This window comes from Pseudomonas sp. Leaf59, from assembly GCF_920984685.1.
In the GTDB taxonomy this organism is placed as follows: Bacteria; Pseudomonadota; Gammaproteobacteria; order Pseudomonadales; family Pseudomonadaceae; genus Aquipseudomonas.
Map to the genome: position 1 here is coordinate 56,416 of NZ_CAKLBR010000008.1, position 55,197 is coordinate 111,612.

Here is a 55,197-nt window from a genome sequence, read left to right on the forward strand (position 1 = left end):
GTTGCAGGACGCCCAACAGGCGCAAAGTGGCTTTTTGCGTTCGCCCCAGGGTGCAGGTTTCGAATTGGGCAAGGTCATAGAAAGCGAGCTGATGCCTTCCATGAGCGCCATTGGCATCGCCAAGGGCAATCAGGCGCTGAAGACCCTGCTGGATCAGGGCCTGGCAGCGCTGCATGCCGATGGCACCTATGCTCGCCTGCAAGAACAATATTTCCCAGGCGTCGATATGTTCAGCGGCAACTGACCGCCCGCCATCACATTTGGAGGGCGTCGTCATGCTGGAGAACGTTGCGCGCTTTGTCGCGACCCTGGAGGGTTTTGCGCCCTTACTGTTGCAAGGCGTATGGGTGACCCTGAAGCTGGCGTTGTTATCGCTGTTGCTGGGGCTGATCTTCGGCCTGCTCGGGGCGGGTGCCAAGCTGTCACGCGTCAGGGCTTGGCGTGTTTCAGCACAGGTCTACACCACCTTGATCCGTGGGGTGCCGGACCTTGTGTTGATGCTGCTGATCTTTTACGGCGTGCAAACCGCTGTGAGCCGGCTGACGGCTGTGATGGGCTGGGCCTACCTTGAAATCGACCCTTTGACTGCGGGCGTACTGACGCTGGGGTTTATCTACGGTGCTTATTTTACCGAGACCTTTCGTGGCGCCTTGTTGGCGGTGCCACGTGGGCAGGCACTGGCGGCCAAAGCGCTGGGTATGAAGCCCAGCCAAAGCTTCATCTACATAACCTTTGCTCAGATGATGCGCTTCGCCTTGCCGGGGCTTGGCAATAACTGGATGGTCTTGCTCAAGGCGACCGCGTTGGTGTCGATTATCGGTTTGGCAGACTTGGTCAAGGTGGCTCAGGTGGCTGGCAAAAGCAGCCAGCAGCTATTGAGCTTTCTGTTGCTGGCGGGCTTTATTTATCTGCTCCTCAGCAGCGTATCCAATGCAGTGCTGCGCTGGCTTGAGCGTCGTTACGGCGGTGCAAAGCAGGAGGCGCAGCGATGATTGAACTGATGCAGGAATATTGGCGGCCGTTTCTCTATTCCGACGGTCAGCAAATCACCGGCCTGGCCATGACGCTGTGGCTCACCAGTGCTTCGTTATGCCTTGGGCTGCTAGTGGCGTTGCCGTTGTCGATTGCCCGGGTTTCAACCCGCGCGTGGGTACGTTGGCCGGTGCAGGGCTTCACTTATCTGTTTCGGGGAACGCCGCTCTATGTACAGTTGCTGGTCTTTTACACCGGCATATACAGCCTGGCGGCTGTGCGCGAACAGCCGCTTCTGAACGCTTTTTTCCGTGATGCGCTGAACTGCACACTGCTGGCCTTTGCCCTTAACACGGGCGCCTACACCACAGAAATCCTCGCCGGTGCCATCCGCTCCATGCCGCGCGGTGAAGTAGAGGCCGCCAGGGCGTTAGGGTTCGACGGCTGGAAGCTCTACACCTATCTGATCATGCCGTCGGCCCTGCGCCGTTCGTTGCCGTACTACAGCAATGAGGTGATTTTCATGCTGCACTCCACCACGTTGGCGTTCACCGCCACGGTCCCCGATGTGCTGAAAGTGGCCAGGGATGCCAATGCCGCGACCTTTCTGACGTTCGAGTCCTTCGGCATCGCCGCGGCTATTTATCTATGCATCACCTTCGCTCTGGTCGGCCTTTTTCACCTGGCCGAAAAGCGTTGGCTGAGATTTCTAGACCCAAGCCGATAGGAGGTCGTCATGTATGAACGCGTGCATCAATTGCCAGCAACCGTGCCGGGTACGACGCGGCAGATCCATAGTTTTCACTACGGCCCGGCCAATGGCGTGGGCAAGGTCTATATCCAGTCTTCCCTGCATGCCGATGAGCTGCCGGGGATGTTGGTGGTATGGCATCTCAAGCTAGAATTGTTGCGGTTGGAGGCTGCGGGTCTATTGCGCGGTCAGGTGGTGCTGGTGCCGGTGGCCAACCCCATGGGGCTGGAGCAAGTGTTGATGGATGTGCCTCAAGGCCGTTTCGATTACGACAGCCGGGAGAACTTCAATCGGCACTTCCTTGATGTCAGCCGGCAGGTAGGTGATGCCGTCGAGGCGCGGCTGACCGATGACCCCGAGGAAAACTTGCGGTTGATTCGTTCGGTGCTGGTGCGGGTGCTCGCCAGCCAGGTGCCCGCCAACCAGGTACAGGCCATGCGCCTGACGCTTCAGCGCCTGGCCTGCGATGCCGATATCGTGCTCGACTTGCATTGTGATTTCGAGGCCGTGCAGCATCTGTATGTGTCGCCGGTTTGCTGGCCGCAAGTGGAACCTCTGGCCCGTTACCTGGGGGCACAAGCGTGCTTTATGGCGACAGACGCCGGTGGGCAGTCCTTCGATGAGTGCTTCAACTTGTTTTGGCAGCATATGGAGGCGCGTTTCCCGCAACGTGTGGCGCCGCCCGGTTTTGCTGTAACGCTGGAGCTGCGCGGTGTGGCCGACGTGAGTGATGAGCTGGCCGATCAGGATTGTCAGGGCTTGATTGACTACCTCACGCACGCGGGCATTATCGAGGGCCAGGCGCCTGAACTGCCGCCATTATTGAACCCGCCCACGCCGCTGGCCGGCGTTGAGCCCGTCGTCAGCCCGGTGGGCGGTTTGATCGTGTTTTGTGCGCAGGTCGGGGATTATTTGAGCGCGGGGCAAGTCGTGGCACACATCATTGACCCGATCAGCGACAGCGTGACGGCCATTGCCTGTACTCGAGCAGGTTTACTGTATGTGCGGTCACTAAGGCGCATGGCCACTAGCGGCATGACGATTGCGCATGTTGCCGGTGCAGACGCCTACCGACAGGGCTACCTGTTGTCGCCCTGAGGCGCGATTGGGTCGGGCAGGGGCGAGAAGGGCGAACGCCCATCGGCACTCTGCAATTCCTGCAAATAATTGCGGAAAATCTGCCCCAGCACCTGGGTCGCCACCTCCAGCTCATCGCGCTGCATGTGTTCGGCCACTTCGTCGGCGGTATCCAGCGCATCTTCGGCGCCGTTGACCGCAGCCATCTTCAGCACGATATACGCCTGAATGTTATTGGCCGGCACGCCCTCACCCTTGAAGAACATGTTGCCGAGCTGAAACTGCGCCTGGGCATGGCCTTGCAACGAGGCTTTCTCGAAGTAGCTCAAGGCTTTGTTGAGGTCCACGGCGGGGTTTTTGCTGTCGTGGTAGAACTCGCCCAACTCGTATTGCGCTTGCGCGTCCCCGTCATCCGCCTGCTTTTGGCACGCGCTCAGGGCTTCGGCCTGGCCGTCCGGCTGGGTATTGAGGGTGCAACGACCCATCGCTGGAATTAACAACGAGTTGCCGCCTGCCTGGGCATGTGCCAGCAGCGGCTGAATGAGCAACAGGCAGCCCAGAACCAGGGTGCGGCCGGTGCGTTTCATGGGAATCGACTTACCTCTGACGGGGCGCGCGGACCCTCGTGGGATCCAATAAGCGCGCATTATGAAATAAGCAGGCCTCTGCTTACAAAGTCTTTACTCGTTTTTCTGCTGCTTGGGCAAGTTATCTGCCGGATTGCAGGTTAAATCTCGAAAAAAGTAAGAAATCTCTGTAGGCAAAGTAGCAATCTGACGCCGCTGTAGGCAACGTCAGACGGCTGTGCGGGTTTATTTCAGGGCGGCGAAAGCGCGCTCGGCAGCCTCCAGGGTGAGTTTCAATTCCGCGTCACCGTGGGCAATCGAAGTGAAGCCCGCTTCGAAGGCACTCGGCGCCAGGTACACGCCACCGTCCAGCATCAGGTGGAAGAAGCGCTTGAACAGATCGGCGTCGCTGCCCATGACGTCATCAAAGGTGACGATATCGTCGGCGCCGCTGAAATACAGGCCGAACATGCCGCCGGCCTGGGTGGTGACGAACGGAATGCCAGCGGCATCGGCGCGCACCTGCAGGCCGTCGAGCAGGCGGGTGGTGTAGTCGGTCAGCTCCGCGTGAAAGCCCGGGCGGCTGATCAGGCGCAACGTGGTCAGGCCGGCGGCCATGGCCAACGGGTTGCCCGACAGCGTGCCAGCCTGGTACACCGGGCCCAGCGGCGCAATGTGCTGCATGATGGCGCGCTTGCCGCCAAAGCAGCCCACCGGCATGCCGCCGCCGATGATCTTGCCAAACGTGCTCAGGTCCGGCGTAACGCCGTAATGGGCCTGGGCGCCGCCGAGGGCCACACGGAAACCGGTCATCACTTCGTCGAAAATCAGTACCACGCCGTGCTTGTCGCACTGTTCGCGCAGGCCTTCGAGAAAGCCCGGCGCCGGCGGCACGCAGTTCATGTTGCCGGCGACCGGCTCGACGATGATGCATGCCACTTCCTGGCCGACTTCGCTGAGCATCTGCTCGACCGCGCCGATGTCGTTGAATGGCAGGGTCAGGGTGTGTTTGGCGAACGCCGCCGGTACACCCGCCGAACTCGGCACGCCCTGAGTCAGTGCGCCCGAGCCGGCCTTGACCAGCAGGCTGTCGGAGTGGCCGTGGTAGCAGCCTTCGAACTTGATGATGCTGTCGCGGCCAGTGAAACCACGGGCCAGGCGGATCGCGCTCATGGTGGCTTCGGTGCCGGAGCTGACCATGCGCACCATCTCCATCGACGGCACGATGGAGCAGACCAGGTCCGCCATCTCGGTTTCCATGGCGGTCGGCGCGCCGTAGGACAAACCGTGTTGCAACTGCTGGCGCACGGCGTCGAGCACGTCGGGGTGGCTGTGGCCGAGGATCATCGGGCCCCACGAACCCACATAATCGACGTAGCGCTTGTCATCTTCGTCGGTGACGTAGGCACCTTCGGCGTGCTTGAAGAACAGCGGGGTGCCGCCCACGCTCTTGAACGCACGCACGGGGGAGTTCACGCCGCCGGGGATGTGTTTCTGGGCATTGGCAAACAGGGTTTCGGAACGGGACATGATGAGTCTCTCTGCAATCAAATCTTGAGAAGGGCGTTGAAGGCACGGGCGCGGCGCGTGACTTCCTGGGTGCTGTCGGCACCAAACAGACCATGGACCACGGCCAGCAGGTCGGCCCCGTGGGCCACCAGCGGTTCGGCGTTGTCGAGGGTCACACCGCCGATCACGCAGATCGGCAACTGCAGACGCTTGCGCGCCTGGGCGAGCATGTCGACGGTGGCGGCCGGGGCGCCGGGCTTGGTGCTGGAATTGAAGAAGCGGCCAAAGGCGACGTAGCTGGCGCCTTCCTTGGCGGCCTGCTCGGCCAGTTCGATCTGGCTGTGGCAGGTGGCGCCGATGATCGCTTTGGAGCCGAGCAGGGCGCGCACCGGGGCCAAAGGACCGTCGGTCTGGCCCAGGTGCACACCGACGCCCAAGCGTGCGGCCAGTTCGGCGTCGTCATTGATGATCAGGCGGGTCTTGTAGCGCGAGCAGAGTTCGTGGAGTTTCTCCGCTTCGCGCAGGCGCCGGGCCTCGTCGCTGCTTTTGTCGCGGTACTGCAACAGGGTCACACCGCCCTCCAGCGCCGCTTCGACGTAGGCGAGGAATTTACCGGCCAGCAATTGGCTGTCGGTAATGGCGTAAAGGCCACGTAGTTTCATCGAGCAGGCCTCTCGGTGTTGCGAATTGATGTTGCGAGATTGATATTACGAACAGAAATCCAGCGGCAATCGGCGCGGTACGAACTGGCCCTGGCCGAGTTGTTCGGCGTCACGCAGGGTGCGCCAAGTGTAGTTGAGCGCTGATTGCACGGCGCTGACCAGGCCTTCGCCGTGGGCCAGCCGGCCACTGAGCGCACTGGCCAGCGTGCAGCCCGAACCGTGATAGCTGCCGGGCAGGCGCTGGCAGGTAAAGGTCTGGCGCGTGCCGTCACGGCTGTACAGGCGGTTATGCACTTCATGCTCGTCGCCATGGCCGCCGGTGATCAGCAGATGCCGGACAAACGGCAACAGCTTCTCGGCGCAGTCGTCGGCGCTGCCGTCCGGCAGTTCGGCGAGGATGCGCGCTTCGGGCAGGTTGGGCGTGGCGATCAGCGACAGCGGCAACAGGCGCTCGCGCATCGCGTAACCGACTTCGTCCTTGCCCAGGCTGCCGCCGCCGCCGGCCCGCAGCACCGGGTCGCAAACCACCGGCAGGTGCGGGTGCGCCTGCAGCAGCTCGACCACGGTGTCGACCATCGCGGTGGAACCGAGCATGCCCAGCTTGACCGCCGCCACTTCGGAGTCGCTGAGCACGGCGTTGGCCTGGGCCAATACCCACTCGCGGTCGAGTACGCGGAAATCGCTGACATTGACCGTGTTCTGCACGGTCAGGGCCGTGACGGCCGGCGCCGCATGGCAACCCTGGGCGAGCAGGGCTTCGATATCTGCCTGCAGGCCGGCGCCACCACTGGGATCATGGCCGGAGAGACAGAGAACAACAGGGCGAGAGCTGTAGATATTCATGGTGCGCGAGCTTACCACCAAACGCTTTTTGCGTGGCCGTCGGGCGATGGCTGAATTTTGCGCAAGGGCGTCGTTTTTTTGGCGCTTGAAGGCGTCCAAAAAATGGCTGAGAAGCCTGTCCCAGAGCCTTTCAGAATAACGTGCCAATAGTGTCCAATGGCCTTTAGCGGCTATGCTAGAGTGGATTCAAACAACTTAATGTATCGCCGGTATGCGTCTACTCAAAAGGATGGGGGGCTTATTGACCTGACCGGACAGGCCACGCTGGGGCTCTATGCGCTATTTGCTGATTGTATTGTTATGCGGGCTGCCGATGCTCGCCAGCGCCATCGAGTTCACTCAGGACACGCGCAGCCTGCCGCTGGGCAGGGCGCTGCAAGTGCTCGAAGACCCCACCGACGTACTGACCATCGCCGATGTCATCGCGCCCTCCGCGGCCGCGCGGTTCAAGCCCCATGACAAAGACACCCTCAACGCCGGCTATTCGCGTTCGGTGTTCTGGCTCAAGGTCGACTTGCAGTATGTGCCATGGCTCGTCGATGCCCAGCGCACCTGGCTGCTGGAGCTGGCCTACCCGCCCCTGGACCACCTCGACCTCTACCTGCCTGACCACACCGGTCACTATCGCCTGGCCGGCCGCACCGGTGACGCGTTGCCTTTTTCGAACCGCGAGATTCGCCAGAACAACTACCTGTTCAAACTCGACTTCGCCCCCGGCGAACGGAAGACCGTCTACCTGCGCCTGCAAAGCGAAGGCTCGATCCAGGCGCCGCTGACGCTGTGGTCCAGCACCGCGTACCTTGAACAACAGCCACTGCGCCTGTACGTGTTGGGCCTGATCTACGGCGTGCTGCTGGGCATGCTGGTGTACAACCTGTTCATCTACCTGAGCGTGCGCGACACCAGCTACCTCTATTACATTCTCTATATCGCCGCGTTCGGCATGTACCAACTGTCGGTGAACGGCGCGGCGGTCGAATATTTCTGGCCGAACAGCCCGTGGTGGGCCAATGCGGCGACGCCGTTTCTGATCGGCTGCGCGGCATTGTTCGGCAGCCTGTTCACGCGCAGTTTCCTCAGCACCGCCGAGCACAGCCGCTGGATCAATCGCCTGCTGCTGACGCTGGTGGGCTGCGGCGCGGTGGTTATGCTGCTGTCGCTGATGACCAGCTACGCCCTCGCGTTGCGCCTGGCCACCGGCCTCGCGCTGGTGTTCACCGTGACCATCTTTGTCGCGGCCATCAAGGCGTGGTACTGCGGCCAGCGCGTGGCGCGCTATTTCATCATCGCCTGGTCGGCCTTCCTGCTGGGCGGGGTGGTCAATACGCTGATGGTGCTGGGCTACCTGCCCAATGTGTTCCTCACCATGTACGCCAGCCAGATCGGTTCGGCCATTGAAGTGTCATTGCTGTCGCTGGCCCTGGCCGACCGCATCAACGCCATGCGCGAGCAGCAGGCGCAGATTCTGCTCGACGCCAGCCAGACACTCGAAGGGCTCAACCAGCAACTGGCCCGCAGCAACCTTCTCAAGGACGAATTCCTCGCCACCCTGACCCACGAACTGCGCACCCCGATGAACGGCGTGATCGGCTCACTGGAGCTGATGCACACCCAACCGCTGACGGAGGAACTGGCGCATTACCATCAGACTGCCGCCGGATCGGCACGGGACATGATGCGCATGGTCAACGGCATCCTCACCCTCACCGAACTGCAGGCCGGGCGCCTCCGCCCGCAGCCCCGCGCATTCAGCCTGCGTGGCACGCTCGAGACCTTGCGCCAGCAATTCAGCGTCAGTGCGCAGAGCCGGGGCCTGGCGTTTACCGTGGACGTAACCGACGACCTGCCGGACCGGCTGATCGGCGACCCCGACAAACTGGTGCAGTGCCTCGATTGCCTGCTGGACAACGCGTTCAAGTTCACTCATCACGGCTCCGTGCGCCTGCGTGTAGTGGGCGTGCCCCACGGCGACGGCCGCCTGCGCCTGAGCTTTATCGTCACCGACACCGGCATCGGTTTCGCCTTTCTCGAAGAGGCCACCCTGTACCAACGCTTCTTCCAGCTCGACGGCTCGATGACCCGTGAATACGGCGGCCTGGGCATCGGCCTGGCGATCTGCCGGCAACTGATCGAGTTGCAGGGCGGGCGCCTGACCCATCATTCCGAGCCGCGCAAGGGCAGCCGCTTCCAGCTGGACGTGGAACTGGACAGCGTGAGGCCAGACCCCGACGCCGTGCGCTCGGGCAAGGAGCGCTCCGCCAATGAGTGCGCGGTGCTGCTGGTGGACGACAACAGCGTTGGCCAATTGGCCGTGCGCGGCATGTTGCTCAAGCTCGGTTACCGGGTGAAAACCGTGGACAGCGGGCCGATGGCGCTGGCGGCCCTGCAGGCCGAGCGTTTTGACGCGGTATTGCTGGACGTGCCTGAAGGCGGTTTCTCGTTGTGCTGTCAGATCCGCGCACTGCCTGGCTGCGGCGAGCTGCCGGTGATTGCCCTGGGTGGGTCATCCAGCGCACCGGAACGCGAACATTGTCATGGCGTCGGTATCACTGAACGACTGGTCAAACCGGTGCGTTTCGACGTTCTGCAGACGGTACTGGAACGCCGCGTGTTACGCGCACAGGAGGGCGAAGGCGCCGTGCAATCGGCGGGTATGCCACTTTTTTAAGCACAGTGACGATGCTTAACTGAAAAGCATTGGGCCTCATCGAGCTGCCTCTTGAACTGCCGGAGGGCGGCGATCGACATGGGCCTTTTTTCCAGGAGGCCTTGATGAACCTGCATCAGTTTGCCGAAACCCACGACGTCACCAATCAGCCGCCGTCCCTGGACGGCATCAACCTGTACCGCATCGACCTGCCTTTGCAGGACTGGTCACGCCGCTTTGGTGCCGGCTGGGCGCAGCCGCGCATCGATGCCTATGGCGCGCTGGCCGGTGGTCCGTTGATGGAGGCCGGGTTCCTGGCGAACCAGAACAAGCCGGTGTTCAGCAGCCATGATCGTTATGGCCATCGTATCGACCTGGTGGAGTTTCATCCGGCCTATCACCAATTGATGCGCACCGCCGTTGAACACGGCCTGCCGTCGCTGCCGTGGGCTCACCCGCAAGACGGCGCTCACGTGGCCCGCGCCGCGATGACCTACCTGCACACCCAGGCGGAAGCCGGCACCGGTTGCCCGCTGACCATGACCTTCGCCAGCGTTCCGGCCCTGCGCCTGCAGCCGGAGCTGGCGCAGGCCTGGTTGCCGAAAATCCTCAGCACCGACTACGACGGGCGCAACGTCGGCATGGCCCACAAGGCCGGCGTCACCCTCGGCATGGCCATGACCGAAAAACAGGGCGGCACCGACGTGCGCGCCAACACCACCCACGCCTATCCGGTGGGCGCCGGCGGGCCCGGGCAAGCCTATGAGCTGGTGGGCCACAAGTGGTTCTGCTCGGCGCCGATGTGCGATGCCTTTCTCACCCTGGCCCAGACCGACAAGGGCCTCAGCTGTTTCCTGCTGCCACGCCACCGGCCGGACGACACGCGCAATGAGTTCTATATCCAGCGCCTGAAAAACAAACTGGGCAATTGCTCCAACGCCTCCAGCGAAGTGGAGTTTCGCGGCGCGCTGGCGTGGATGGTCGGCGAAGAGGGGCGTGGCGTGCCGACCATTATCGAGATGGTTGCCATGACCCGCTTCGACTGCATGGTCGGCTCCAGCGCCCTGATGCGCCAGGCGCTGACCCAGGCCAGCCATCATTGCGCCCATCGCCGCGTGGGCGGTCGCGTGCTCAGCGAGCAACCCTTGATGCAGAACGTGCTGGCCGACCTGGCCCTGGAAAGCGAGGCGGCCCTGGCGTTGAGCCTGCGCATGGGCCGCGCCCTGGATCACCTGGGCGATGAACACGAAGCGCGGTTCGCCCGGCTGGTAACGGCGGTGGGCAAGTATTGGATCTGCAAGCGCGCGCCGGCGATGATCAACGAAGCGGCTGAGTGCATGGGCGGTGCCGGCTATGTGGAGGACAGCATCCTGCCGCGCCTGTACCGTGAGGCACCGGTGAATTCGACGTGGGAAGGTTCCGGCAACGTGCAATGCCTGGACGTGCTGCGCGCGCTGTCCAAGGAGCCGGGTGTGCTGGAGACGCTGTTTGTCGAACTCGGCGATGGGCATGGCGACAGGCAGTTGGCGCGGCATATCCAACAGTTGAAGACCGCGTTTATGGACACTCAGGACATTCAATACCGCGCGCGGCAATTGACCGAAGACATCGCCGTGGCATTGCAGGCCAAGTTGCTGCTGGAGGCGGGGAATGCGGCGGTGAGTGAGGGGTTTATTGCCAGCCGGTTGGGTGAGTCGTCCGCGCGCGTTTACGGCACATTGCCGCGTGGGGTGGAGGTAGAAGCGATTGTTGCGCGCTCAACCCCCCAATCGGTCTGACTGCAAGCGGTCAAAGTGTGGGAGGGGGCTTGCTCCCGATAGCGGTGCATCAGCTACAGCCAGGCTGATTGACACACTGCAATCGGGAGCAAGCCCCCTCCCACATTTACGGCATTCCAATTCCGGTGTTTCAGTGCAGCCGCGATACAGGCAAGATAAAGGCCTGCAAGTCAGCACACAGGATGCTTACCGTGACCGAAGCTTTTGTTGTCGTTCAAACCGCCGAAGAAGCCGTGGACCGGCTGGCCGCTCTGCACGAGCGTGCGACCGGCGCGCTCAACCAGGCCCTCAAGCAATACCTCAAGGACCGCGTCGAACCCGATGCCGACCAGCGCGCGCTGTTTCGCTACCCGGAACTGCGCCTGACCTACCACTGCCATGGCGAAGTCCCACAGACCACCCGGGCCTACGCCAAGGTGCAGCTGCCCGGCACCTACAGCGTGACCGTCACCCACCCGGCAGCCTTCCGTAAATACCTGCTCGAACAGCTGGTGCCGCTGATGCACGACTTCACCGTGACGGTGGAAGTGGGCGTCAGCCAGCAGAACATTCCGTACCCGTACGTGGTGGAGCAGGGCGATGAACTGGCCGGCTCCGGTGTGACCGCCGCGACCCTGGCGCGCGTGTTCCCCAGCACCGACCTGTCGGCCGCCACCGATGGCATCGCCGACGGCCTCTACGACTGGGAAAACACCGACCCGCTGCCGCTGGCGCTGTTCGATGCGGCCCGCGTGGACTTTTCCCTGCGCCGCCTGGTGCATTACACCGGTAGCGACTGGCGCCATGTGCAGCCGTGGATCCTGCTGACCAACTACCACCGCTACGTCGACCAGTTCATCCTGCATGGCCTGGAACAACTGCGCAGCGACCCGCGTTTTGTGCGCATGGTGCTGCCGGGCAACGTGATCATCGACAAAAACATGGACCACGGCGAAGCCTCGGCGATTGCCGCAGGCGTGGTGTGGCACCGCTACCAGATGCCGGCCTATCACCTGCAGGCCACCGACGGCCACGGCGTGACCCTGGTGAACATCGGCGTCGGCCCGTCCAATGCCAAGAACATCACCGACCACCTGGCGGTACTGCGCCCGCACTGCTGGCTGATGATCGGCCACTGCGGCGGCCTGCGCCAATCCCAGACCATCGGCGACTATGTACTGGCCCACGCCTATATGCGCCGCGACGGGATCCTCGACCGGGTGGTACCGCCGAATATCCCGATTCCGGCGCTGGCCGAAGTGCAGATGGCCTTGCAGCAGGCGGCTGCCAGCGTCACCGGCGAAAAAGGCGAAGAGCTGAAAAAACGCCTGCGCACCGGCACCGTGCTGACCTACGACGACCGTAACTGGGAGCTGCGCTGGGCGCAGGAGCGGCCGCTGATCAACCTGTCCCGCGCCGTGGCCGTGGACATGGAAAGCGGCACCATCGCAGCGCAAGGTTACCGGCTGCGCGTGCCCTACGGCACCTTGCTGTGCGTGTCGGACAAGCCGTTGCACAGTGAAATCAAATTGCCCGGTTCGGCCAACGCATTCTATGAGCGCGCGGTCAGCCAGCACTTGAAGATCGGCATCGAGGCAGTCGACCTGCTGCGCACCGAACTCAACTCGCTGCACTCGCGCAAACTGCGCAGCTTCGACGAGCCGCCGTTCCGCTAAGCGGTTGGGATGGTCATTTGGCGGTCAGGCCACTAGCATTGTCGGTCCTGACCGTTAGATGTTCCTTTGCCATGTCCCGTCCCACCCGTCCCGATTCGCGCCGCCCTGGCGTGAAACCTTCGCAGGCTGCCCCCCGTCGTGTCGCCAAGGCGCCGCCGGCCGAGCCGAAGCTGATCCTGTTCAACAAACCCTTCGATGTGCTGACTCAGTTCAGCGACGAAGGCGGGCGCGCGACCCTCAAGGATTTTATCGACATCCCCGGCATCTACCCGGCGGGCCGCCTGGACCGTGACAGCGAAGGCCTGCTGCTGCTGACCAACGACGGCCAGTTGCAGGCGCGCATCGCCGACCCACGGCACAAGCTGGCGAAAACCTATTGGGTGCAGGTGGAAGGCGAGCCGACTGACGCGCAACTGCAACGCCTGCGCGACGGTGTGGAACTCAACGACGGCATGACTTTGCCCGCCCAAGCTCGGCTGTTGGACGAGCCTGAGCTGTGGCCGCGCAACCCGCCGGTGCGCTTTCGCAAAAGTGTGCCCACACACTGGCTGGAACTGGTGATTCGCGAAGGGCGTAACCGTCAGGTACGGCGCATGACCGCGGCGGTGGGCTTGCCGACCTTGCGCCTGGTGCGCGTGCGTATTGGCGATTGGTCTATCGAAGGGCTGGATCAGGGCCAGTGGAAGGCGGTGCCGACGCGTTTATAAGGCGCCGGACTCGATCAGGCCGATCACCACGCTCTTGATGATGAACGCGGCGATGCCCAGGCCCAGCACCAGGAAAAGGATGAGCGAGCCAAAGTGTCCGGCGTTGGATTTTTTCGCCAGGTCCCACACGATAAAGCCCATGAAGAGGATCAGCAGGGTCACCAGACCGGTCATCATCCATTCTTCGAACCGAGCGGGGTCGAGGGTGTTCATGGGAGCCTTCCTTGCGCAAATTCAAGTGTGGCAGGAGGCTTGCTCCCGATAGCCGTGTGTCCGTCAGCTTATTCATAAACTGACACGCCGCTATCGGGAGCAAGCCCCCTCCCACAGGGTAATGCCGTTCAGTTAAGCGCAGATTCCCTGTGGCGAGCAGGCTCGCACCGCTCGTTGCTTCGAGCATCACGCTGGCTTAACTGAACGGCATTACTCCCACAGGGGAACTTCAGTGTGCTTCAGGTCAGGTACGCAAGTGCGTCAGCGGCAGTTCGGTGCTGTTGAGCACCTGGTTGAGCACGAAGCTGGAGCGCACGCTGGTCACGCCTTCGATGCGGGTCAGATGGCCCAGCAGCAGTTTTTGATAGTGATCCATGTCCGGCACCACCACTTTGAGCTGATAGTCCGCGTCCATCCCGGTCACCAGACTGCATTCCAGCACCTGGGGCAGGGTGCGGATGGCGGCTTCAAAATTCTCGAAGCGCTCGGGGGTGTGCCGGTCCATGCCGATCAGCACATAGGCGGTCAGGCTCAAGCCGAGCATCTTGCGATCGAGCAGGGCGACCTGGCGGGAGATATAGCCGTCGTCTTCCAGTTGCTTGACCCGGCGCGAGCAGGGCGACGGCGACAGGCCGATACGCTCGGCCAGCTCCTGGTTGGAGATCCTCGCGTCGCGCTGCAATTCCGCCAGAATACTCAGGTCGTATCGGTCAAGCTTGCTCATCGGGTTAGCCTTTGTCGTAACTATTGCGATGAATTATCCATGAAGGGTTAAAAATTGCGCAAGCACTGTTTATTGACGCAATCTTCGCAATCATCCGTCGGGCGTGTGCGGGTATCGTTGTCAACAGAATCACCGCCTGGACAACAGTCCACAGCAGCTCGCCCAATCAGGTGCGTTGCGGCCGCCACCCCAGCAGGGTTGAGCCGGCCTCCAGGCTGCACACTGTCGACACGACGGCGTGAGGTGAGCCAACGTCAAAAGCGTTGCGCCAGGACGAAATTCTCAAGGGGTGGCCGACGGGTTGCCCCTTTTCTTTTGCCGCGGTTTTTACCTGCGATGAAACTTCTTGTGACTGATAACCTGTGCCAGAACCGGGCGAGGCTTTCCCAGTCTCATGTTCAAGCCCTAATCCGCAGTGAGGAATAGCATGAAGCGCATCTGGCGTATGGCAGGTGTTGGTTTGCTGGTGGCAAGCGTCGGCGCGCAGGCATTGGCCGATGAGCGCGATGGCGCGCCGGGGCCGGGTCCCGGGCCGAGGCCTCAGGGCGGCGGGCAGCATGAACGCGGGCCGGAAGGCGGTGGGCGGGCGGAAAACAATCAGCCGCGCCCGGAAAATCAGCGCGTTGAACGTGGTGCCCCGAACGCGGGCAGCCAAGGGCAGGGACGTCCACCCGGCAACGAGCCGGGCCGGCCTGCGCCGCCGCTGTCCAATAAGCTGCCGATCCAGGGACGCCCGGATACCGTGCGTCAGACCGAGGAGCCGCGTCAGGGTTACTACCGCGACATCCCCCGGCGCAATGACGACAACCGGCATTGGGAGGCCGGCGGCCCCGGTTCACGTCCCGGCTTCAACGGCCGTCCCGACGACAACCGCTGGCCAGGCCGCCCCGACGGGCATGGCAACGGTTGGGGTCCCGGCCCGCAACATCGTCCGGGTTACGTCATCGACCGCTTCCCCGACCGCAATTACCGTGTGCCGTACCGGGGCCAGGATTATTTCTTCTCTGGCGGCTACTGGTATCGCCCCCAGGGCCCGCATTACGTGGTGGTGACGCCGCCGTACGGCATCCGTGTGCAGTATTTGCCGGACTACGCGCGCGAAGTGCGGGTGGGCGGTTCGCTGTTGTTCCTTGCTGCTGGCGCCTATTACGCCTATGAGGAAAGCACCCGGCAATACGTGGTCGTGCAACCGCCGGCAGAGGCGCCCCCGCCGCCGCCTCCATCGCAGGGCGAGGGCTATGACGTGGTGGCCTACCCCGCCAACGGCCAGTCACCGGCCCAGGTGCAGCAGGACGGTTACGACTGCTATCGCTGGGCGGTGCAGCAGAGCGGCTTTGACCCGCGCACCGTCACCTACGCCCCGGACCCTGCGGTGGTACAAGCCTACCGTCAGGCCCAGGGCAACTGCCTGAGCAGTCGCGGTTATCAGGTGCAGTACTAGGCCTTGGCGCCGGTGACCACTTCCTGCGGGTCGGCGTGCACCAGCACTTCGGCGCGCGGGTAGGCCTGGTGAATGGCATCGGCGGCCTGGTCGCTGATGCCATGGGCCACCGACAAGGTCAGTTCCCCCGGCAACTCCAGGTGCAGTTGCACAAACCAGTGATTACCCGACACCCGCGTGCGCAAGTCATGGGCACCCAGCACACCCGGCACGCTGCGAGCCAGCTCGAGCATGTGCTGGCTGACGTCGGTGGGCAGCTCTTCATCCATCAGCACCGCAAAGCTTTCCCGGGCGATCTGGATGGCGCTCCACAGGATATAAGCCGAGATGCCCAGGCCGAACCACGCATCCACCTGATGAAAGCCGATGCCTGCCAACACCAGCGCCACCAGAATGCTGCCGTTGAGCATCAAGTCGGAGCGGTAATGCAGTGAATCGGCGCGCACCGCGTTGGAGCCGGTTTCGCGGATCACCCGGTGTTGCAGCATCAGCAACGCCACGGTCAGCACCAGGGAAAACACGATCACGCCGATGCTCAGCCAGGGCGCACCGACCGGTTCCGGGTGGTGCAGGCGGTGGTAGGCCTGGAAGGCAATCAACACCGCACTGCCCGCGATAAACAGCGCCTGGGCCATGCCCGACAGCGATTCCGCCTTGCCGTGGCCGTAACGGTGATCGTCATCGGCCGGGCGCAGGGCGTAATGCACCGCGAGCAGATTGAGCAGCGACGTCACGCCGTCAAGCAGTGAGTCGGTCAACCCTGCGAGCATGCTCACCGAACCACTGAACCACCAGGCAATGGCCTTGGTGACGATCAGCGCACTGGCCACCGCCACCGAGGCGCGGGTTGCCAGGCGCAGGAGCCTGGCGTGTTCGGGACTGCTGGTCATGGGTGATCCTTAAGCGGCGGGCTGCAGGCCGAGGGAAGCCAGTTGTTGCACGCTGCCCTTGAACTGGATCAGGCGCGGGTCATCCAGCGGCAGGTTGCGGCCGGTTTCCTTCTCAATGATCGATTGCAGCTTGAGGTTGTCGACCTTGCCATCGGCGCCAACGGCTTCGTGGAGTTTCTGCGGATCGACCTGGGCGGTCTTGCCCGGTTCGAAGTAGATCGCGCCGGTGGCGAAGTCGACACCAAAAGCGATCAGGCCGGGGATCACGTAGAACAACAAGCCGATGGCATCGAGCACGGCGATGGTCGGGTCGATCTTGCCGTCGAGCTGGCCACGGCGATCCGGGTACATGATCGACCCGCAGGCGGTGAGTTGGCTCAGCAGGGTGACGGCCAAAACACCGCCGATGACACGGGAAGCAATACGCATGGAAATCTCCTCAACACAGTTGAAAGTGACTATAAGCCCATTCTGTTGAACGACGCCGACCCAAAGGTGGGAGCAGGCCCGTGGCGTTTCTCAGACCAGCGTCGGCATTGGGCCGTTCGCCGTTATACTCGCCGCTCTGCTTTGGAGCCAGTATGAATTCGTTGCCCATCGATGATGTTTTACCCGCCTTGCGTGACGCCTTGGCGATTCGCCATGAAGCCGTGCTGGAAGCGCCGCCCGGCGCCGGTAAAACCACCCGCGTGCCGCTGGCCCTGTTGAACGAGCCCTGGCTGGCCGGGCAAACCATCCTGATGCTCGAACCCCGGCGCCTCGCTGCCCGTGCGGCGGCCGAACGTCTGGCCAGCGAGTTGGGTGAAAAAGTCGGCGAAACCGTCGGCTACCGCATCCGTCTCGACAGCAAGGTCGGGCCCAACACGCGTATTGAAGTGGTCACCGAAGGCATCCTCACCAGGCGCTTGCAGGACGACCCGGCGCTGGACGGTGTGGGGCTGCTGATCTTCGACGAATTCCACGAACGCAGCCTCGATGCCGACCTGGCTCTGGCCCTGAGCCTCAACGGGCGCGAGCTGTTTCGCGACGAGCAGCCGCTGAAAATCCTGCTGATGTCCGCCACCCTCGAAGGCGAGCGATTGGCCAGCCTGCTGGACGACGCACCGATTTTGCGCAGCCTGGGGCGTATGTTCCCGGTGCAGATGCGCTGGGGGCGGCCGTATCAGTCTGGTGAGTTCATCGAGCCGAGAGTGGTGCAGACCGTGCTCGATGCCCTGCACGACGAGACCGGCAGCGTGTTGGTGTTTTTGCCGGGGCAGGCGGAGATTCGCCGGGTCCATCAGCAACTGGCCGACGCCCTGGGCGATCGCGCCGAGGTGCTGCTGTGCCCGCTGCACGGCGAGCTGGACCTCAACGCCCAGCGCGCCGCCATCGACCCGGCACCTGCCGGCAAGCGCAAAGTGGTGCTCGCCACCAACATCGCCGAGACCAGCCTGACCATCAACGGTGTGCGTGTGGTGATTGATGCCGGGCTGGCGCGGGTGCCGCGTTTCGACCCCGGCAGCGGCATGACCCGCCTCGACACCCAGCGTATCTCCCGCGCCAGTGCCACCCAACGTGCCGGCCGGGCAGGGCGCCTCGAGCCTGGCGTGTGTTACCGACTGTGGTCCGAAGACCAGCATGAAGGCCTCGCGGCCTATGGCAGTGCGGAAATCCTCGCCGCCGACCTCGCCGGCCTGGCCTTGCAACTGGCGCGCTGGGGCGTGACGCCCGCGCAGTTGGTGTGGCTGGACGTGCCGCCGAGCGCCGCGTACGCCCAGGCCCAGGACCTGCTGGTGCGTCTGGGTGCATTGAATGAGGATAAATTGACCGCCCACGGGCAGAAAATGGCCGAGTTGCCGGCCCATCCGCGCATCGCCCATCTGCTGTTGCGCGGGCAAGACCTGGGGCTGGCGGACACCGCCTGCCATGTCGCAGCGCTGTTGGGCGAGCGCGATATCCTGCGGGGTGCCGGTGCGGACCTGCACAGCCGCCTGGCGCTGCTGTCCGGCGAAGAGCGCGCCCGTGGTACCCAGGGCGGTGTGCAACGGGCCCGGCAACTGGCGCGGCAGTATCGTGGCTATTTGAGAGGCAAGGCGACGCAGGCCGTGGCCGACCCCGACCACCCGCGCTGGCTCGGCGCCTTGCTGGCGCTGGCCTACCCGGACCGCGTCGCCCAGCAACGCCGTGCCGGTGGCGCCGAATACCGCCTGGCCAATGGCCGTGCCGCGCTGTTCGCCGAGGCCGACAGCCTGATGAAACAGCCCTGGCTGGTGATCGCCGACCTCGGCAGCCGCCAGGGCCAGCGCGAGGAACGCATCTACCTGGCGGCAGATTTCGATCCGGCGCTGTTCGACACGGTGCTTGCCGAGCAGGTGCGCACGGTCGATCAACTGGACTGGGACGAACGCGAAGGCATGCTGCGCGCCGAACGCCAACGCAAGGTCGGCGAACTGGTGCTCAGTCGCGAGCCGCTCAGCGGCCTGGAAGAAAGCGCGCGCAGCCAGGCGCTGGTCAACCTGGTGCGACGCAAAGGCCTGGAGTTGCTGCCCTTTACCCCGGAGCTGCGCCAGTGGCAGGCCCGCGTCATGCTGCTGCGCGAGCTGGATAGGGGCGCGCCCAGCGAATGGCCGGACATCAGCGACAAGGCCTTGCTCGCCAGCCTGGAACACTGGCTGATGCCCTACCTGGGCAAAGTTTCGCGCCTGAGCCATTTCGCCCACCTGGACATTTCCAGCTACCTGCACAACCTGCTGCCCTGGCCGCTGCCGCAACGCCTGGACGAACTGGCGCCGCAGCATATCAAGGTGCCCTCGGGGTCGTCGGTGCGCCTGGACTACAGCGAACAGCCGCCGATTCTGGCGGTGCGTTTGCAGGAACTGTTCGGGCTGGCGGACACGCCGCGCATTGCCGGAGGGCGCCAGGCGGTCAAGCTGCACCTGCTGTCCCCCGCACGGCGGCCGGTGCAGGTGACCCAGGACCTGGCGAACTTCTGGCGCAGTACGTACGCCGAGGTGAAGAAGGATTTGAAGGGGCGGTATCCCAAGCATTATTGGCCGGATGACCCGTTGGTGGCGGAGCCGACGGCGAGGATCAAGCCTCGCAAGCCTTAGCGCTGACGATCAAAAAATGTGGGAGGGGGGCTTGCTCCCGATGGCGGTGGTTCAGTCAGTGTATGGGTAGCTGACACACTGCCATCGGGAGCAAGCCCCCTCCCACATTGATATTTTTGACAGTTATTGCGCGGCCGGCAGCAGGAAGCGGGCAATCACCGGCAAATGATTGGAAATACGCAACGTATCCTCCTGTCGCACCTTTGCCTCCACCCGCTTGATCCGTGGGCTGTAGAACAGGTAATCGAGTGTGCGATCCGGGCCGTCGATGCCGGGGTCGTTTGGGAAGTGCGTCAGCCATTTTTCACGGTCGATGCCGCTGGACTCGCTGTTGCTCGGGATCATCGGGTATTTGTCCCACAGCAGGTGCAGCTCGCTGTCCGGCGAGTACTGCCCGCGTTTGTCGGCGTCCAGGCGCAGGTATTGGCCCAGCGGCAACAGGTTGAAATCCCCGCCGATCAACCAGGGTGTGCCCCGGCCTTCGAATTTATCCAGCAACTTCACGGTGGCCTTGACCTGCTCCTGCACCGCACTGCGCCCAGGGGTATCGCCGTCCAGGCGGGTGTTGAGCACCGCCAGTTGGCCGCCGTCGCTCAGTGGCAGGTAGGTCAGCAGCAAGGCCGGCCTGGGCTGGAACTGGCGGCTGATGAAGTTGGCGTCCGAGGTAGGCAGTTGCAGGCGTTCGGCGTGTTCGATCTGGTAGCGGCTGAGGGTTGCGAGCTTGCGGCCGACGCTGCCGAAGATGTGCAGGCTGGGGACGAAGTCGGCCTTCCAGTCGAAGGCCTGGGCGCTGCAGGGGTAGAGGTCGACCAGGCGTTCCTGCAGCAGGGCCAGTTGGTCCTGGTAGTGGGAGGGCTTGGCGTTTTCGTCGATTTCCTGCAATAGCAACAGGTCGGGTTGTTCGTCGCGGATCACCCGGGCCACTTCGTCGAGGCTGAAGGCCATGTCTTCGACGGTGGGACGCTCGTCCGGGCCGCCGCCGTCGCTGCGGTCGTACCAGAACACGTAGTTCTTGCCGGCCAGGTATTGCACGTTCCAGGTCATCACCTTGAGCGCCTGCCCAGGCAGCAGGGTCGGCGCACGGGGCGCGACGCAACTGACGGGCAAGGTCTGCCTGGCGGCCGGGCGCCAGGTCAGGTGGTAGATCAGGGCGGTAAGCAGGCCGGCAACGATCAGCAGGCCCAGCAGGGTGATGCGCAATAAACGGGTCATCGGCTCGGCTTATGGCGTTTCAGAAGTGGCCGTGAGCATATCACCGCGCGTCGGCATCGCCACCGATCAACATGAATAAACGGAACAGCACCACACTGGTAAACAGCTGCAGAAAGCTGTGCGCGCTGTCCATCACCAGGCCCAGCAGCGGCGCCGGCTCAGGGTAGGCCGCCACGCTCGCGCCCTTGAGCAGCCACAGCGGCGTCATCACGCACAGCAGGCACACCAGGATTCGCCAGAAATGCCCACGGGTCAGGCGCAGACTTTCCTTCATCGCCTCCAGGGCCGACATGCCGCGCAACACCAGCAGGTATTCGGCGAATGCCAGCACCACCATCAGCCACAGCCCCGGCAGGAAATACAGCGACAGCCCCGCCAATATCAGCAGCGTGCTCATGGCGGTCAGCAGGGCGAAGCGTGGCCACAGGGCCAGGGCCATGGCCCACACATCGCGGGTGCGTGGCGACTCGCCACGGGTGCGGGCGTCGAGAAACAGGATCAGCGCACCGGTGTACAGCGGGTACACCAGTAAACCTACCACCACGCTGTAACCGGCAAACGCGTCCGCGCCCAGCGTGTGGTCCAGTATCTGTTGCAGCAAGGCTTCGAGGATCACCAGCGGCAAACACAATTGCACGATGGCGCCGAGGTTGTGCCGGGTAAAGCGGAAAGAGTCGCGCAGTACGTCTAACGGATTCATCAGGGTTATCGCAGGCCTGTAAATAAAGGAACACTTTAACCGATCAGACTCGCAGCGACGCAAACGTAAACCTTGCGTAAAGACCATTGAAACAACTCGTAACACCCCCATAACTAGCATGCACCTGGCCTGATCACAGGCAGGACCCTGATTTCTACCGGCAATCTAACGAGGTCGCCATGAACAGCGAAGAGCAAACCCTGATCGATGGACTGTTTTCACGGTTGCAACAAGCCGAAACGAACTCAGCCCCCCGCGACGCCCAGGCCGAAGCGCGGATCAAGGAGCACATGACTCGCCAACCGGCCGCCGGGTACTACATGACCCAGTCGATCCTGGTGCAGGAGCAGGCGCTGAAAAGCCTGGATGCGCAGAACAAGCAGCAGGCGCAGCAGATCCAGCAACTGCAGGATGAGTTGCAGCGGGCCAAATCCGCGCAACCGGCGCCGGCGAGCGGCGGTGGTTTTCTGTCGAGCATCTTTGGCGGCAGCTCGCGCGATACCCAGCCTGCTCCGTCCAATGCCGGCGGTGGCTGGCGTGAACCCGCGCGGCCTGCGTTCGGCCAGCCTGCGCCGCAGCAGAACTACCAGCAACCACCCCAGGCGGCGGCTGCAGCACCCATGGGCAGCGGTTTCCTGGGCGGCGCGATGAAAACTGCCGCTGGCGTGGCCGGTGGTGTGTTGCTGGCCGAAGGCATCAGCAGCCTGTTCCACCACAACCAGCAGCCGCAGGTGGTGGAGGAAATCATCGAACAACCGGCGCCGGCCAGCGATCAAGGCAACTGGGGCAACGACGACCAGAAATTTGCCGGCAATGACAGCTGGGGCGGCAACAACACCGACAGCTTCGCCGACAACGATTATGTCGACGACTCATCTTCCTTCGGCGACGACGATACCTTCGTATGACACTCCGGGACCGGGGCGCGCCGTCGTCCCGGTCTGATTTTTCCCGGAAACGTTCCTGTGGCTGGCATACTGGCACCCTTTCCGGGCCCTGGCGCCTGGCTGTCATGAGGAAGTGCGGTGAAGAAAATTGCAGTGTTCGCCGATGTACAAAACCTCTACTACACCGTGCGCCAGGCCTATGGTTGCCACTTCAACTATGCCGCGCTGTGGGCTGACATCAGCGCGCGCGGGCAGATCGTCGAGGCGTATGCGTATGCCATCGACCGTGGCGACAGCAAGCAGCAGCAATTCCAGCAGATCCTGCGCAACCTGGGTTTTACGGTAAAACTCAAGCCGTACATCCAGCGCAGCGACGGCTCGGCCAAGGGCGATTGGGACGTGGGCATCACCCTCGATATCATGGACGCCGCCGACCACGTCGACGAAATCGTGCTGGCCTCCGGTGACGGCGACTTCGACATGCTGCTCGACCGCGTCATCAATAAACATGGCGTTGAGGCTGTGGCCTACGGCGTACCGGGCCTGACCGCCAATTCGCTGATACGCGCCGCCAGCCGCTACGTGCCGATTGAAGGCGCGTTGCTGCTCAAATAATAGTTGGACGGAGTGCAAACAGGTTTGGAACGTATAGCGGTTATCGACTTTGAAACCACCGGCATCACGCCGAGCAGCCACTGCCGCGCGACGGAAATCGGCGTGGTCATTCTTGAGCGTGGGCAAATCGTCGACCGTTATCAGAGCCTGATGAACGCCGGCGTACGTGTACCCGGCTTTATCGAACAGCTCACCGGGATCAGCAACGCGATGTTGCGCAGCGCACCGCCGGCCGAGCGCGTGATGAATGAAGTCAACGAATTCGTCGGTACCACGCCGCTGTTGGCGCATAACGCCGCGTTCGACCAGAAGTTCTGGGACTTTGAACTGGGCCTGATCCGCCGCACCCGCCTGCAAAAATTCGCCTGCTCCCTGCTGCTGGCCCGCCGCCTGATGCCGGCTGCGCCGAACCACAAACTCGGCACCCTCAACAGCTACGCGCAACTGCCCCATACCGGCAAGGCCCACCGGGCGCTGGCGGATGCGGAGATGGCGGCCAACCTCACGGCGCATCTGGCCCAGGAGTTACGGCGCACCCACGGCTTGCGCGAACTGTCCCACGACCTGCTGTGCACCTTGCAGAAAGTGCCGGCGGCGAAGATCAATGAGCACCTGAAGAAACATCGCGGGTTTTGAGCCTGCCACCCTCTCAAGAACACTGAAAATCCAAATGTGGGAGGGGGCTTGCTCCCGATGGCGGTGTGTCAGGCAACTGATGTGCAACTGAACCACCGCCATCGGGAGCAAGCCCCCTCCCACATGGGTTATGCGGTGATCATCCAGGTTGCACACACTCCAACGCCCGATCCACCACCCCTCTCGCCATTTCCACCAAATGCATCACTGCCCGCTGTTGCGCATTCATGGCGTCCCTGGACGAATGCGCTGTCTCCACTGCGCACTGCAGCAAATCCGCCGCATGGGCCAGGGCGTCTTCGAAGCTCAGGTTGTCATTCAGGATGAAGGTGGGCGCATCCGGGGCGGACGCTTTGAGGTAGTGGTCGGTGGCGCGGCGATGGAGCAGGGCGTCTTCGCTGGGGAAGCGGGGTGGATCGGGGGTGACTTTGACCATGGTGAAACTCCTTGCTGGAAGAAGTTGGCACCGTCCGCTTGCACGCGAAGAGGGTGGCAACTGTGCGTAGGTGTGCAAGACCGGGGCAAGAAGTAAAACCCAGCAGACCCGAGGGTCTCCCACGCACAGCTGCCATAACTGGCAAGCACCAAGCAAAAGCTGAGCGCTAAGCTGCGTTGATTTGTAATTCTTATTGCCGCCGGACTTGCACGTCCGGTCACCGAAAACTCAATGACCGAGCGAGACTAGCTACCTGATCCGACGGAAACAAGGCTGTGGGATTCTCTCGGAAACGTCCCGCAAATGATAGGGATCGGTCTTGCTGGCCACTAAACTATCAGCTGTTTGTGGAGCCCTTTCCGCTCTTTCTGAATGGTCAGTAGGCCGATCAGCTAACGCACCGTCAGATCTTTCTGTTTTTTTCTTCGCCCATTTATCGCCCTTTGCCTCGACCTAACATTGCGCCTGTCATTTACGTAAAAGGACTACGTCATGCAGGAAAGCGATCTTCATACGGCGATCATGCGGGGCATGTTTGAACTCAAATCAAAAGGCATTGATTTCGGCTCAGCCTCAAACATGGCGTTTCATTTGGGGAACACGATGACAAGCTGCCCGGCAGTCATGGTGTTGCCTGATTCAACGGGCTGGAACCATGGAGCCAGCTACCAGTTAGTGCGGCCCATTCATTCGGACTCTTCGGCGCCTGGCACTACGTTTGATGAGCTATGGAAATGTACGCAGCAGCACTACGGCTTGACTGCAGCAACGCTTATCACTGGCGCAGCAGGTATACCCATCAGCAAAATTGCCGTGGGCGCCTGGGTCCACGTCGGTTCCAGCAAAACGACGAATCTGGCGAGCTTGATTGGAATGCGTTTTTTTCCTCGTACATTGATCAGGCAACCAACGGTGGCCAGAATGGCAAAAGCAACGTTTGGCACCGTTCGGGTATTCGGGATTATCGGGCGAGGTATTCCCTTCGTTGCAGCGGGGCTGGCGATCTTTGATTTAGTCAGTATTGGCAAGTGTGCCTATGAGGCAAGAAATGGAAGGTGATCTGACCAGAGCCGATATCAGCGAAAAAGTCATTCAGTTATTCGTCGATATCATTGGCTTCATCGACCGAACTCAGGTGACGGAGCAAACCGACTTCGTCCATGACTTCAAGATTATTGATGATGACCTGACTTGCTTCGTCATGCAGATCAAATGGCAGTTCAAACTGCGCGCGACTCAGGATGACTGGGATCACATCACTACGATCGGGCAGGTTATCGATTTAATCGCTCAGCGCTCGTCTATTCAGTAGACCAGCCACCCCCTTCCGAAAAGTGTACGGCCCGTTTAAACAGGTTTTGTAACTTATGTTTAACAGTCCGCCTTCCTAAAATAAGCCCCCCTTCTCCTGCCATAGAGCCGCCCCATGCCTGGCCCCCGTCGCTTTCCCTTACCCTTGATCGCTGCCTTTTTCGCGCTGTACGTCATCTGGGGCTCCACTTACCTAGTGATTCGCATTGGCGTGGAATACTGGCCGCCGTTGTTGCTGGCGGGGATTCGGTTCTGCACGGCGGGCGCGTTGATGTATGGCTTTCTCAGATGGCGTGGCGTGCCGGCGCCGACCTGGCCGCAGTGGAAGGCCGCCGGCATGATCGGTATTTTGCTGCTCACGGTGGGCAATGGCGGCGTCAGTGTGGCCGAGCATATGGGTGTGTCGTCCGGTGTGGCTGCGCTGGCCGTGGCGACGGTGCCACTGTTTACCTTGCTGTGCGGCTATTTCTGGGGCGCGCGCAATACGCGGCTGGAGTGGGCGGGGGTGATTCTGGGGATTATCGGCATTGCCATGCTCAACATGGGCAGCACACTGCAATCGAGCCCGATGGGCGCAGTGCTGCTGTTGATAGCAGCGGCCTCCTGGGCGTTTGGCTCGGTGTGGAGCCGGCAACTGTCGCTGCCCCAGGGCGCCATGGCCAGTGCGGCGGAAATGCTCGTGGCGGGTGTTGCGCTGTTGCTGGTCAGTGCGCTGTCCGGCGAGCACCTCAAAGCCTTGCCGCCGCTGGAGGGCTGGCTGGCCCTGGCCTACCTGACCGTATTCGGCTCGATCATCGCGTTCAACGCTTATATGTACCTGCTCAAAAACGTACGCCCGGCGGCGGCCACCAGCTATGCCTATGTGAACCCGGCCGTCGCCGTCTTGTTGGGGATTGTCTTCGTGGGTGAAACCATCGGTCTGGAGGAGGCCTTCGCGATGCTGGTGATCATCAGCGCCGTGTTGCTGATCAGCCTGCCCCAATGGCGCAAGCCCAAACCGGAAATAAGGTAAACTGCCGCGCATTACGCCTTTGCGCTGAATTTTTCCTACGGTAAACACATGACTTTCGCCACCCTTGGCCTGATCGAACCCTTGCTGCGCGCCCTTGAGACGCTTGGCTACCAGACCCCGACGCCAGTGCAGGCGCAAGCCATTCCGGCGGTGCTGGCCGGTCGCGACCTGATGGCAGCGGCCCAGACCGGCACCGGTAAGACTGCCGGTTTCGCCTTGCCTCTGCTGCAATTGCTGACGATGGAGGGGCCGAAAGTTGCCGCCAACTCGGCGCGCGCGCTGATCCTGTGCCCGACCCGCGAACTGGCCGAGCAGGTTCACGCCAGCGTTGCCGAGTACGCGCAGAACCTGCCGCTCACCACCTACGCGGTGTATGGCGGCGTGAGCATCAACCCGCAGATGATGAAGCTGCGCAAGGGTGTCGACATTCTGGTCGCCACGCCCGGCCGCCTGATCGATCTGTTCCGCCAGAACGCGCTGAAACTCAACCAGTTACAAACCCTGGTGCTGGATGAAGCCGACCGCATGCTCGACCTGGGCTTCTCCGAAGAGCTGGCGAACATCTACCGCATGCTGCCGAAAAAGCGTCAGACCCTGCTGTTCTCCGCGACCTTCTCCGATGAGATTCGCACGCTGGCCGGGCAGATGCTCAACGACCCGCTGAGCATTGAAGTCAGCCCGCGCAACGTCGCTGCCAACACCGTGAAGCAGTGGGTGGTGCCGGTGGACAAGAAGCGCAAGGCCGAGCTGTTTGTGCACCTGATGCGCAAGGGCCGCTGGAAGCAGGTGCTGGTGTTCGCCAAGACCCGCAACGGCGTGGATGCGCTGGTGGATAAGCTGCAAGGGTTGGGCATCAACGCCGACGGCATTCATGGTGATAAACCCCAGGCCACGCGCCAGCGCGCGCTGGACCGTTTCAAGAGCAGCGACGTGCAGATTCTGGTGGCCACCGACGTGGCGGCCCGTGGCCTGGACATCGAAGACCTGCCGCTGGTGGTCAACTTCGATCTGCCGATCGTTGCCGAAGATTACATCCACCGCATCGGCCGTACCGGGCGCGCGGGCAATACCGGGGAAGCGATTTCCCTGGTGTGCGCCGATGAAGTGAACATGCTGTCGGCCATCGAGATGCTCACGCGTCAGACCCTGACCCGCAAGATGGAGCCGGACTTCGAACCCGAGCACCGCGTGCCGGACACCGATGCCAGCGGGCAGGTGGTGAAGAAGCCGAAAAAGCCGAAGAAGCCCAAGGCGTCTGGCGGTGGTGGTGGCAAGCGCAATTTGGGCAAGTGGGTGGAGAGTGGCGACTCGGCGCCGGTTGAACCGTCGATCAAGCCGGTGCGCAAGGTGCCGGTGTTCAATACCGGGCCGCGCAAGAAGAAGTGATTTTGCGGCGCTGCTGATGGCCCTATCGGGAGCAAGCCCCCTCCCACAGTTTTGATCTGTGAATACATTCAAAATGTGGGAGCTGGCTTGCCAGCGATGGCGGGCCCGACTACAGCACAACGATCAGCGCTGAAGCCAGTTCAGCATTCCCAGCCCAGCCGCTCTGCCACTGGCAAAACACCCCGTCAGCAAATACCCCCCGGTCGGCGCCTCCCAATCCAGCATCTCCCCCGCACAGAAAACCCCCGGCAATTGCTTGAGCATCAAGCGCTCATCCAGCGCCTCAAACGGCACACCGCCTGCGGTGCTGATGGCCTCATCGATGGGGCGCGTCTTCACCAGGATCAACGGCAATGCCTTGATATCCACCGCCAACTGCGCGGGATCATTGAAGTGCTCAGCCGGCGTCAACTCGCGCAACAGCGCCGCCTTGACGCCGTCCACTCCCAGTTGACTGTGCAAATGCTTGCTCATCGAACGCGAACCGCGCGGTTTGGCCAGTGCGGCCTGCACGGTGTGCAGCGGCTTGCTGGGCAGCAGATCAATATGCACGGTGGCCGCGCCGTCACGGTTGATGGCCTCACGTATCGGCGCCGACAGCGCATAGATCAGGCTGCCCTCGATGCCGGTGGCGGTGATCACGCACTCGCCCAGCCGGGGCTTGTCGTCGCCCAGCCCGATGGCGACATTCTTCAACGGCGCGCCGGCGAATTTGCTGACCATCAATTCGCTCCAGGCCGACACCTCAAACCCGCAGTTGCTCGGTTGCAGACGAACATAGGGCACGCCTTTGTCTTCCAGCAACTTGAGCCAGGCGCCATCGGAACCCAGGCGTGACCAGCTGCCGCCGCCCAGGGCCAGCAGCACGGCATCACTGCGCACGGCCTTCTCGCCGTCCGGGCTGTGGATAAGTAAATCGCCCTCACTGTTCCAGCCCAGCCAACGATGCCGGGTGTGGATAACCACGCCCTGGTCGCGCAGGCGCTTGAGCCAGGCGCGCAGCAGCGGCGCGGCTTTCATGTCGGTAGGAAATACGCGGCCGGAGGTGCCGATAAAGGTCTGGATGCCCAGGCCATGGATCCATTCGCACAATGCCTCGGCACCAAACTCACGCAGCAACGGCGCCAGGTGCGGCGCGCGTTCGGCATAGCGAGCCACGAACGCCGGGTACGCTTCGGAGTGGGTGATGTTCATGCCGCCCACCCCCGCCAGCAGGAATTTGCGTCCCACCGAGGGCATGCCGTCGTACAGGTCCACGCGCACGCCGGCCTGGCTCAGGACTTCGGCGGCCATCAGCCCTGCTGGGCCGCCGCCGATGAGGGTGACGTGGTGAGGTGGGGTCTGAGGCATGGGCAGGGCTACGGTGCTGTGAATAAGCCGGGCATTCTACCGGACGCGACGCCGGCTGCCTGATCAAAAAACATACACTTTCCTGCAGGCCTTACGGATAAATGCCTACAGGCGCTTACGCTCAAGTTATCCACAGGCCGTTCCACAGCCATTGTGGGTAACGCCCAGCGTTCAGTGACACCCTGATGACACCCACACCCGCTGCGCGCTGTGGTGCAGGATGCCGTGGCGGCGCGCGAGGGCCGGGCGGTCCTTGCTGTAGCCGCCGCCGATCACGCCCATTACCGGAATGTCGCGGCCCAGGCAGTGGCGCATGACGGCTTCATCGCGGGCGGCGACGCCTGAGTCTGTCAGCTTGAGGTAGCCGAGGGCGTCGTCCTTGTGCACATCCACGCCGGCGTCGTACAGCACCAGGTCGGGCTGGTACAGCGGCAGCAGGTAGTTGAGCGCATCGTCGACCACCTTGAGGTAATCGGCGTCGCCCATGCCCATGGGCAGCGGAATGTCCCAGTCGCTTTGGGCCTTGCGCGCGGGGAAGTTCTTTTCGCAGTGCAGCGACACGGTGATGGCGTCCGGCGTGTCGTGGAGAATGCGTGCGGTGCCGTCGCCCTGGTGCACGTCACAGTCGAAGATCAGCACGCGGTTGACCCGGCCGCTGGCCAGCAGGTAATGGCTGATTACCGCCAGGTCGTTGAAGATGCAGAAGCCCGCCGGGTAATCGTAATGGGCGTGGTGGGTGCCGCCGGCCAGGTGGCAGGCCAGGCCGTGATCGAGGGCTTGTTCGGCGGCGAGCAGGGAACCGCCGACCGCACGCACGGTACGCCTGGCCAGGGCTTCGCTCCAGGGCAGGCCGAGGCGGCGCTGGTCTTCGCGGGACAGTTCACCGCTCATGTAGCGTGCGATGTAGCCAGGTTCGTGGGCCAGGGCCAGAATCTGCGGCGAGCACAACTCTGGTCGCAGCAGACGGCTGTCTTCGGTCAGCCCGGTGGACACCAGGTGGTCGCGCAGCAGGCGAAACTTGTCCATGGGAAACCGGTGGTCTGCCGGGAACTCAGGGCTGTAGTCATCGTGGTAGATCAATGGCAAAGGCATGGGATTTTCTGACGGGAACCTGCGAAGGATCTTACCAGCGCTGTACACTCTCGCACATGGCAAGGGAGGGGACCCATGGAGCCGATACTCGAACTGCACAGCGCACGCCTGATCATGCGCCAATGGCGCGACAGCGACCTGCCGGAATTTGCACGCATGTGCGCCGACCCGCAGGTTATGCGCTATTTCCCGGCCACCTTGAGCCACCTGGAAAGCGCCGCGTTGATTGGCCGTATTCGCGGCCATTTCGCTGAATTCGGCTTTGGCCTGTGGGCCTTGCAGCGCAAGGACAGCGGCGAATTCATCGGCCTTACCGGCTTGCAGCATGTCAGCTTTGAGGCAGGTTTTACCCCAGCGCTGGAAATCGGCTGGCGCCTGGCCCGCGAACACTGGGGGCTGGGTTATGCCAGCGAGGCGGCCTGGACCGCGCTGCGCTGTGGGTTCGACCGCTTGCAGCTGGATGAAATCGTCGCCTTCACCACCGAGGCCAATTTGCCATCGCAGAAAGTCATGCAGGCCATCGGTATGCATTACGATCCCCAGGCAGATTTTGAACACCCCAAGGTCGCAGCCGATGACCCGCTGCGCCCACATGTTTTGTATCGCATCACCCGCGCCCAATGGTTGGACACGCTGCACGGATAAGCAGCCCGGAATGCCCCGTAGATTTTAGGAGTTGCTCTATGAGCCAAGTATTGGAAGATCTGGTGGACTTGCTGACCCTGGAACCGATTGAGGAAAACCTCTTTCGCGGCCGCAGCCAGGACCTGGGTTTTCGCCAGTTGTTCGGCGGTCAGGTGCTCGGCCAGTCGTTGTCGGCCGCCAGCCAGACCGTTGAAGAAGCGCGTCATGTGCATTCCCTGCACGGTTATTTCCTGCGCCCAGGTGATGCCGCCTTGCCGGTGGTGTATTCGGTGGACCGCGTGCGTGACGGCGGCAGTTTCAGCACGCGCCGGGTGACGGCGATCCAGAAGGGCAACCCGATTTTCACCTGCAGTGCGTCATTCCAGTATGACGAGGAAGGCTTCGAGCACCAGACCACCATGCCTGTCGTGGTGGGGCCGGAAAACCTGCCGTCGGAGCTGGAGCTGACCCAGCAGCGCGCGCACTTGATCCCCGAGCACATGCGCGACAAGCTGCTGTGCCCCAAGCCCATCGAAGTACGCCCGGTCACCGAGCGCGACCCGTTTAACCCGCAGCCGTCCGACCCGGTCAAATACGTGTGGTTTCGCGCCGATGGCGCCCTGGCGGATGCGCCGGCGCTGCACAAGTACCTGCTGGCCTACGCCTCGGACTTCGGCCTGCTGACCACCTCGCTGCTGCCCCATGGCAAGACCGTGTGGCAAAAGGATATGCAGGTCGCGAGCCTCGACCACGCGCTGTGGTTCCACGCCGACCTGCGCGCCGACGACTGGCTGCTCTACGCCATGGACAGCCCGTGGGCCGGTAATTCCCGTGGGTTCTCGCGGGGCAGCGTGTACAACCGCGCCGGGCAACTGGTGGCGTCGGTGACTCAGGAAGGCCTGATTCGTCATCGCAAGGACTGGGCATGAGCCTGGCAGAGGTTAAACATTGGGTGTTCGACATGGACGGCACCCTCACCGTGGCGGTGCACGACTTTGCGGCCATTCGCGTGGCCCTGGGCATACCGCCCGAAGACGACATCCTCACCCATCTGGCCGGGTTGCCGGCCGATATCGCAGCGGCCAAACATGCCTGGCTGCTGGCGCATGAGCGTGAACTGGCGCTGGCCTCGACGGCAGCCGAGGGTGCGGTGGCGCTGGTGCGCGAACTGGCCCAACGCGGTTATCGCCTGGGCATCCTGACCCGCAACGCGCGGGAGCTGGCCCACGTCACGCTGGCGGCGATTGGCCTGGCGGACTGCTTTGCGGTGGCGGATGTGCTGGGCCGTGAAGACGCACCGCCCAAGCCGCAACCGGGTGGATTGTTGAAGCTGGCAGCCGCCTGGGGCGTGGCACCGGGCGAGATGGTGATGGTGGGGGATTACCGCTTCGACCTGGATTGCGGAAGGGCGGCGGGAACGCGGACGGTGTTGGTGAACCTGCCGGAGAACCCGTGGCCGGAGCTGGCTGATTGGCATGCCGAGGATTGCACGGCGTTGCGCCGGATGATTCAGGCCAGTCAATAGAAATCAAAAGGTGGGAGGGAGCAAGCCCCCTCCCACATGTTTATCCGGCTTCGTCAGTTGAACAGGGCTTTCTGGCCCTCCGGCGAGGTGAACATCCTGTCGCCGTCATGCCCCACACCCGGCACTTCCACCAGCCTGTGGCTCAACTGCGGATGACGCAGCTTGAGGTAGTCAAAATAGTTGTGCCCACGAATCAACCGATACGCGCCCTGGGTTTCAGCTTCGCAGCTTTTATCCAGCGCCGGATGGTTGGGGTCGGTGTCCTGCTGACCCAGCAGGTAGGTGATATCCCGCGACACGTAGGCCTGTTCCAACTGCTGGGGCCCCTGGCCCTTGGCGTAGTCGGGCAGGTTTTGCATGCCGTATTTCCAGTCGTTGAAGCCCGGGCAGCGGGCGGCGTCGAACTTCACCGGGCGTTGCGGGCTGAAGTACGCATAGGATGAGGGGTTGGCCACCACGTAACGCAGGCTGATGCCTTCGGTTTGCAGGGTCGGGTGAGCCTGGCCGGTGAGGGCGAAGCGCTGCACCACCTGGCCGCCGCCGGAGTGGCCGGCGACCACGATCTGTTTCAGCGCCGGGAACAGTTTGCGGTCGCCCAGGTGCTTGATGATCTGGTCCAGCGCAGCAAACGAGCTGATCTGGCCCGGGCCGGTGGACGATGCGCCGCCCATCCAGTCATTGCCATGCCAGCGCAGCAACTGATCGCTCAGGTGATTGCGCTTCACGTCCGCCTGGTTGAGAAACTGCGGCGCGATCACCAGCGTTTCAGCGCCGACGCCGGCCTGGCGGGCGGCATCGACCCCGCTGTGCAGGTAGGTCTGCGCGTTGCGCAGGCGACCATGCACGATGATCAGCGCCCGCGTGACCTGGGGCATCGGCTGGCGCCAGTCCTGGCTCAAGCCCAGGCTCAGGTCGCCGGCCTGCAGGTGAAAGCGGTCAGGGCTGACCTCCTTGACGCCGTGTTCGGCCGCCAGGGTTGAACAGCACACGAGCAGACCCAGCAACACACCCCATCGTTTGTTCATTTAGAGACTCTTGGCCGCAAAGGTGTCGCATTGAGTGATCTGGCCACCTGCGAAGCCGGTCTTGAACCAGCGAACCCGCTGTGCCGAGGTGCCGTGGGTAAACGAGTCAGGCACCACGCGGCCCTGACCCTGTTGCTGCAAGCGGTCATCGCCAATCGCGTTGGCGGCATTCAGCGCTTCTTCGATATCGCCCGGTTCCAGCCAGTTCAGGCGCTTTTGCGCACGGTTGGCCCATACCCCGGCAAAGCAGTCGGCTTGCAGCTCCTGGCGAACCAGCAGGCCACCGTCGCCTTCCATCGGACGGCCCTGCTGGCGGGCGGTCTGAATCTTGGCCGAGATGCCGAGCAGCGTCTGCACGTGATGGCCGACTTCGTGGGCGATCACGTAGGCCTGGGCGAAGTCGCCGGCGGCCTGGAAACGTTGTGACATTTCCCGGAAGAAATCCAGGTCCAGGTACACCTGCTGGTCGGCCGGGCAGTAGAACGGGCCGCTGGCCGAGGTGGCCCCACCGCAGGCGGAATTCACCCGGCCACGGAACAGAATCAGTTTCGGGTTGGTGTAGGTCAGGCCGTTTTCCTTGAACACCTGGCCCCAGGTGTCTTCGGTGTCGCCCAGCACGGCGCGCACAAAATCAGCCTGCTCGTCGTTGGCCGGTGGTGCCTGGCGCGTTTGCGGGCTCACCGAAGGCGCTTGCTCGGCCTGGCCGGTCAGCTCGCTGAGGATCTGCATCGGGTTCTGGCCGGTCAGCCAGCCAATGCCGACGATCAGCACAATCGCCGTGAGGCTCAGGCCCTTGCCGCCGCCGAAGCGCATGCCGCCACCGCCGCCGCCACTGTCATCCCGGGCATCCACCACGTTGTCGCTGCGTCGGCCTTTTTTCCATAGCATGGTGCAATCCTCTTGATGAAAGGTCCTACAAAAATATTGATGAAGTATGGCCTTATTGGCGGCAATAGCCTTCGCCGGTGGCGACGATCAGGCAGTCTTTTTTATCCGCCAGCCATTTAAGACCCGTGGCCTCACCGTCCCCGGCGCGCAGCATCTGCGGGCCGTCCGGGCGGGTGAAGGCGATACCGTCGTCGGCTTCTTCACCCTTGAAGGTGCCGGCGTCCTCGGCATCCAGGCCGTATTGCATGGTCAGGATGTAGTGCCCACGGCCAATGGCGTCGTCCTTGGCGATGGTGAGGTTCAGGCCTTCGACGCCGATCCATTTGCCTACCCATTGGTCGGTGGGCGGGGTGGGCGGCACCAGGGTCGCCTGCACCGAGGGCGGCGCAGGTTTGGCCGGTGCCTTGTCCTCATGGTTACAGGCGGCGAGCAAGGCCAGGGTGGAGAGCAGGAACAAGGTTTTTTTCATGGCAGGCAGGCCTTGGTTAAAAAATGTGCAATACGGCAGTGAACGTGCAGGGTTGGACCCAAACCCGGTGATTTAGTGCGCTGTTCGTCCGGTGTTTGGTTATGCTCTGAGGGCAGACCCACGCCCGGCTGCTAGATTATTCGGTTGAGTGCCATCGCGTTTAACTCGCCACCCAAGAGAATTCAATGACTGTCAGTACCCCGCTTTCCGGCGTCAACCATCCGTTCAAAGGCATCCTGTTGATTGTGGTGGCGACGTTCCTGTTCTCCAGCCACGACGCGCTGTCCAAATACCTCGCCGGGTTCTACCCGATCGTGATGGTGGTGTGGGCGCGCTACATGGTGCACACCTTGCTGATGGCCGGGATTTTCCTGCCGCAGTCGGGCCTGCGCGTACTGCGCAGCAAACGCCCCGGCATGCAGGTGGTGCGAGCATTGTGCCTGCTGGGCACCAGCCTGTTTTTCACCACGGCGCTGCATTACATCCCGCTGGCGGAAGCCACGGCGGTGAACTTCCTCGCGCCCATCCTGGTGACCGCGCTGTCGGTGCCGCTGCTGGGCGAGCACGTTACGCGGGGCCAGTGGCTGGCGGTGATCTGCGGGTTCATCGGCGTGGTGATCATCATCCATCCCGGCGGCGAGCTGTTTACCCCGGCGGTGCTGCTGCCGTTGTGCTCGGCGCTGTTCTTCTGCTTCTACCAGTTGCTCACGCGCATCCTCAGCCAATACGACACGCCCACCACCAGCAACTTTTTCGCCGGGCTGTGCAACACCCTGGTGATGAGTGCGATGGTGCCGTTCTTCTGGCATGTGCCGAGCCTGTGGCATGGGGTGATGATGCTGGCACTGGGCACCTGCGGCATGACTGCCCACTTGATGTTGACCCAGGCGTTCCGCTTCGCGGCGCCGGCCTTGCTGGCGCCGTTCGGCTATTGCCAGATCGTGTTTGCGGGGTTGTTGGGCTGGCTGGTGTTCAGTCATACCCCCGACATGACCACGGTGGTCGGCATCGGGGTGATCTGCATGAGCGGGCTGGCCGCTGCCTGGCAGCAGCGGCGTCGTTGAGTTACACGTCTACCGTCGGGATCTTGCGCGGGGCCATGAAGTACATCCAGGTCAGCGCAATGAAGTACATCGCCGGGATCAGGGTGAACAGCACCGTGTAGTTGTTGTTGGTCACCGTGAGGATGTGGCCGACGATCTGGGTCATGAACATGCCGCCGATGGCCGCGCACATCCCGCCGAACCCGAACACCGTGCTCATCATGTGCTTGGGCGTGTAGTCCATCACCAGGCTCCAGATGTTGGCGGTCCAGGCCTGGTGCGCGCCGATGGCCAGGGAGATGGCAAACACCGCGACCCACAGCTGGCTGGAGCCGGCCGCCATGATCACGCCGACGATGCAGCAGGCGAACAGCAGCATCGACAGCAGCCGTGCCTTGATCGAGTTCATGCCACGGCCGATCAGGAACGACGACAGGATACCGCCGCCCACGCTGCCGAAGTCGGCGGTGAGGTAGATGATGATCAGCGGGATGCCCATCTGCGTCACGTTGATGCCCAGGTTGTATTGCTGGTTCAGGAACGGCGGCAGCCAATACAGGTAGAACCAGAACACCGGGGCGGTCAGGGCGTAGGCGATGGCGAAGGCCCAGGTGCCGCGCATGCGCAGGATGCGGCTGAACGGAACGCCCGGTTGTTCCGGCTCGACTTCCCGCTGCACGTAGTCCAGTTCCGATTGTTTAACGCTCGGATGATCTTCCGGGTTGTAGTACTTCAAACCCCAGAACACCAGCCACAGCGCGCCCAGCGACGCCATGCACAGGAACGCCGCCTGCCAGCCCCACACGTGCAGGATCAACGGCAGCAGCATCGGCGTCATCATGGCGCCGACGTTGGTGCCGGCGTTGAAGATACCGGTGGCCACTGCGCGTTCACCGGCCGGGAACCACAGACGGGTGGTCTTGACGCAGGCCGGGTAGTTGGCGGCTTCGGTCAGGCCCAGGATAAAGCGGCACACCATAAAGCCTACTGCCGAGGTGGCCAGGCCGTGCGCGCCGGTGGCCAGGCTCCACAACAGCACGGCGCAGAAGAACACGCGCTTCACACCCACTCGGTCGATCAAGCGGCCCTGCAGCACGAAGCCGATGGCGTAGCCCACCTGAAACCAGAAGTTGATGTTGGCGTAGTCCATCGCCGTCCAGCTCATTTCCTTGGCGAGGATCGGTTGCATCACGCCCAGGGCGGCGCGGTCGATGTAGTTGAGCGTGGTGGCGAAGAACACCAGGGCCAGCATGCCCCAGCGAGTTTTACCCACGGCCAGGGCGCCGCGGATCTTGTCGCCGATGCCGGCGTGCGGGGTGCCCGGGCGCGTGGCCAGGGTAGGGTTTTGCAAAGGCATGAGGTCGTACCCGTTTTTTTGAAATTTTTATGGTGTGTTCTGGGTCTTTTCTTACGAGATCGATGGTGCGCAGCGGTTAAAAAATCGTCAATTCGCCAAATCGGCTAGTGTTCGATAATCGCACCAAAAACTAACCGGTTCGTACATTATGATTGCTGCGTGTAGGCTGGGGGCGAATAATTTGCCACAAACAACACGTGCCGGGAGAACTCCATGCAACGATCCATCGCTACCGTTTCCTTGAGCGGCACCCTGCCGGAAAAGCTCGAAGCCATTGCCGCCGCCGGTTTTGATGGGGTTGAGATCTTCGAGAACGACCTGTTGTATTACGACGGGAGTCCGCGCGAAGTTAGACAAATGTGCGCCGACCTCGGAATTGCCATCACGTTGTTCCAGCCGTTTCGCGACTTTGAAGGCTGCCGCCGCGACCGCCTGGCGCGCAACCTGGAGCGCGCCGAACGCAAGTTCGACTTGATGCAGGAACTGGGCACCGACCTGGTGCTGGTATGCAGCAACGCCTCGGCCGATTGCGTGGGCGATGAACGCATCCTGCTCGATGACCTCAGCCTTTTGGCCGAACACGCCGGTCGTCGTGGCGTGCGCATTGGCTACGAAGCGCTGGCCTGGGGCAAGCATGTGAATACCTGGCAGCAGGTGTGGAACCTGGTGCGCCAGGTCGATCATCCCGCCCTGGGCGTGTTGCTCGACAGTTTCCATACGCTGTCGCTCAAAGGCGACCCAAGTGGCATTGCCCAGATACCGGGCGACAAGATCTTCTTTGTGCAAATGGCCGACGCGCCGATCCTGGCGATGGATGTGCTGGAGTGGAGCCGGCATTTCCGCTGCTTCCCGGGTCAGGGTGAGTTCGACCTCGCGGGGTTTCTTGCGCCGATCATCCAGAGCGGCTACAGCGGGCCGCTGTCCCTGGAAATCTTCAACGATGGTTTTCGGGCCGCCCCCACGCGCGCGAATGCGGCCGACGGCCTGCGCTCGCTGCTGTACCTGGAAGAGAAAACCCGTCAGCGCCTGGCCGAGCAAGCACCTGCCGCGCCGGTCGATATCCTCTTTGAAACGCCTGCCGCCAGCGAGTACGACGGCATTGAGTTCCTCGAATTCGCCGTGGATGAAAGCCTCGGCGCCAAACTCACCCATTGGCTGGAACGCCTGGGTTTTGCCAGGGCCGGGCAGCACCGCTCGAAAAATGTGAGCCTGCTGCGTCAGGGCGATATCAACCTGATCCTCAATTGCGAACCCTACTCCTTCGCCCACAACTTCTTCGAGGCCCATGGGCCGTCGTTGTGTGCCACGGCGATTCGGGTCAAGGACAGCGCCAAGGCGCTGCAACGTGCCGTGGCCTTCAAGGGCCAGCCCTATCGCGGGCTGGTCGGGCCCAATGAACTGGAACTGGCTGCCGTGCGTGCGCCGGATGGCAGCCTGATCTACCTGGTGGACCCCAGCGAAGGTGGCCTGTACGACACCGATTTCAACCTGCAGTCGGCGCCTTCCGTCAGCGGCGGGCTGCTGCGCATCGACCATATGGCCATGGCGCTGCCGGCCGACAGCCTCGACAGCTGGGTGCTGTTCTACAAGAGCCTGCTCGACTTCGAGGCCGATGACGAAGTGGTGCTGCCTGACCCTTACGGGCTGGTGAAAAGCCGCGCGCTGCGCAGCCGCTGCAGCTCGATTCGCCTGCCGCTGAATATCTCCGAGAACCGCAACACGGCCATTTCCCACGCACTGTCGAGCTATCGCGGCTCGGGTGTGCACCACATTGCCTTCGACTGCGCGGATATTTTCGCCGAGGTGCGCCGAGCCAAGGACGCCGGGGTGCCGCTGCTGGATATCCCGCTCAATTACTATGACGACCTTGCCGCCCGGTTTGATTTCGACGACGAGTTCCTCAGCGAGCTGGCGTATTACAACGTGCTGTACGACCGCGATGCCCAGGGGGGTGAGCTGTTTCACGTGTACACCGAACCGTTCGAGGGGCGGTTTTTCTTCGAGATCCTGCAGCGCAAGAATGGCTACGCCGGCTATGGCGCGGCGAACGTGGCGGTGCGTCTGGCGGCGATGGCCAAGTCGCGCAGCGGCGCGGTTCGTCAGGCGCGTTTGTGATACCGGGCCAGGTGCTTCCTTCGGCAAGCGCCGCGGCCCATAATCGCAGCCTGCATAACACACCGCCATGAGCGCACCATGACCCTGACTCCCGATCTCTCCGCCGTGTCAGACGCACCGCGCAAGAGTCGCAAGAACAATCCGGAAAAGACCCGGGAGAATATTCTCCAGGAAGCCATCGTCGAATTTGTTCAGCAGGGCCTGTCCGGCGCCCGCGTGGACGCCATCGCCGAGCGCATCCACACGTCCAAGCGCATGATCTACTACTATTTCGGCAGCAAGGAGCAGTTGTACGTCGAGGTGCTGGAAAAGCTCTACGGCGACATCCGCAACACCGAAACCCGCATGAACCTCACCGCCCTGGAGCCGCGCGAAGCGATCCGGCGGCTGGTGGAATTCACCTTCGATCACCATGATCAGAATGTGGATTTTGTGCGCATCGTCAGCATCGAAAATATCCACAATGCCGAGTATGTGAAACGCACGGACACGATCAAGGCGATGAACAGCAAGATCCTCGAGGGGCTGGGGGAAACCCTGCGCCGTGGTGCCGAGCTGGGATTGTTTCGCGAGGGGCTGGAGCCTTTGGACGTGCACTTGCTGATCAACTCGTTCAGCTTTTACCGGGTGTCCAACCGTCATACCTTCAGTGAGATCTTTCAGATCGAACTGTCGGATGAGGCGATTAAACAGCGGCACCGCGAGATGATCTGTGAGTCGGTGTTGCGTTACCTGCAGGCTTGATTACGCGTTTTGAAATGCAATCCATGTGGGAGGAGGCAGGCTCCCCGCTTATCAAACACAAAATAACGTGTCGATTTTAGCCTGGAGTTTCAGGCAGCCACACGCCTGTGGCGAGCGGGCTTGCCCCGCGTTGGGCTGCGCAGCAGCCCCAAAACCAGACGCTGAGCCGTATCAGGTACACCGCGTTTTGCTCGATGGGGGGCGCTTCGCACCCCAACGCGGGGCAAGCCCGCTCGCCACAATAAGCCCGCTCGCGGTCTGCCACATTTTCAGGTGTTCATGGTCTGGAAGTGCGCAAGCATTCTTTGCGCATCCGCCACCTCGCCACTGAACAATTCAAACGCTTTCACCGCCTGAAACACCGCCATATTGCCACCATCCAACGTGCGGCAACCCAGGGCACGGGCATCGCGCAGCAGCTGGGTTTCCAGCGGGAAGTACACGATTTCCGCGACCCACAGTTGCGCGCGTAACAGCGCTGCGTGCACCGGCGTGCCGGGCATTTTGGCCATGCCCATCGGCGTGGTGTTCACCAGGCCATCGGCCTCGGCCATGGCGTTGTCCAATTGGCTGCCGACCTCGGCGCGACCCGTGCCGAAGCGCAAGGTCAAGTTATCCACAAGCTCGCGCGAGCGGGCGGCGTCCACGTCGAAAATGCTCAACTGCTGCACACCCTCGGCCAGCAACGCATGGGCAACCGCCGCCCCGGCACCGCCGGCGCCCATCTGCACCACGCGCTGACGCGGCACATCATTGAGGTTGCGTCGAAAGCCTTCGGCAAAGCCCAGGCAGTCGGTGTTGTGGCCGATGCGTTTGCCGTCCTTGAACACCACGGTGTTTACCGCGCCGATGCCGCGCGCTTCGTCCGATAAGTCATCCAGCAACGGCAGGATCGCCTGTTTGCACGGGTAGGTAATGTTCAAACCGGTGAACTGCATCGACTCTGCGGCGCGCAGCAGGTCGGGCAGGGCGCTGACGGTCAGTTGTAACGGTTCCAGGTCGATCAGGCGATACAGGTAGCGCAAGCCCTGGGCGTCACCTTCCTGCTCATGCAGGGCCGGGGTGCGGGAGGCCTGGATACCGGCGCCGATCAGGCCGGCGAGCACGCGTGGTTTCATCAGGCGCATCCTTTGAGCGTGTGACTGAAATGTTCCAGGGCCAGGTGATAGCCATGGCTGCCAAACCCCGCCAGCACCGCCTTGGCGACCGGGGACACGAACGAGTGATGACGAAAGGCTTCGCGCGCATGCACGTTGGATAGATGCACTTCGATCACCGGCACTTCACTGGCCACCAGCGCATCACGGATGGCGACCGAGGTGTGGGTCCAGGCGGCGGGGTTGATCACGATTCCGGCGCAACGGGCGCGGGCACCGTGTATCCAGTCGAGCAGTTCGCCTTCGTGGTTGGTCTGGCGAAACTCGACTTTCAGCCCGAGCTGCTGCGCACTGCGTCCGCACAGGGCGGCGACATCGGCCAGGGTTTCATGGCCATAAGTGGCGGGCTCGCGAGTGCCGAGCAGGTTGAGATTGGGGCCGTTGAGCACTAGCACGATGGGTGGCATTGAGGGATCTCCACAGTTCTTATTGGTTGTGGGGATAAAATGTACTGGTTGGTTAGTTTGGTCAATGGATGGCGCGGGGTGTGTTCGATTATCGAACGATTAATCGTGGCTTCAGACGTTGGAATGTGCGGTAACAACGCCGCATTCGACGAATGGTGCGCTGTTACTAATCTGTGAAAAAGCTTCGGAGTGGTGGAGCCGGTTGTCGGGTTGCGGACTGAGAAGCGTAACCTGGCGGAAAATAACCTAACGGATGGGTTACGATGAGAGTAGGCGCTTACAAAGGATATGTGATTTCGGTATTTATCAGGGATGAGCATTGCCCGCCGCATGTGCATGTCAGGGGCAAGGACTGGGATGCGCGCTTTCGCTTCAGCTTTCTGAACGGGGGCGTGGATCTGTGGGACGTGGATCCCGAACGCAGACGACCTTCCAAAGCGCTTTTGAATGAAATAGGCGAGGCAATAACGCAGCGGCACTATCTGGCTCGGGCGCGCAGGATTTGGTGGGAAAAACTGCAAACGGTTTGCCTGGAGAACCATTCCTGGGATTTGGACGCGAGTGAACTGGTTCCGGGGTTGGTCATTCGACGCGGTGTCCATGTCATCGCAAGCGCCTGGCACGATGTTGTAAAGCAACGAACAATTTTGAATCTGGTAAGAGCGCCCAATTGTGTGGGGATTGATTTATGAAAATCGTGAAGGCCAAAGTCACACCTTATGTACCTCTCACTGATGCAGATATCGACAAGGCAATAGCACGAGGGCGCAAGCTCAAGCGTCTGTACGCCAATGCGATCGACGTGCGCTATGAAGACGGCTGTATCTCCATCGGCTTCAGCGACGGCAGCCGTGTCGTATTGCCTGTAGCCGGTCTTGCGGAGTTCGAAGGGTTTTCCCAGGAGGATTTCCAGCAGTTGGAAGTCGGCTTTGGCGGCAAGGCACTGTGCTGCGAGCCTCAGGACCTTGATGTGTCGATCACCGGCTTGATCGCCACAAGCCAGCCTCTGATGGATCTGGCGACGAGCCTGGTGGCGTCACGCAACGGTCGCAAGAGCAGCGCGGCCAAATCCGCCGCCGCTCGCGCCAATGGCAAGAAGGGTGGCCGGCCCCCCAAAAAAGCGCCGGACACCGGAGACTCCACTGACGCATGACGCTGTAGACGTCTGGATCAACGACGACTCAGCAACACCCCGGACTCCATGTGATGCGTCCACGGAAACTGGTCAAACAGGGCGCACCGGGTAATGCGGTGCGTGTCATGCAGTTGCGCAATGTTCGCCGCCAGCGTCTCGGGGTTGCAGGAGATGTAGAGGATGTTGTCGAAGCGTCGGGTCAGTTCGCAGGTGTCCGGGTCCATGCCGGCGCGTGGCGGGTCGACGAATACGCTGCCGAATTCGTAGCTTTTCAAGTCGACGCCGTGCAGGCGACGGAACGGGCGAACTTCGTTCAGCGCCTGGGTGAGTTCCTCGGCAGAGAGACGCACCAGCGTGACGTTATTCACCGCGTTTTCATCGAGGTTGCTCAGCGCCGCATTCACCGAGGTCTTGCTGATCTCGGTCGCCAGTACCTTGCGCACGCGCGTGGCCAACGGCAGGGTGAAGTTGCCGTTGCCGCAGTACAGCTCCAGCAAGTCATCCGGGCGCTCGCCCAATGCCTCGAACGCCCAGTTGAGCATCTTCTGGTTCACCGTGCCGTTGGGCTGGGTGAAGGCGCCTTCGGGTTGGCGGTAGCTGAAGGTGCGCCCGCCGACGTCGAGTTTCTCCACCACGTAGTCGTGGCCGATAACATCTCGCTTGCCCTTGGAGCGGCCGATGATGCTCACGCCCAGATCAGCCGCAAGCGTGTTCGCTGCCGTGTGCCAGTGTTCGTCCAGCGGGCGGTGATAGCACAGGGTGATCATCGCATCGCCGGCCAGGGTGGTGAGGAACTCCACCTGGAACAGCTTGTGACTCAGGGCGGCGCTGGCTTGCCAGGCGGCCTTGAGCTGCGGCATCAACTGGTTGATGCGCTGGCTGGCAATCGGGAAGTCTTCGATCAGGATCGGCGTGCGCTTGTCGTCCTGGGAGAACATCGCGTAATGACGCTCGCCGTCTTCGCGCCACAGGCGGAACTCGGCGCGCAGGCGAAAGTGCTGTAACGGCGAGTCGAAGACCTGCGGCTCGGGCGCGTCGAACGGTGCCAACAGGTCACGCAGGCGCGTGACCTTGTCCTGCAGTTGCGCAGTGTAGCGTGCGGCGTCAAAAGTCATGCGTTGAACCAGCCCAGCTTGATCACAAACAGAATCGACAGAATCACCAGCGCCGGGTTCAGCTCACGGTAGCGGCCCGAAAGCAGCTTGATGGCGGTCCAGGCGATGAAACCGAAGGCGATGCCGTTGGCGATGGAGTAAGTGAAGGGCATCGCCAGGGCGGTGATCACCACCGGCGCTGCCACGGTAATGTCGTCCCAGTCGATTTCAGCCAGGCCCTGGGTCATCAGCACCGCCACGAACAGCAGCGCCGGCGCGGTGGCGAAGGCGGGAACGCTGGCGGCCAGCGGCGAGAAGAACAGCGCCAGCAGGAACAGAATGGCGACCACGATGGCGGTCAGGCCGGTACGGCCACCGGCGCTCACGCCCGCAGCGGATTCGATGTAGCTGGTGGTGGTCGAGGTGCCCAGCAGGGAGCCGGCCATGGCCGCGGTGCTGTCGGCGATCAGCGCACGGCCCATTTTTGGCATGTGGCCGTCCTTGCCCATCAGACCGGCGCGCTTGGCGACGCCGATCAGGGTGCCGGAGTTGTCGAACAGGTCAACGAACAGGAAGGCGAAGATCACACTGACCAGGCCGATATCCAGCGCGCCCTTGATGTCCAGTTGCAGGAAGGTCGGGGCCAGGGACGGCGGCATCGAGGTCACGCCGCCGAACGGGGTAATGCCGAGCAGGATCGACACGATGGTCACCGCCAGAATGCCGATCAGCACCGCACCGCGCACGGCCAGGGCTTCCAGCGCCACGATCAGCACGAAGCCCAGGGTAGCGAGGATGGGGGCGGGTTGCTTGAGGTCACCCATGCCAATCAGGGTGGCCGGGTTGGCGACTACGATCCCGGCGTTATGCAGGGCAATCAGCGCGAGGAACAGGCCGATACCGGCGGCAATCGCCGAGCGCAGCGGCAGGGGGATGCTGTTGATGATCCACTCACGGATGCGGAAGATCGACAGCAGGAAGAACAGCACCGCCGAGATGAAGACCGCGCCCAGCGCCACTTGCCAGGTGTGACCCATGTGCAGCACCACGGTGTAGGTGAAGAAGGCGTTCAGGCCCATGCCCGGTGCGAGCGCAATCGGGTAGTTGGCGATCAGGCCCATCACGGTCGAACCGATGGCGGCGGCCAGGCAGGTCGCGACGAATACCGCGCCCTTGTCCATGCCGGTCTCGCCCAGAATGCTCGGGTTCACGAACAGGATGTAGGCCATCGCCAGGAACGTGGTGATCCCCGCAAGAATCTCGGTGCGCACGTTGGTGTTGTGGGCTTTGAGTTGAAACAGCTTTTCCAGCATGCCGGCTCCCTGTGACGCTATCTTGCGTCGTTATTTGTTGACCTCTAAGTCAAAGCACAAACTGCGCCAAGCGCCTGTGGTTTCAGAGAGGATCGGAAAAAGCGGCGCATCATACCAGCAGCCGAGGCTGTGTGGCGCGTGGCCTTGAGGCATACTGCGGCGACGTTTGATAGCGGGTAGTCGACAGCATGAAAAAAGCCAACGCGTGGAGTCTAGCGCTGTTCCCCTTTATTGGCCTGTGGCTCGGTGCAGCACCGGCGTGGGGCGCCGCTGCACCGGCTTTGAGCGAGGTGCGGGTGTTCAAGGTCGAGTCGGCGCGCTGCACCGAAAGCATCCCGGACCGCGTGACCACCACCCAGATGTGCACGCACCGTGGGCCCACCAAGGTCTCGGTGATGGAAGTGGGCCTGGGCAACAACCCGGTCGGGCGCTTCAACGGCGCGGTGCTCAATGCTCAGCGCACGGCGGTGTGCCAGGTCGGCAATATCAGCCAGGCGTGCAATGGCGCAGGCCAACTGATCGGTTACATCTATGTGTTCGACCTGAACGTCGCAGGCCCCGGCGGCTTTGAATACAGCAACTCCTCGATCAATCCGCCGCGCAACACCCTCAAGACCCAACTCAATATCCTCTGATCAATCCGCTTGAACGCTCATACCCCCGGGAAGTCGTACCCCTGAGACGGCGATTTCCCTAACGCCGCGGATGTACACCAACCCGTGAGGTGTTTATGAGCGCGACCCCCAATGGCGCGGCGGCCCAACCGTTCGTCGCCCACCCAATACGCTTGACCCTCAACGGTCAGGAACGCCAACTGAGCGTGTTGCCCTGGACCACCCTGCTGGACCTGCTGCGCGAACAACTGGACCTGGTCGGCAGTAAGAAAGGCTGTGACCACGGCCAGTGCGGCGCCTGCACCGTGTTGCGCGACGGCAAGCGCGTCAATGCCTGCCTCACCCTGGCGATCATGTGCGACGGTGCCGAGCTGACCACCATCGAAGGCCTGGCCGACGGCGACCGCTTGCACCCGATGCAGCAAGCCTTCATTAAGCACGACGCCTTCCAGTGCGGTTACTGCACTCCCGGCCAAATATGCTCCGCCGTGGGCCTGGTCAACGAAGGCCGTGCCCACGACAGCGCACAGATCCAGGAATTGATGAGCGGCAACCTCTGCCGTTGCGGCGCCTACAGCAATATCCGCGATGCCATTGAAGACGCGCTGCCCGCGTGCCGTCAGCGGGGAGGTGAGCAATGAATCCCTTCCACTACAGCAAGCCTGCCGACGTGCAGGAAGCGGTGCACCTGAGCAGCACGGCCTCGCGCTTCATCGCCGGGGGCACCAACCTGCTGGACCTGATGAAAGAGAACATCAGCCGCCCCGAGCACCTGATCGACATCACCGGCCTGCCGCTGCGCGAGGTGGAAGCAACCGCCGACGGCGGCGTGCGCATCGGCGCCCTGGTCAGTAACGCTGACCTGGCCTGGCACCCGCTGATCGAACAGCGTTACCCGCTGCTGTCCCAGGCCATTCTCGCCGGCGCCTCGCCGCAGCTGCGCAACATGGCCAGCACCGGCGGCAACCTGTTGCAGCGCACCCGTTGCTACTACTTCTACGACGCCGCCGTGCCATGCAACAAGCGCGAGCCCGGCAGTGGTTGCCCGGCGCGCACCGGTTTGAACCGCATCCATGCGATCCTCGGCGCCAGCGACCAGTGCGTTGCCACCCATCCTTCCGACATGTGCGTGGCTCTGGCGGCGCTGGAAGCGCGTGTGCATGTGCAAGGGCGCGCTGGCGCACGGGTCATCGAGTTTGCCGATTTCCATCGCTTGCCCGGTGATGCGCCGCAACGCGACAACCAGTTGGCCGACGACGAGTTGATCACCGCTGTCGAACTGCCGGCCGATCACCTCGCCCGTCACAGCCACTACCTGAAAATCCGCGACCGCGCGTCCTATGCCTTCGCCCTGGTGTCCGTCGCCGCAGCCCTTGAACTGGACGGCGACCGCATCGTTGACGCGCGTCTGGCCCTCGGCGGTGTAGCGCATAAACCCTGGCGCGACCGCGCGGTGGAAAGCGCCTTGATTGGCCAGTCGGTCAGCCGCGAAACCTTCAGCAACGCCGCCGACGCGCTGCTGCAGGATGCCGAGCCGCTTGAGCACAACGGCTTCAAGATCAAGCTGGCACGCCGCGCAATTATCCGCGCCCTGAGCGACGCCGCCGTCGCAGGAGAACAGCCATGAGTGCTATCGGCAAACCCCTGGACCGCGTCGACGGTCTGCTCAAGGTCACCGGGCAAGCGCGCTACGCCGGTGAATTTCCCGAGGACGGCCTGCTGCACGGCAGCGTGGTCTCCAGCAACATTGCCAAGGGCCGCGTGCTGCGTATCGACGCCTCCCGAGCGCTGGCGCTGCCGGGCGTGGTGGCCGTGATCGACCACCTCAACCGGCCGAAAATTGCCAGCTACGATGACGCCTTCGCCGACGATGATGCGGCGGACGGCTCGCCCTTCCGCCCGTTGTACAACGACCGCGTGCTGTATAGCGGCCAGCCGCTGGCGCTGGTCATCGCCGATAACCTGGAGCTGGCGCGCCACGCCGGTTCCCTGGTGCACATCGAGTACGAAACCGAAGCCTTCGACACCGATCTGGTTGCGCAGCAGGAGAGCGCTCACCCTTCGTCGCAGACCCCGCCCAAACCGCGCGGTAACTTCCAGGCCGAATGGTCCGGCGCGGCCATCAGCCTCGACCTGCATTACAGCACCCCGATCGAACATCACAACCCCATGGAACCCCACGCCAGCACCGTGCTGTATCAGCCGGACGGCACCTTGCACATCCACGACAAGACCCAGGGCCCGCAAAACTGCCAGTCCTATGTGCAGGAGGTGTTCGGCCTGGATAAAAGCCAGGTGCGCATTTTTGCCGCGTTCGTCGGTGGCGCCTTTGGCTCCGGCCTGCGTCCGCAGTACCAGTTGCCGTTGGCGGTGATGGCGTCGCTGTCGCTCAAGCGTTCGGTGCGCGTGACCCTCACCCGCCAGCAGATGTTCACCTTCGGCTACCGCCCGCGCACCCTGCAGCGCCTGCAGATGGGCGCCGCCGCCAATGGTCGCTTGCTGGCCCTGGGGCACACCGCGATTGGCCAGACCTCGCGCTTCGAGGATTTCAGCGAACACGTGGTGGAGTGGAGCGGCATGCTCTACCACTGCGACAACATTCAGCTGACCTACAAACTGGTGCCACTGGACGTCTACACCCCGCTGGACATGCGCGCACCCGGCGCTGCGCTGGGTGTGATCGGCCTCGAATGTGCGATGGATGAACTGGCTTGCGCCCTGGCCATCGACCCGGTGCAACTGCGCCTGATCAACTACGCCGAGTGCAACCAGAACGAAGACAAACCCTGGTCCAGCAAAGCCTTGCGCGAGTGCTACAGCGAAGGCGCCGAGCGTTTTGGCTGGAGCCAGCGCAACCCGGAGCCGCGCAGCATGCGCGACGGTCGTCAGTTGATCGGCTGGGGCATGGCCGGCGGCGTGTGGGAAGCCATGCAGATGAAGGCCAGCGCCAAGGCGCGTCTGGACGCGAACGGCAAACTGACCGTGAGCAGCGCCACCACCGACATCGGTACCGGCACCTACACCGTGATGACGCAGATCGCGGCCCAGGCCAGCGGCGTGGCAATGGCCGATATCAGCTTTCTGCTGGGGGACTCATCCCTGCCCACCGCGCCGTTGCAAGGCGGCTCGTTTACCGTGTCTTCGGTCGGTACGGCGGTGCAGCAGGCGTGCGAAGCGCTTAATGCCAAGTTGCTGAAAATCGCCCAACAGACCTATCCGGCTTTCAAGGACGTGGACACCGCGCGCTTTGAAGACGGTCAACTGCACGCCGGCGAACAACGCGTGTCCCTGGCGCAGTTGGTCAAGGACAGCGGCGAACAGGCGCTGGAAGTACAGGTCGACAGCGAGCCCGACAAACAGCGCGAAGGCTACGCCACGGCCACTCACTCGGCGGTGTTCGTCGAAGTGCGCGTGGACGAGGACCTGGGCACCATCAAGGTCAGCCGCGTGGTCAGTGCGATTGCTGCCGGGCGCGTGGTCAACCCGAAAATGGCACGCAGCCAGATCCTCGGCGGTGTGGTGTGGGGCATCGGCATGGCGCTGCATGAAGAGACCCAGGTCGACCATCAACTGGGGCGCTACATGAACCACAGCCTGGCCGAGTATCACATTCCGGTTAACGCCGATATCGGCGAGATCGATGTGGTGTTTGTCGAGGAACATGACGAGATCGTAAACGCGCTGGGCTCCAAGGGCGTGGGCGAGATCGGCATTGTCGGCGTGGCGGCGGCGGTGGCGAACGCGGTGTACCACGCCACCGGCAAGCGGGTGCGGGAATTTCCGATCACGTTGGACAAGGTGCTCTAGCGATCACCGTAAACCCATGTGGGAGCGGGCTTGTTGTGGCGAGCGGGCTTGTCCCGCGTTGGGCTGCGCAGCAGCCCCAAAACCAGGCTCTGCGCAGTGTCAGGTACGCCGCGTTTTCGTTGATTGGGGGGCGCTTCGCACCCCAACGCAGGGCAAGCCTGCTCGCCACAGCCAGCTCCCTCCTTTGCCTTTATTGCAAGTGGGTCAGGCGGTGGGTTTTTCTTCCACCGGCACATGCATCCGGTCCCGATTCGCCAGGGTCGGGAACAGTTTGATCCACACCCCGGTCACCACCAGCGTGCCGATCCCGCCCATCACCACGGCGGGCACGGTGCCGAACCAATGGGCGGTAATGCCCGATTCAAACTCACCCAACTGATTCGACGCGCCGATAAACAGGCCGTTGACCGCGCTGACGCGTCCGCGCATTTCATCCGGGGTTTCCAGTTGCACGAACGACGCGCGAATGACCATGCTGATCATGTCCGCCGCGCCCAGCACCACCAGCACCGCGAGGGAAAACCAGAACGAGGTGGAGAGGCCGAAGGCAATGGTTGCCACGCCAAACACACCCACGGCGGTGAACATCACGCGGCCCACTTTGCGGTCGACCGAGAACCGCGCCAGCCACAACGACATCAACAGTGCGCCCACTGCCGGTGCCGAGCGCAACAGGCCCAGGCCCCACGGGCCGGTCAGCAGAATGTCCTTGGCGAACACCGGCAGCAGCGCGGTGGCGCCGCCCAGCAGCACGGCAAACAGGTCGAGGGAGATCGCGCCGAGAATGTCCGGGCGACTGCGGATAAAGCGGATGCCGGCCAGCAACGAGTCCAGCGTGGCCTTGCCTTTGTTCAGCGGCGTCTGGCGGGCAGGCAGGTTGAGCATCAGCACGCAGGCAATGAGGTACAGCACCACGGTGGGGCCGTACACCCAGACGCTGCCGAATGCGTAAAGCAGGCCGCCGAGTGCCGGGGCGACGATGGTGGCCAGTTGCTGGGCCGACTGCGACGAGGCCACCGCCCTTGGGAACAACGCGCTGGGCACGATGCTCGGCAACAGCGCCTGGGTGGTCGGCTGTTCAAAGGAGCGGGCAGCGCCAAGCAGGAAGGCGAGGATGAAGATCATCTCGCGGGTCACGTGGCCGGTCAGGCCGCCGATGGCCAGGGACAGCGCGATCAGGGCCTGCACGGTCTGGCAGATGGCCGCGACCCTGCGCCGCTCATAACGATCGGCCACATGTCCGGTGTGCAGCATGAACAGCACTCGGGGCACGAACTCCACCAGACCGACCAGGCCCAGGTCGAGCACGTTGCCGGTGAGTTGGTAGAGGTTCCAGCCGATGGCCACGGTGAGCATCTGAAAGCCGCTGGCGGTAAAGATCCGCGCCAGCCAGAACGCGATAAAGGGACGGTGATGACGTAACAGCAACGCGGGTTCAGTGGGCATCGAAGGTACTGGCCGGAGCTTGAGGGAACGGCGAGGTTATCATCAAGCTGTAACAAATAGTTGCAAGAACAGCCGTGAGGCAGCCTGTCACGCGTCAATCCACCACACGGCCACTGACACAAAATGGGACTACTCTTTCAGCAATGCTTGATCCAGATCAAAACCTGTGTGGGGTTTGGTCTGGCGGCCGCAAGGCCGGAATCCCTGCGTGGATGGTCATAAAAAGAAACGAATTTGAATTCGCCACACTCCATATCCGTGGGGGCAGTGGATGCGGCCTTCAGCCAGCATTCGGTATTACCTGAAAGAGGAAAACTTATGTTCGGTTTGGAGGCGCTCGATCTCGCCCGAATCCAGTTCGCGTTCACTATCTCGTTCCACATCCTGTTCCCGGCCATCACCATCGGCCTGGCCAGTTACCTCGCGGTGCTGGAAGGCTTGTGGCTCAAGACCCGCAACGACACCTACCGTGACCTCTACCATTTCTGGTCGAAGATCTTTGCCGTCAACTTCGGCATGGGCGTGGTCTCGGGCCTGGTCATGGCCTATCAGTTCGGCACCAACTGGAGCCGCTTCTCGGACTTCGCCGGTGCCGTCACCGGGCCGTTGCTGACCTATGAAGTGCTCACGGCGTTCTTCCTCGAGGCCGGCTTTCTCGGCGTGATGCTGTTCGGCTGGAACAAGGTGGGACGCAACCTGCACTTCTTTTCCACGGTGATGGTGGCCGTGGGGACGCTGATTTCCACGTTCTGGATTCTGTCGTCCAACAGCTGGATGCAGACGCCCCAGGGCTTTGAAATCATCGATGGCCGCGTGATCCCGACTGACTGGTTCGCCGTGGTCTTCAACCCCTCGTTTCCCTATCGCCTGGCTCACATGGCCACGGCGGCGTTCGTCGCCACGGCGTTCTTCGTCGGTTCCTCGGCGGCCTGGCACCTGCTGCGCGGCAAGGACAACCCGGCGATCCGCAAGATGCTCTCGATGGCGATGTGGATGGCGCTGATCGTCGCGCCCATCCAGGCGGTGATCGGTGACTTCCACGGCCTCAATACCCTGGAGCACCAGCCGGCGAAAATCGCGGCCATCGAAGGTCACTGGGAAAACAAAGGCAATGAGCCGACCCCGTTGATCCTGTTCGGCTGGCCGGACATGAAGGCTGAAAAAACCAAATACGCGGTGGAAATTCCGTACCTGGGCAGCCTGATCCTGACCCACTCCCTGGACAAGCAGGTGCCGGCGCTCAAGGAGTTCCCGCCTGAAGACCGGCCCAACTCGACCGTGGTGTTCTGGTCGTTCCGGGTCATGGTCGGCCTGGGCTTCCTGATGATCTTCACCGGTCTGTTCAGCCTCTGGCTGCGCCGTGGCGACCGGATGTACACGTCCAAACCGTTTCTCTACCTGGCACTGTGGATGGGCCCGTCCGGCCTGATCGCGATTCTCGCCGGCTGGTTCACCACCGAAATCGGCCGTCAGCCGTGGGTGGTCTACGGGCTGATGCGCACGGCGGATGCGTCCTCCGGGCACAGTCTGGCGCAGATGACCATTACGCTGGTGCTGTTCGTGGTGGTGTACTTCGCGCTGTTCGGCGCGGGCCTGGGCTACATGATGCGCCTGGTGCGCAAAGGCCCGGTCACCCACGAAAGTACCGAACCGACCCCCGGCGGCCCTGGCCAGAAACGCACGCCGGCGCGTCCGCTGTCGGCGGCCGATGACGGCACCGATGACGACCACCTCCAGCACAAGGGGCATTGAGATGGGTATTGACCTTCCGCTGATCTGGGCCGTGATCATCATCTTCGGCATCATGATGTACGTGGTGATGGACGGCTTTGACCTGGGTATCGGCATCCTCTTTCCGTTTATTCCGGGCAAGGTCGACCGTGACGTGATGATGAACACCGTCGCGCCGGTGTGGGACGGCAACGAAACCTGGCTGGTGCTCGGCGGCGCGGCGCTGTTCGGCGCGTTCCCGCTGGCCTATTCGGTGGTGCTGTCGGCGCTGTACCTGCCGTTGATCCTGATGTTGATCGGGCTGATCTTTCGCGGCGTGGCCTTCGAGTTCCGCTTCAAGGCCAAGGACCACAAGCGCCACCTGTGGGACAAGGCGTTCATCGGCGGTTCGATCGCTGCGACGTTCTTCCAGGGCGTGGCGCTGGGGGCGTTCATCGATGGCTTCCCGGTGGTCGACCGCCAGTTCGCCGGCGGCTCACTGGACTGGCTCACCCCGTTCACGCTGTTTTGCGGCGTGGCACTGATCTTTGCCTATGCGTTGCTCGGCTGCACCTGGCTGATCATGAAGACCGAGGGCAAGTTGCAGGCGCAGATGCACAGGCTGGCGCGGCCGCTGGCCTTTGTGGTGCTGGCGGTGATGGCGATCGTCAGCCTGTGGACGCCGCTGGCCCACGGCGATATCGCATCGCGCTGGTTCAGCCTGCCCAACCTGTTCTGGTTCCTGCCGGTGCCGATCCTGGTGCTGGTGACGATGTACGGGCTGATTCGCGCCGTGGCGCGCCATGCGCATTACACGCCGTTCCTGCTGACGCTGGTGCTCATCTTCCTCGGCTACAGCGGCCTTGGCATCAGCCTGTGGCCGAACATCATCCCGCCGTCGGTATCGATCTGGGACGCCGCCGCGCCACCGCAGAGCCAGGGCTTCATGCTGGTGGGCACGTTGTTCATCATCCCGTTCATCCTGGGTTACACCTTCTGGAGCTATTACGTGTTCCGCGGCAAGGTCACCCACGAAGACGGCTATCACTAGGAGGGTCGCACGATGTCCGGCAAACCTTCGTTGCACGAAATCGAACAGGCCGAAAAGCAGCCGCTGTGGCGGCGTCTCGGCTGGCTGGCAATGATCTGGACCGGCAGCGTGCTGGCCCTGTTCGTGGTGGCCAGCCTGATGCGCATGTTCATGAACGCGGCGGGCCTGACCACCCACTGACATCCCTGTCCGGGCTTCGCGGCCCGGTTTTCAGGCCTTGCGCTTCATCTGGAAGGGCAGGGCCTTTTTTTTACTTGCGCGCTTTGAGGATGACGAACTTGGGGGTGGCGGCGACTTGCTCGACGCCACGGAACAGGCGCGCCAATTTGCTGTGATAGCCCAGGTGGCGGTTGCCGACGATATACAGCGCGCCGCCGACCACCAGTGCCTCCCGGGCCTGCTGAAACATGCGCCAGGCGAGGAAGTCGCCGACCACCTGCTGCTGGTGGAAGGGCGGGTTGCACAGCACCACGTCCAGCGATTGCGCTTCCTGACCGGCCAGGCCGTCGCCCGCACGCAGGATGACGTTGCGCGCACCCAGCGCCGCGCGCCAGTTTTCGCCGGCCGATTGAACGGCCATATAGGACTCGTCCACCAGGGTGTATTGCGCCTCGGGGTTGCGCAGCGCGCTGGCAATCGCCAAGACGCCGTTGCCGCAACCGAGATCGGCCACGCGGGCGCTGCCCAGGTTGGTCGGCAGGTGCGGGAGGAAGGCGCGGGTGCCAATGTCGAGGCCTTCGCGGCAGAACACGTTGGCGTGGTTGAGCAGCGTGATGGCGGGCGTGTCCAGCGTGTAGCGGGTGGGGTAGGGCGACACGGCGGCCGGGCGATCTTCCACGGTGGCGATCAGCAAACGGGCCTTTTTCACCGCCAGTGAGGCATGCATCGGCCCGATGTAGCGTTCGAGCAGTTCGCCGGCTGCCCGTGGCAAGTGTTTGACCATCGCCCCGGCAATCACCTCGGCACCCGGCGCCAGTTGGCCTTGCAGGCGGATCAGCTGTTCTTCAAGCAATGCCAGGGTTTTGGGGACGCGTACCAGCACCCGGTCGAAGGGCCCTGTCGGCACCTCGTTGGCCGGCACAAACGGCACGGCATCGAATGCCCTGGCGTTGCGCAGAAGATTTTTTTCAAGGCCCTGTGCGGCCAGGAACGAGTCACCGCTGGACGTCACCTGTACCCGGCCTTCCAGGCTCGCCGCCAACGCGCCGAAACTGTCGTTGAGCACCAGCACTCGGGTTGCCATCGTCGGTTGCTGCGCGGCCAGGTGGCTGAGCAGGTACTCGTCGGCTGCATCGAATGCCTGCAGCGGGTCATTGTGTTGCTCTGGCTGGCGAATCAGATCGAGCTGGGCGAAGGGGCTGTCGAGCAAGGGCATGGCGGGGGAAACTCTGGGTCAACGATGAGCGTCGTGGCGGAAAGACCTGCCGCAACCATCTGAGCGAACTGCGAGGCGAGCCCTCGGGGCTGCATCAACACTCAGATTTGGCCACAAATGTTACTTTTTTTTCG

55 protein-coding genes (1 of these 55 only partly in view) are annotated in these 55,197 nt (G+C 62.6%); 32 read left to right on the forward strand and 23 right to left on the reverse strand.

What is annotated here, in order from left to right:
- The 4 genes in view from LUB09_RS11045 to LUB09_RS11060 are tightly spaced (at most 31 nt apart) and all read left to right on the forward strand, a layout consistent with a single transcriptional unit that may run on beyond the window.
- Nucleotides 1-244, forward strand: the final stretch of a protein-coding gene (locus LUB09_RS11045) for a transporter substrate-binding domain-containing protein (protein WP_231422572.1). Its footprint begins 527 nt before the window's first position; only the last 244 of its 771 coding nucleotides appear in the window; its start codon lies off the left edge, out of view; the stop codon is at nt 242-244.
- Nucleotides 245-275: 31 nt separating this feature from the next.
- Entirely contained in the window at nt 276-992 is a 717-nt protein-coding gene (locus LUB09_RS11050; protein WP_231422638.1) for an ABC transporter permease, read from the forward strand.
- Complete coding sequence (locus LUB09_RS11055) at nt 989-1,699, forward strand: ABC transporter permease (protein WP_231422573.1); 711 nt, start codon at nt 989-991, stop codon at nt 1,697-1,699. Before LUB09_RS11050 ends, LUB09_RS11055 begins: the two co-directional genes overlap by 4 nt.
- Before the next feature lie 9 nt (nt 1,700-1,708).
- Entirely contained in the window at nt 1,709-2,821 is a 1,113-nt protein-coding gene (locus tag LUB09_RS11060) for a succinylglutamate desuccinylase/aspartoacylase family protein (RefSeq protein ID WP_231422574.1), read from the forward strand.
- Here the strand turns inward: LUB09_RS11060 and LUB09_RS11065 are convergent.
- The 4 genes from LUB09_RS11065 to LUB09_RS11080 all read right to left on the reverse strand — a co-directional run bounded on the left by LUB09_RS11065 (nt 2,803) and on the right by LUB09_RS11080 (nt 6,380).
- On the reverse strand, nt 2,803-3,387 hold the full coding sequence (locus LUB09_RS11065; RefSeq protein WP_231422575.1) for a tetratricopeptide repeat protein: 585 nt from the start codon (nt 3,385-3,387) through the stop codon (nt 2,803-2,805). The genes LUB09_RS11060 and LUB09_RS11065 overlap by 19 nt on opposite strands.
- A gap of 225 nt (nt 3,388-3,612) precedes the next feature.
- A complete protein-coding gene (hemL, locus tag LUB09_RS11070) occupies nt 3,613-4,896 on the reverse strand; it encodes a glutamate-1-semialdehyde 2,1-aminomutase (RefSeq protein WP_209985144.1) in 1,284 nt (427 codons plus the stop codon).
- 17 nt (nt 4,897-4,913) lie between these two features.
- Nucleotides 4,914-5,537, reverse strand: coding sequence for a thiamine phosphate synthase (gene thiE, locus LUB09_RS11075; protein ID WP_209985142.1), 624 nt, complete (start codon nt 5,535-5,537; stop codon nt 4,914-4,916).
- Between the two features lie 45 nt (nt 5,538-5,582).
- Nucleotides 5,583-6,380: a hydroxymethylpyrimidine/phosphomethylpyrimidine kinase gene (locus tag LUB09_RS11080; RefSeq protein ID WP_231422576.1), complete on the reverse strand. Its 798-nt coding sequence runs from the start codon at nt 6,378-6,380 to the stop codon at nt 5,583-5,585.
- 274 nt (nt 6,381-6,654) lie between these two features.
- On the opposite strand from LUB09_RS11080, the gene LUB09_RS11085 reads away from it, so the two are divergent.
- From LUB09_RS11085 to LUB09_RS11100, 4 genes are all read left to right on the forward strand, one after another.
- Nucleotides 6,655-9,048: a hybrid sensor histidine kinase/response regulator gene (locus LUB09_RS11085; RefSeq protein WP_231422577.1), complete on the forward strand. Its 2,394-nt coding sequence runs from the start codon at nt 6,655-6,657 to the stop codon at nt 9,046-9,048.
- Nucleotides 9,049-9,152: 104 nt separating this feature from the next.
- A complete protein-coding gene (locus LUB09_RS11090) occupies nt 9,153-10,805 on the forward strand; it encodes an acyl-CoA dehydrogenase family protein (protein ID WP_231422578.1) in 1,653 nt (550 codons plus the stop codon).
- 182 nt (nt 10,806-10,987) lie between these two features.
- Entirely contained in the window at nt 10,988-12,460 is a 1,473-nt protein-coding gene (amn, locus tag LUB09_RS11095) for an AMP nucleosidase (protein ID WP_209985129.1), read from the forward strand.
- A gap of 71 nt (nt 12,461-12,531) precedes the next feature.
- A complete protein-coding gene (locus LUB09_RS11100; protein ID WP_231422579.1) occupies nt 12,532-13,167 on the forward strand; it encodes a pseudouridine synthase in 636 nt (211 codons plus the stop codon).
- Here LUB09_RS11100 and LUB09_RS11105 read toward each other — a convergent pair.
- Nucleotides 13,162-13,380 carry a DUF2788 domain-containing protein gene (locus LUB09_RS11105; protein WP_231422580.1) on the reverse strand — a complete coding sequence of 73 codons (219 nt, stop codon included), beginning with the start codon at nt 13,378-13,380 and terminating at the stop codon, nt 13,162-13,164. The genes LUB09_RS11100 and LUB09_RS11105 overlap by 6 nt on opposite strands.
- A gap of 244 nt (nt 13,381-13,624) precedes the next feature.
- The gene (locus LUB09_RS11110) at nt 13,625-14,104 is read right to left on the reverse strand and encodes an Lrp/AsnC family transcriptional regulator (RefSeq protein ID WP_003176264.1); all 480 of its coding nucleotides are present in this window, start codon (nt 14,102-14,104) and stop codon (nt 13,625-13,627) included.
- Nucleotides 14,105-14,531: 427 nt separating this feature from the next.
- Here LUB09_RS11110 and LUB09_RS11115 point away from each other — a divergent pair, with 427 nt between their 5' ends.
- Nucleotides 14,532-15,545: a DUF6515 family protein gene (locus tag LUB09_RS11115; RefSeq protein WP_231422581.1), complete on the forward strand. Its 1,014-nt coding sequence runs from the start codon at nt 14,532-14,534 to the stop codon at nt 15,543-15,545.
- Here the strand turns inward: LUB09_RS11115 and LUB09_RS11120 are convergent.
- On the reverse strand, nt 15,542-16,435 hold the full coding sequence (locus LUB09_RS11120) for a cation diffusion facilitator family transporter (protein ID WP_231422582.1): 894 nt from the start codon (nt 16,433-16,435) through the stop codon (nt 15,542-15,544). The two genes, LUB09_RS11115 and LUB09_RS11120, sit on opposite strands and share 4 nt — an antisense overlap.
- A gap of 9 nt (nt 16,436-16,444) precedes the next feature.
- Nucleotides 16,445-16,864, reverse strand: coding sequence for a hypothetical protein (locus LUB09_RS11125; protein WP_057008634.1), 420 nt, complete (start codon nt 16,862-16,864; stop codon nt 16,445-16,447).
- Nucleotides 16,865-17,016: 152 nt separating this feature from the next.
- Between LUB09_RS11125 and hrpB the strand changes: the two genes are divergently transcribed.
- On the forward strand, nt 17,017-19,527 hold the full coding sequence (gene hrpB / locus LUB09_RS11130) for an ATP-dependent helicase HrpB (RefSeq protein WP_209985117.1): 2,511 nt from the start codon (nt 17,017-17,019) through the stop codon (nt 19,525-19,527).
- Nucleotides 19,528-19,650: 123 nt separating this feature from the next.
- Here the strand turns inward: hrpB and LUB09_RS11135 are convergent, their stop codons facing one another.
- Nucleotides 19,651-20,739 carry an endonuclease/exonuclease/phosphatase family protein gene (locus LUB09_RS11135; protein WP_209985114.1) on the reverse strand — a complete coding sequence of 363 codons (1,089 nt, stop codon included), beginning with the start codon at nt 20,737-20,739 and terminating at the stop codon, nt 19,651-19,653.
- A 40-nt stretch (nt 20,740-20,779) separates the two neighbouring features.
- Nucleotides 20,780-21,439 carry a YciC family protein gene (locus LUB09_RS11140; protein WP_209985110.1) on the reverse strand — a complete coding sequence of 220 codons (660 nt, stop codon included), beginning with the start codon at nt 21,437-21,439 and terminating at the stop codon, nt 20,780-20,782.
- 179 nt (nt 21,440-21,618) lie between these two features.
- Here LUB09_RS11140 and LUB09_RS11145 point away from each other — a divergent pair, with 179 nt between their 5' ends.
- The 3 genes from LUB09_RS11145 to LUB09_RS11155 all read left to right on the forward strand — a co-directional run bounded on the left by LUB09_RS11145 (nt 21,619) and on the right by LUB09_RS11155 (nt 23,577).
- Nucleotides 21,619-22,347, forward strand: a complete 729-nt coding sequence (locus tag LUB09_RS11145; RefSeq protein ID WP_231422583.1) for a DUF2076 domain-containing protein — start codon at nt 21,619-21,621, stop codon at nt 22,345-22,347.
- Nucleotides 22,348-22,464: 117 nt separating this feature from the next.
- The gene (locus tag LUB09_RS11150; protein WP_003236960.1) at nt 22,465-22,941 is read left to right on the forward strand and encodes a LabA-like NYN domain-containing protein; all 477 of its coding nucleotides are present in this window, start codon (nt 22,465-22,467) and stop codon (nt 22,939-22,941) included.
- 24 nt (nt 22,942-22,965) lie between these two features.
- Nucleotides 22,966-23,577 (forward strand): 3'-5' exonuclease, encoded by a 612-nt coding sequence (locus LUB09_RS11155; protein WP_231422584.1) that lies wholly within the window; start codon nt 22,966-22,968, stop codon nt 23,575-23,577.
- Between the two features lie 139 nt (nt 23,578-23,716).
- Here LUB09_RS11155 and LUB09_RS11160 read toward each other — a convergent pair whose 3' ends face one another.
- Nucleotides 23,717-24,013, reverse strand: coding sequence for a DUF6124 family protein (locus LUB09_RS11160; protein ID WP_209985100.1), 297 nt, complete (start codon nt 24,011-24,013; stop codon nt 23,717-23,719).
- 492 nt (nt 24,014-24,505) lie between these two features.
- On the opposite strand from LUB09_RS11160, the gene LUB09_RS11165 reads away from it, so the two are divergent.
- The 4 genes from LUB09_RS11165 (at nt 24,506) to LUB09_RS11180 (ending at nt 27,722) form a co-directional block, all read left to right on the forward strand.
- Nucleotides 24,506-25,072, forward strand: coding sequence for a hypothetical protein (locus tag LUB09_RS11165; protein ID WP_209985096.1), 567 nt, complete (start codon nt 24,506-24,508; stop codon nt 25,070-25,072).
- Nucleotides 25,062-25,325 (forward strand): acyl carrier protein, encoded by a 264-nt coding sequence (locus LUB09_RS11170; RefSeq protein WP_209985093.1) that lies wholly within the window; start codon nt 25,062-25,064, stop codon nt 25,323-25,325. The genes LUB09_RS11165 and LUB09_RS11170 overlap by 11 nt, the downstream gene beginning before the upstream one ends.
- Nucleotides 25,326-25,439: 114 nt before the next feature.
- Entirely contained in the window at nt 25,440-26,336 is an 897-nt protein-coding gene (gene yedA, locus LUB09_RS11175) for a drug/metabolite exporter YedA (protein ID WP_209985091.1), read from the forward strand.
- Between the two features lie 48 nt (nt 26,337-26,384).
- Entirely contained in the window at nt 26,385-27,722 is a 1,338-nt protein-coding gene (locus LUB09_RS11180) for a DEAD/DEAH box helicase (RefSeq protein WP_209985088.1), read from the forward strand.
- 123 nt (nt 27,723-27,845) lie between these two features.
- Here the strand turns inward: LUB09_RS11180 and LUB09_RS11185 are convergent, their stop codons facing one another.
- Nucleotides 27,846-29,072, reverse strand: coding sequence for a TIGR03862 family flavoprotein (locus LUB09_RS11185; RefSeq protein WP_231422585.1), 1,227 nt, complete (start codon nt 29,070-29,072; stop codon nt 27,846-27,848).
- A 171-nt stretch (nt 29,073-29,243) separates the two neighbouring features.
- Nucleotides 29,244-30,164 carry a histone deacetylase family protein gene (locus LUB09_RS11190; RefSeq protein WP_231422586.1) on the reverse strand — a complete coding sequence of 307 codons (921 nt, stop codon included), beginning with the start codon at nt 30,162-30,164 and terminating at the stop codon, nt 29,244-29,246.
- Between the two features lie 75 nt (nt 30,165-30,239).
- Here LUB09_RS11190 and LUB09_RS11195 point away from each other — a divergent pair, with 75 nt between their 5' ends.
- Genes LUB09_RS11195 through LUB09_RS11205 form a run of 3 tightly spaced genes read left to right on the forward strand, consistent with a single transcriptional unit; the run spans nt 30,240 to nt 32,313 of the window.
- A complete protein-coding gene (locus LUB09_RS11195; protein ID WP_231422587.1) occupies nt 30,240-30,809 on the forward strand; it encodes a GNAT family N-acetyltransferase in 570 nt (189 codons plus the stop codon).
- Between the two features lie 38 nt (nt 30,810-30,847).
- Nucleotides 30,848-31,717, forward strand: a complete 870-nt coding sequence (gene tesB, locus LUB09_RS11200; RefSeq protein WP_209985074.1) for an acyl-CoA thioesterase II — start codon at nt 30,848-30,850, stop codon at nt 31,715-31,717.
- Nucleotides 31,714-32,313 (forward strand): HAD family hydrolase, encoded by a 600-nt coding sequence (locus LUB09_RS11205; RefSeq protein ID WP_231422588.1) that lies wholly within the window; start codon nt 31,714-31,716, stop codon nt 32,311-32,313. Before tesB ends, LUB09_RS11205 begins: the two co-directional genes overlap by 4 nt.
- Nucleotides 32,314-32,366: 53 nt before the next feature.
- Here the strand turns inward: LUB09_RS11205 and LUB09_RS11210 are convergent, their stop codons facing one another.
- The 3 genes from LUB09_RS11210 to LUB09_RS11220 are packed head-to-tail and all read right to left on the reverse strand — an operon-like array spanning nt 32,367 to nt 34,695.
- A complete protein-coding gene (locus LUB09_RS11210) occupies nt 32,367-33,338 on the reverse strand; it encodes an alpha/beta hydrolase (RefSeq protein WP_231422589.1) in 972 nt (323 codons plus the stop codon).
- Entirely contained in the window at nt 33,339-34,226 is an 888-nt protein-coding gene (gene ypfJ / locus LUB09_RS11215; RefSeq protein ID WP_057008662.1) for a KPN_02809 family neutral zinc metallopeptidase, read from the reverse strand. It abuts the gene before it with no gap.
- Between the two features lie 52 nt (nt 34,227-34,278).
- Nucleotides 34,279-34,695, reverse strand: coding sequence for a lipoprotein (locus tag LUB09_RS11220; protein ID WP_231422590.1), 417 nt, complete (start codon nt 34,693-34,695; stop codon nt 34,279-34,281).
- A gap of 185 nt (nt 34,696-34,880) precedes the next feature.
- Here LUB09_RS11220 and LUB09_RS11225 point away from each other — a divergent pair, with 185 nt between their 5' ends.
- A complete protein-coding gene (locus LUB09_RS11225; RefSeq protein ID WP_209985063.1) occupies nt 34,881-35,759 on the forward strand; it encodes a DMT family transporter in 879 nt (292 codons plus the stop codon).
- 1 nt (nt 35,760) lies between these two features.
- Here the strand turns inward: LUB09_RS11225 and LUB09_RS11230 are convergent, their stop codons facing one another.
- A complete protein-coding gene (locus LUB09_RS11230) occupies nt 35,761-37,095 on the reverse strand; it encodes an MFS transporter (RefSeq protein ID WP_231422591.1) in 1,335 nt (444 codons plus the stop codon).
- 213 nt (nt 37,096-37,308) lie between these two features.
- Here LUB09_RS11230 and quiC point away from each other — a divergent pair, with 213 nt between their 5' ends.
- Both quiC and LUB09_RS11240 read left to right on the forward strand, forming a co-directional pair.
- A complete protein-coding gene (gene quiC, locus LUB09_RS11235) occupies nt 37,309-39,210 on the forward strand; it encodes a 3-dehydroshikimate dehydratase QuiC (protein WP_231422592.1) in 1,902 nt (633 codons plus the stop codon).
- A gap of 78 nt (nt 39,211-39,288) precedes the next feature.
- Nucleotides 39,289-39,954 (forward strand): TetR/AcrR family transcriptional regulator, encoded by a 666-nt coding sequence (locus LUB09_RS11240; RefSeq protein WP_209985056.1) that lies wholly within the window; start codon nt 39,289-39,291, stop codon nt 39,952-39,954.
- A gap of 269 nt (nt 39,955-40,223) precedes the next feature.
- Here the strand turns inward: LUB09_RS11240 and LUB09_RS11245 are convergent, their stop codons facing one another.
- Nucleotides 40,224-41,072 carry a shikimate dehydrogenase gene (locus LUB09_RS11245; RefSeq protein WP_416195148.1) on the reverse strand — a complete coding sequence of 283 codons (849 nt, stop codon included), beginning with the start codon at nt 41,070-41,072 and terminating at the stop codon, nt 40,224-40,226.
- Entirely contained in the window at nt 41,072-41,518 is a 447-nt protein-coding gene (gene aroQ / locus LUB09_RS11250) for a type II 3-dehydroquinate dehydratase (protein ID WP_231422593.1), read from the reverse strand. The genes LUB09_RS11245 and aroQ overlap by 1 nt, the downstream gene beginning before the upstream one ends.
- Before the next feature lie 263 nt (nt 41,519-41,781).
- On the opposite strand from aroQ, the gene LUB09_RS11255 reads away from it, so the two are divergent.
- Nucleotides 41,782-42,210, forward strand: a complete 429-nt coding sequence (locus tag LUB09_RS11255; protein WP_209985050.1) for a DUF4160 domain-containing protein — start codon at nt 41,782-41,784, stop codon at nt 42,208-42,210.
- Nucleotides 42,207-42,671 carry a DUF2442 domain-containing protein gene (locus LUB09_RS11260; RefSeq protein ID WP_231422594.1) on the forward strand — a complete coding sequence of 155 codons (465 nt, stop codon included), beginning with the start codon at nt 42,207-42,209 and terminating at the stop codon, nt 42,669-42,671. Before LUB09_RS11255 ends, LUB09_RS11260 begins: the two co-directional genes overlap by 4 nt.
- 17 nt (nt 42,672-42,688) lie before the next feature.
- Here LUB09_RS11260 and trmA read toward each other — a convergent pair whose 3' ends face one another.
- Both trmA and LUB09_RS11270 read right to left on the reverse strand, forming a co-directional pair.
- Nucleotides 42,689-43,768 carry a tRNA (uridine(54)-C5)-methyltransferase TrmA gene (gene trmA, locus LUB09_RS11265; protein ID WP_209985044.1) on the reverse strand — a complete coding sequence of 360 codons (1,080 nt, stop codon included), beginning with the start codon at nt 43,766-43,768 and terminating at the stop codon, nt 42,689-42,691.
- A complete protein-coding gene (locus LUB09_RS11270; protein WP_057008669.1) occupies nt 43,765-45,060 on the reverse strand; it encodes an NCS2 family permease in 1,296 nt (431 codons plus the stop codon). The genes trmA and LUB09_RS11270 overlap by 4 nt, the downstream gene beginning before the upstream one ends.
- A 188-nt stretch (nt 45,061-45,248) precedes the next feature.
- Here LUB09_RS11270 and LUB09_RS11275 point away from each other — a divergent pair, with 188 nt between their 5' ends.
- From LUB09_RS11275 to LUB09_RS11290, 4 genes are all read left to right on the forward strand, one after another.
- On the forward strand, nt 45,249-45,695 hold the full coding sequence (locus LUB09_RS11275) for a DUF4879 domain-containing protein (RefSeq protein WP_209985037.1): 447 nt from the start codon (nt 45,249-45,251) through the stop codon (nt 45,693-45,695).
- 95 nt (nt 45,696-45,790) lie between these two features.
- Nucleotides 45,791-46,315: a (2Fe-2S)-binding protein gene (locus tag LUB09_RS11280; protein WP_209985034.1), complete on the forward strand. Its 525-nt coding sequence runs from the start codon at nt 45,791-45,793 to the stop codon at nt 46,313-46,315.
- Entirely contained in the window at nt 46,312-47,301 is a 990-nt protein-coding gene (locus LUB09_RS11285; RefSeq protein ID WP_209985031.1) for an FAD binding domain-containing protein, read from the forward strand. Before LUB09_RS11280 ends, LUB09_RS11285 begins: the two co-directional genes overlap by 4 nt.
- Nucleotides 47,298-49,481, forward strand: a complete 2,184-nt coding sequence (locus tag LUB09_RS11290) for a xanthine dehydrogenase family protein molybdopterin-binding subunit (protein ID WP_231422595.1) — start codon at nt 47,298-47,300, stop codon at nt 49,479-49,481. Before LUB09_RS11285 ends, LUB09_RS11290 begins: the two co-directional genes overlap by 4 nt.
- Before the next feature lie 204 nt (nt 49,482-49,685).
- On the opposite strand, the gene LUB09_RS11295 is transcribed toward LUB09_RS11290, so the two are convergent.
- A complete protein-coding gene (locus LUB09_RS11295; protein ID WP_231422596.1) occupies nt 49,686-50,927 on the reverse strand; it encodes an MFS transporter in 1,242 nt (413 codons plus the stop codon).
- A gap of 318 nt (nt 50,928-51,245) precedes the next feature.
- On the opposite strand from LUB09_RS11295, the gene LUB09_RS11300 reads away from it, so the two are divergent.
- The 3 genes from LUB09_RS11300 to LUB09_RS11310 are packed head-to-tail and all read left to right on the forward strand — an operon-like array spanning nt 51,246 to nt 53,868.
- Nucleotides 51,246-52,679, forward strand: a complete 1,434-nt coding sequence (locus tag LUB09_RS11300; protein ID WP_231422597.1) for a cytochrome ubiquinol oxidase subunit I — start codon at nt 51,246-51,248, stop codon at nt 52,677-52,679.
- A 1-nt stretch (nt 52,680) separates the two neighbouring features.
- Nucleotides 52,681-53,688 (forward strand): cytochrome d ubiquinol oxidase subunit II, encoded by a 1,008-nt coding sequence (gene cydB / locus LUB09_RS11305; RefSeq protein ID WP_231422598.1) that lies wholly within the window; start codon nt 52,681-52,683, stop codon nt 53,686-53,688.
- Between the two features lie 12 nt (nt 53,689-53,700).
- Entirely contained in the window at nt 53,701-53,868 is a 168-nt protein-coding gene (locus LUB09_RS11310; RefSeq protein ID WP_010206690.1) for a DUF2474 domain-containing protein, read from the forward strand.
- A gap of 70 nt (nt 53,869-53,938) precedes the next feature.
- Here LUB09_RS11310 and LUB09_RS11315 read toward each other — a convergent pair whose 3' ends face one another.
- On the reverse strand, nt 53,939-55,063 hold the full coding sequence (locus LUB09_RS11315; RefSeq protein ID WP_209985015.1) for a methyltransferase: 1,125 nt from the start codon (nt 55,061-55,063) through the stop codon (nt 53,939-53,941).
- Between the last annotated feature and the right edge of the window lie 134 nt (nt 55,064-55,197).

Bases quoted from the DNA above. Each gene is read 5' to 3' on its own strand.
- LUB09_RS11090 (WP_231422578.1), top strand. From the start codon at position 9,153: ATGAACCTGCATCAGTTTGCCGAAACCCACGACGTCACCAATCAGCCG.
- LUB09_RS11105 (WP_231422580.1), bottom strand. From the start codon at position 13,380: ATGAACACCCTCGACCCCGCTCGGTTCGAAGAATGGATGATGACCGGT.
- LUB09_RS11275 (WP_209985037.1), top strand. From the start codon at position 45,249: ATGAAAAAAGCCAACGCGTGGAGTCTAGCGCTGTTCCCCTTTATTGGC.
- tesB (WP_209985074.1), top strand. From the start codon at position 30,848: ATGAGCCAAGTATTGGAAGATCTGGTGGACTTGCTGACCCTGGAACCG.
- LUB09_RS11210 (WP_231422589.1), bottom strand. From the start codon at position 33,338: ATGAACAAACGATGGGGTGTGTTGCTGGGTCTGCTCGTGTGCTGTTCA.
- LUB09_RS11080 (WP_231422576.1), bottom strand. From the start codon at position 6,380: ATGAATATCTACAGCTCTCGCCCTGTTGTTCTCTGTCTCTCCGGCCAT.
- LUB09_RS11255 (WP_209985050.1), top strand. From the start codon at position 41,782: ATGAGAGTAGGCGCTTACAAAGGATATGTGATTTCGGTATTTATCAGG.
- LUB09_RS11145 (WP_231422583.1), top strand. From the start codon at position 21,619: ATGAACAGCGAAGAGCAAACCCTGATCGATGGACTGTTTTCACGGTTG.
- LUB09_RS11245 (WP_416195148.1), bottom strand. From the start codon at position 41,072: ATGAAACCACGCGTGCTCGCCGGCCTGATCGGCGCCGGTATCCAGGCC.
- LUB09_RS11085 (WP_231422577.1), top strand. From the start codon at position 6,655: ATGCGCTATTTGCTGATTGTATTGTTATGCGGGCTGCCGATGCTCGCC.
- cydB (WP_231422598.1), top strand. From the start codon at position 52,681: ATGGGTATTGACCTTCCGCTGATCTGGGCCGTGATCATCATCTTCGGC.
- LUB09_RS11310 (WP_010206690.1), top strand. From the start codon at position 53,701: ATGTCCGGCAAACCTTCGTTGCACGAAATCGAACAGGCCGAAAAGCAG.
- trmA (WP_209985044.1), bottom strand. From the start codon at position 43,768: ATGACTTTTGACGCCGCACGCTACACTGCGCAACTGCAGGACAAGGTC.
- thiE (WP_209985142.1), bottom strand. From the start codon at position 5,537: ATGAAACTACGTGGCCTTTACGCCATTACCGACAGCCAATTGCTGGCC.
- LUB09_RS11270 (WP_057008669.1), bottom strand. From the start codon at position 45,060: ATGCTGGAAAAGCTGTTTCAACTCAAAGCCCACAACACCAACGTGCGC.
- LUB09_RS11110 (WP_003176264.1), bottom strand. From the start codon at position 14,104: ATGAGCAAGCTTGACCGATACGACCTGAGTATTCTGGCGGAATTGCAG.
- LUB09_RS11195 (WP_231422587.1), top strand. From the start codon at position 30,240: ATGGAGCCGATACTCGAACTGCACAGCGCACGCCTGATCATGCGCCAA.
- LUB09_RS11260 (WP_231422594.1), top strand. From the start codon at position 42,207: ATGAAAATCGTGAAGGCCAAAGTCACACCTTATGTACCTCTCACTGAT.
- LUB09_RS11120 (WP_231422582.1), bottom strand. From the start codon at position 16,435: ATGACCAGCAGTCCCGAACACGCCAGGCTCCTGCGCCTGGCAACCCGC.
- ypfJ (WP_057008662.1), bottom strand. From the start codon at position 34,226: ATGCTATGGAAAAAAGGCCGACGCAGCGACAACGTGGTGGATGCCCGG.
- hemL (WP_209985144.1), bottom strand. From the start codon at position 4,896: ATGTCCCGTTCCGAAACCCTGTTTGCCAATGCCCAGAAACACATCCCC.
- LUB09_RS11170 (WP_209985093.1), top strand. From the start codon at position 25,062: ATGGAAGGTGATCTGACCAGAGCCGATATCAGCGAAAAAGTCATTCAG.
- LUB09_RS11205 (WP_231422588.1), top strand. From the start codon at position 31,714: ATGAGCCTGGCAGAGGTTAAACATTGGGTGTTCGACATGGACGGCACC.
- LUB09_RS11055 (WP_231422573.1), top strand. From the start codon at position 989: ATGATTGAACTGATGCAGGAATATTGGCGGCCGTTTCTCTATTCCGAC.
- LUB09_RS11315 (WP_209985015.1), bottom strand. From the start codon at position 55,063: ATGCCCTTGCTCGACAGCCCCTTCGCCCAGCTCGATCTGATTCGCCAG.
- LUB09_RS11185 (WP_231422585.1), bottom strand. From the start codon at position 29,072: ATGCCTCAGACCCCACCTCACCACGTCACCCTCATCGGCGGCGGCCCA.
- LUB09_RS11220 (WP_231422590.1), bottom strand. From the start codon at position 34,695: ATGAAAAAAACCTTGTTCCTGCTCTCCACCCTGGCCTTGCTCGCCGCC.
- LUB09_RS11140 (WP_209985110.1), bottom strand. From the start codon at position 21,439: ATGAATCCGTTAGACGTACTGCGCGACTCTTTCCGCTTTACCCGGCAC.
- yedA (WP_209985091.1), top strand. From the start codon at position 25,440: ATGCCTGGCCCCCGTCGCTTTCCCTTACCCTTGATCGCTGCCTTTTTC.
- LUB09_RS11230 (WP_231422591.1), bottom strand. From the start codon at position 37,095: ATGCCTTTGCAAAACCCTACCCTGGCCACGCGCCCGGGCACCCCGCAC.
- LUB09_RS11050 (WP_231422638.1), top strand. From the start codon at position 276: ATGCTGGAGAACGTTGCGCGCTTTGTCGCGACCCTGGAGGGTTTTGCG.
- LUB09_RS11225 (WP_209985063.1), top strand. From the start codon at position 34,881: ATGACTGTCAGTACCCCGCTTTCCGGCGTCAACCATCCGTTCAAAGGC.
- LUB09_RS11125 (WP_057008634.1), bottom strand. From the start codon at position 16,864: ATGCGTATTGCTTCCCGTGTCATCGGCGGTGTTTTGGCCGTCACCCTG.
- LUB09_RS11300 (WP_231422597.1), top strand. From the start codon at position 51,246: ATGTTCGGTTTGGAGGCGCTCGATCTCGCCCGAATCCAGTTCGCGTTC.
- LUB09_RS11180 (WP_209985088.1), top strand. From the start codon at position 26,385: ATGACTTTCGCCACCCTTGGCCTGATCGAACCCTTGCTGCGCGCCCTT.
- LUB09_RS11135 (WP_209985114.1), bottom strand. From the start codon at position 20,739: ATGACCCGTTTATTGCGCATCACCCTGCTGGGCCTGCTGATCGTTGCC.
- LUB09_RS11190 (WP_231422586.1), bottom strand. From the start codon at position 30,164: ATGCCTTTGCCATTGATCTACCACGATGACTACAGCCCTGAGTTCCCG.
- amn (WP_209985129.1), top strand. From the start codon at position 10,988: ATGCTTACCGTGACCGAAGCTTTTGTTGTCGTTCAAACCGCCGAAGAA.
- hrpB (WP_209985117.1), top strand. From the start codon at position 17,017: ATGAATTCGTTGCCCATCGATGATGTTTTACCCGCCTTGCGTGACGCC.
- LUB09_RS11290 (WP_231422595.1), top strand. From the start codon at position 47,298: ATGAGTGCTATCGGCAAACCCCTGGACCGCGTCGACGGTCTGCTCAAG.
- LUB09_RS11165 (WP_209985096.1), top strand. From the start codon at position 24,506: ATGCAGGAAAGCGATCTTCATACGGCGATCATGCGGGGCATGTTTGAA.
- LUB09_RS11285 (WP_209985031.1), top strand. From the start codon at position 46,312: ATGAATCCCTTCCACTACAGCAAGCCTGCCGACGTGCAGGAAGCGGTG.
- LUB09_RS11060 (WP_231422574.1), top strand. From the start codon at position 1,709: ATGTATGAACGCGTGCATCAATTGCCAGCAACCGTGCCGGGTACGACG.
- LUB09_RS11100 (WP_231422579.1), top strand. From the start codon at position 12,532: ATGTCCCGTCCCACCCGTCCCGATTCGCGCCGCCCTGGCGTGAAACCT.
- LUB09_RS11065 (WP_231422575.1), bottom strand. From the start codon at position 3,387: ATGAAACGCACCGGCCGCACCCTGGTTCTGGGCTGCCTGTTGCTCATT.
- LUB09_RS11115 (WP_231422581.1), top strand. From the start codon at position 14,532: ATGAAGCGCATCTGGCGTATGGCAGGTGTTGGTTTGCTGGTGGCAAGC.
- quiC (WP_231422592.1), top strand. From the start codon at position 37,309: ATGCAACGATCCATCGCTACCGTTTCCTTGAGCGGCACCCTGCCGGAA.
- LUB09_RS11160 (WP_209985100.1), bottom strand. From the start codon at position 24,013: ATGGTCAAAGTCACCCCCGATCCACCCCGCTTCCCCAGCGAAGACGCC.
- LUB09_RS11295 (WP_231422596.1), bottom strand. From the start codon at position 50,927: ATGCCCACTGAACCCGCGTTGCTGTTACGTCATCACCGTCCCTTTATC.
- LUB09_RS11280 (WP_209985034.1), top strand. From the start codon at position 45,791: ATGAGCGCGACCCCCAATGGCGCGGCGGCCCAACCGTTCGTCGCCCAC.
- aroQ (WP_231422593.1), bottom strand. From the start codon at position 41,518: ATGCCACCCATCGTGCTAGTGCTCAACGGCCCCAATCTCAACCTGCTC.
- LUB09_RS11240 (WP_209985056.1), top strand. From the start codon at position 39,289: ATGACCCTGACTCCCGATCTCTCCGCCGTGTCAGACGCACCGCGCAAG.